The sequence below is a fragment of the Nonomuraea sp. K271 genome, from assembly GCF_009908215.1.
In the GTDB taxonomy this organism is placed as follows: Bacteria; Actinomycetota; Actinomycetes; order Streptosporangiales; family Streptosporangiaceae; genus Nonomuraea; species Nonomuraea longispora.
On record NZ_JAAAHR010000040.1, the window covers coordinates 1 to 55101 of the forward strand.

Here is a 55101-nt window from a genome sequence, read left to right on the forward strand (position 1 = left end):
CCTCTCCCTTCACGGTGAAGGGGATCTCCCCCTCGATGGGGTGGCCGTCGGAGGAGACGACCCGCCAGGCGATCACGTACGAGCCGGGCGCGAGCGGCTCGGGCACGGCGGCGGACACCTTCGGCCCGTCGGTCTCCGGCTCGCCGAGCGTGATCTGTCCGCCGGCCGCGTCGTGCAGCACGATGAACGGGAACTTGACGCTCGCGGTGTATTCGAGCTCGATCTCCTCGACCGAGGACACCTCGGCGTCCTTGGCGGGCGAACTGCTTTTGAGCTTGTCGTGGGCGTGGGCGGGCGCGGCGGGAAGGGCGAGGACGAGCAGGCAGGCGAGCGCCGCGAGCGCCGCCTTGCGGATGCGTGGCGCGCGGACGGTGAGTGGCGGGAGTGTCATGACAGGTCTCCGGAAAGGTCTCCCGGACGGCCGCGCCCGTGGCGCCGGCGTCCAGGATGCTGGCAGGGCGGCGAGCGTCAGCGCGGACGCTGGTGCTCGCGGGGCGGGCCGCGCCTGCTGACCGTTCCTGAGACGGTCTCTCCCGCGTACGCGGGGAGGACGGGGGTGGCCGGCGGCCATGACGGCAGGGCGACCTCCACGGGGGCGACGACGAGCAGCCCGATGGCCGGCGGCGGCGTGGCGTACAGGCGGATCACGAGCCACAACGCGCGTTCGCCGCGGTGCAGCCACCACGCCGTCAGCGCCGCCACCGTGAGATGGACCAGCGCCATGCCGGGCCCCGGGTGCGCGTGCGCGAACTCCGGCGCGGGAGCGGGGGCCAGCCGGTCGAAGAGCTGGTGGAGCAGCAGCTGGGTGCCCGCGGTCGCGGCGAGCACGGCGACGGGACCACGCTCGCGCCCGTCGATCAGGTAGGCCAGGCCGAGCGCCGCCAGCACCGCGGCGCCGTAGACCGGCAACGGCACCGGCCCGCCGCCCGCCAGCGCGTGCCCGCCCGCCGACACCGCGCCGCAGACGGCCGCGAACACGACCGCGCGCGCGAGCCGCAGCCCGGACGCCGCCGAAGGCGCGGATGATGACGGAGGGGACACAGCCGCCATCCTTACACAGAGACCGCCCGGTCCCGCTTTCCGCCGCCCGGCGGTTCACGGTCCCGGCCGTCACGTGTCCGGCGCCTCACGGGCGCCGTCACGTCGTGGGGGCCTCGCGCAGTTGCCGGCCCACCTCGTGCAGGTGGCGCAGCGCCTGCCCCCACGACTGGAACAGGCCGCACTCGACGTAGTCGATGCCGAGCGACTCGCAGTATTCCCTGACGATGGGCTGCGCCCTGCGCAGGTTCGCGGTGGGCATGCTCGGGAACAGGTGGTGCTCGATCTGGTAGTTCAGGCCGCCGAGCGCGGTGTTGACCAGGCGGCCGCCGCGCACGTTGCGTGAGGTCAGCACCTGGCGCCGCAGGAAGTCGAGCTCGTCCTCGGCGGTGAGCACCGGCATGCCCTTGTGGTTGGGCGCGAACGTGCAGCCCAGGTAGACGCCGTAGCAGGCCTGGTGCACGATGAGGAACGTCAGCGCCAGGCCGGGCGGCAGCACGAGGAACAGCACGCCGGCGTACGCCAGCACGTGGGCGCTCAGCAGCAGCCCTTCGAGCGTCCTGTTCTTCAGCGACTTCCTGCGCAGCGCGCGGAAGCTCGACACCTTGAGGTTGAGCCCTTCGAGGGTGAGCAGCGGGAAGAACAGGAGCGCCTGCCAGCGGCCCACGAACCTGGGCAGCCCGCGGCTGGCCTCGGCCTGCCTCTCCGACCAGACGAGGAAGTCGGGCGAGACGTCGGGGTCGCGGTCCTCGTGGTTGGGGTTGGCGTGGTGGCGGGTGTGCTTGTCCATCCACCAGCCGTAGCTGAGCCCGATGGCCAGGTTGCCGGTGATCAGCCCGGCGATTCTGCTGATGCGCCGCGAACGGGAGATCTGCCCGTGCGCCAGGTCGTGGGCCAGCAGGGTGACCTGCCCGAACGTCACGGCCATGAGGACGGCGACGGCCAGTTGCCACCACGAGTCGCCGACCCAGGCGAACAGCGCCCAGCTTGCCGCGAACAGGGCGACGACCATGGTGATCCTGGCCGCGTAGTAGCCAGGCCGCTTCCTCAGCAGGCCCTCCTGCGCGATACGGCGCGACAGCCTGGCGAAGTCGCTTCCTCTCTCTCCTGATGGCCGGGCACGGGACGTGTCCACCACAGTCAAAGTCTTCTCCGATGCTGATGCGTCGTATGTGGAATACCTACAGCATCGCTGACAACTCGACCGGATGTGACTCCCGCTGTCACCCTTCCTGAGGGTAGGGCAGGCCCTACCACGGACGCCGGATCGACGCCCCCGCCGCCTGGGCATGGGCTGCCGTCACCTTCGGGGTGGGGCGGGCGGCGGGGACGCCCGGCTCATATGCCCGGCTCAGATCGGTTGCAGGGCGGGCACCTCCTCGGGCGCGGCGGCGTCGCCGTGGACGTGCAGGTCGGGGCGGAAGGCCGTGAGGTAGGCGGTCCGGTCGCGGAAGGTGGCGGCCAGCGCGTCACCGTAGTCGATCAGCTCCCTGTGGGCGTGCCTGCGGGGCTCGTAGCGGGCGTGGAGGAGCCGGTCGAGCAGGTCGTGGTCGCCGCCGGCCGCGCAGATGACGTCGGCCAGGATCTCGGCGTCGTGCAGCGTGTAGCTCATGCCCATGCCCGTCATCGGGTGGCAGGCGAAGGCGGCCGAGCCGAGGAGCGCGGCGTTGCCCTTGTGGTAACCGGCCACGCGCAGCGACGACACCTTGATCCGCTGCCAGGTGGCGGGCTGCAGGACGTCGAAGGCGTCCGAGCTGTCGGTGACGAACCTCTTCAGCGTGTCGATGAGGAGGGGGATGCCGTCCTGGAAGATCTCCTTGTCGTCCTCGGGCGGCAGGCCGACGAACACCCTGGCCTGGTCCCTGTTGAGCGGGTAGAAGTAGGCCAGCCAGCCCTCGGAGCTGAAGTAGAGCCGGTTGCGCTGGGCGACGCTGGCGGTCAGCGGCACGGTGGCCACCCGCATCAGCAGCCGCTCGTACGGCATCGTCTGCTGCTCGATGTCGAGCGCCCTGCGTACGGCGGACTTGGTGCCGTCGGCGCCGATCACGACGCCGGCCCTCAGCGTGCGGCCGTCGGAGAGCGTCAACTCCTCCACCCGGCCGTCGCCGGTCGCGACGTCGTCGATGCTCGTGTCGAACCGGAACTCGACGCCCTCCATGGCGCAGGAGGTGTAGATGAGCTCCACCAGTTCGCGGTAGGGGCGGATGATGAAGCCGCCGTCGGGGAAGCGGCATTCCCTGATGGGGTCGCCGTCGTGGTAGTAGCGGATGGTGTTACGCCTGAGGCCATGGCGTTCGACGAGGTCCGCCAGCCCGTGCCGGGCGAGCACGCGCCGGCCGGGGGGCTTGAGGAAGTCGGCGCCCGCGCTCGGGACCGAGGGTCCCTGCTCGATGACGACGACGTGCTGCCCGCGGCGGCCCAGTAACAGGGCGAGGAAGCAGCCGCCGAGTCCGGCGCCGACGATGGCCACGTCGCACGATGTGGTTGCCATGACGAGAGCCCTTCTGAATGGTTGAACTAGTTCGTACGCCCGCGGGTTCCGGCGAGCGGGCCTGTCTCGGCCGCCCGCGGCAGCGGGACCCGGCCCATCCGGGTGTCCACGGGGAGACCCTGCTGAGGAGCCGGTGGGGTGGTCGTGGGGGGTGTGCGGGTCTCGACTGGCAGCAGCGCGTCCGCCTCCGCCGCGACGGTGGCGAGGGTCATGCGCAGTTCGAGCAGGAGCTTGCGCGGCACCTTGACCATGACGTCGCCCGGATCGGGGCGCATCTTGGTGATCTTGGTGAGGGCCAGCGCGCCGATCAGCACGGAGATGGCCACGCACAGCGCGAGCGCGCCCGCCAGGCCGGCGAAGGGGCCGGTCATGAAGGGGTGGTCGATGACGATCGACACCACGGCGACCCCCACGGCGCCGCCGACCATGCGCGCCATGGTCGCCGAGCCGACGGCGGAGGCGTACTGGTGGGGGCTGGCGGCGAGGGTCGTGGCGACGGAGGTGCCGGGGGCGAGCGCGCCGACGCCGACCCCGACCACGACGCTGGCGATCAGGCCCCACACGGTGGGCCCCGACTGCACCAGCACGAGGACGCAGGCGCCGCCGCAGAGCAGCGAGCCCGCGTAGATCAGCCCGTAGGGGCCGATGCGCCTGACGAGCCGTCCGGCCAGGAAGCTCGACACGACGACGGCCACCGACGTGGGCGTCAGCCACATGGCCACTTCCAGCATGGGGTAGCCGAGGTGCAGGAGGTAGAGCGGCTGCACGGTCAGCAGCCCGTACGACAGCGCGCCGAAGCCCCAGGTCGCCAGCCAGCCCCAGACGAAGCGGGGCCGCCGCCACAGGGCCAGGTCGATCGCCGGGAGCCGGTGGCGCCTGGCCTGCGCGAGCGCGCCGCCCAGCAGGGCGACCGCGGCGAGCGTCAGCCACAGTACGTCCATGCCCCAGGCCATCGCCTTGGAGATGGCCAGTACGACGACCGCGATGCCGCCCGCGAGCAGCCAGGCGCCCAGCACGTCGGGAACCCCCTTGGCGCCGGACCTCTTGCCGGACGGGAGCCAGGCGCAGGCGATCAGCAGCGCGATGCCGATGACGACGTCGGGAATGAACAGCGCCCGCCAGCCGACGGAGGCGGCCAGCCAGCCGCCGCCCGCCTGCATGAGCAGGCAGCCGAGGCCGGACGCGGAGCTCCACAACGCGATCGCGCCGCGCCGCTCCGATTCCGGCAGCTCTCCCAGCAGCAGCCCCAGGCTGGCGGGGATCATCGCGGCCGCTCCCGCGCCTTGGACCGCCCGCGCCGCCAGCACGTACGACCAGGGCTCCACGGCGACGGCGGCGATGCCGCCCAGCACGAACACGACGAGGCCGACGGCCAGCACCCGCCGGCGGCCGAACAGGTCGGCCCACCGGCCGGCGGTGGCCAGCAGCGCCGCGATCGGGATGAACGCCGCGCTGGTCAGCCAGACCAGGTCACCGAGCGGCATGCCCGCGCCGGCGGGCGTGTACCGCAGCACTCCGACTGCCAGGGTGGTGGCCGTGGTGTCGGCCATCACCGTCAACATGACACCCGCACCGACCAGCCGCAGCATCACGCCGTGTCGGCGGTCTGCGCCGGCCGTGCTCGATCCCCGGACGGCCGCTGGTGACGAACGCACGTGGTTCCTCCATCTTCACTGTCGATCGTGGATCGCCCCGCCGCCTGGCACACTCCGGCTGTGCGGACGGCGGAGCCTGACGGGTGGGGGTCAGGCGCCGTACCGGCCGGGCGAGAGCAGGCCGTCCGGGTCGAGCGCCGTCTTGAGCCGGTGCAGCATGCCGAGGCTGGCGGTGCTGGTCTCGGACCAGACGTCGGCGGCCGCGTGGTCGATGTCGGAGCGGTAGATGGCGCAGCCGTTGGCCCGCAGGACGCAGCTGCCGTCGTTGCGGAGCTGGTGCGCCCGGTGCGCGGCGTCGGGCGCCCCGCGTTCGAAGAAGATCTGCATGACACCGTTGGCCATGTGCCTGCTGACCAGGTTCCACTCGACCATGAGGGCGGTGGTGTGGGCGTCGACGGCCGTCTGCAGCGCGGCCAGGACGTGCTCGGTCTTCCGCGCGTGCATCGGCATCAGCGGCAGCAGCGCGAGGAAGCCCATCGGGCCCTCGTCGATCTGGTCGCATGAGGTCACGCCGAGCGCGTTGTGCACGCCCAGGCAGGTGGGGATGCCCTGCGACATGAGCGCTCTGGCGTAGAGCGGGTCGCCGGCGTCCACCTCGGCGGCGTCGATCACCCGCAGCGCCTCGGCGCCCTCCACCTCGATCAGCGCCTTGCGCAGCAGTTCCTCGGCCAGTTCGACCGTGGCGTCGCTGCCCATGAGCGGCCCGAGGATGGTGAACATGCCGGGGTCGACGCCCGCGGGCAGCACCCAGTCGCCGCGGCTCGGCGTGAGCGACAGCTCGCGCACCCGCATCAGCCCCTCGGCCGGGTTGCCGCGGCGCAGGAACCCGGTCATCGCGCCGACCGCGGTGCCGACCTGGTCGCGCGGGATGCGGCCGTGCACGAGGGCGATGGTCTGCGGGCGCGGCACGAGCGAGACGGCCATGGCGGTGACGACGCCGAGGTTGTGCTGGACGAACGAGGACGTCAGGTCGGGCCCGGCGACGCGGCCGTGGTAGCGCCCCGCGGGGTCCAGCCCGCCGGTGGTGACGACACTGCCGTCGGCCAGCACGGCCTCGATCCCGGCGACGTCGTGCACGCGGGAGCGGATGCAGCCGTCGCCGCGGTCGAGCGCGTTGCCGATGACGGAGGTGTCGGCGCACGACGCGGTCACGTTCAGCATCCACGGAGTGCCGCGCAGCACTTCGGCGAGCTGCGCCTGGGTCACTCCCGGCTCGATGACCGCGAAACCGGCCTCCAGGTCGAGGCTGCGTACGCGGTTCATGCCGCTGAGGTCGACGACCAGGTTGTCGTCGGTGACCGGCATGGCCGAGCCCATGCCCCAGTTCCTGCCGGTGCTGATCGGGTAGAGGCGGCGCCTGGCCGTCATGGCCTGGCGTACGAGGGCGCGTACCTCGTCGAGCGTGCGCGGCGTCTCGATGCCCGCCAGGGAGCGAGGCTGGTGTCCCCCGACGTCACGCGACCTCAGCTCCGGTCGCGACAGATCCTGCATGACTCTCCTCAAAGATCAGATATCGCTCGATGGGGGCACACTTCAGGCAGTGTGCTGGAGCAGGTCGTCGATGGAGCCGATGGCCTGGTTGGACATCTCCCTGATCTCGAGCAGCCGCTGCTCCACGTACTCGCCGGACTCGCCGGACTCGCCGGACTCGCCGGACTCGTACGGCTCGTACGGCGGGAAGGTGTCGGGGAGGGTGAGGGGGTGGCGCGGCCCGGTCTGCGAGGGGATGTCGTGCAGGCCGTACGGGTGGCGCCCCACGTGCTCGGGGTCTCGGTGCTCGTGCCTGGCCCGGGCGGGAAGGTGCGGGGGGGTTCGCATGACGGGAGCTCTCCTACCGGATCTGTGTGGGGTTTTCCGGGTGACCGCTCGCCGTTGAGCGGATCGAGGTCAGCGTGCGTCCTCCGCGGGACCGAAGTGGTCGGCCCGTGGAGCGGTGGCCGCGCGGGGCACGCGCGGCACGCCGTGGTTGATGACGCTCGCGGCGATGCGGCGTTCCGCCAGTCCCATGTGGGGACGGCCGACGCCCGGGGTGCTCGGCCGGGCGCCGGCCGAGCCACGGATCATGGTGCTGGCGTGCACCCAGCGGCGCGATTCCGCCAGTACGTCCCGCTGCGCGCGGTGCAGGTCGCGGTGCCGCGTGTACTGCTCGCAGACGGCTCTGGCCAGCACGCGCGCCATGACGAGGTGTTCCTCGCAGGCGCGGGCGACCTTCGCCTCCAGGCCGGCGACCTGGGCGAGGAGCAGTTGCAGGTGAGGCAGTTCCGAGCTGCGCTCGAAACCGGCGAGCTCAGCCAGCCGTTCCGGCCAGCGCAGCCGCCGCTCGATGGAGGCGCAGACGGCCGCGGCCACCTGCGCGGGCGGCTCGTCGTCCGGGTGCTGCCCGTCGAGTTGCACCGCCCGTTGTGCGGTGTGCTCGAAGCCGGCCAGCCGGCGCAGGCCGCTCTGCAGCAGGCGTACGCGGTTGTGCAGGCACGCGGCGCTCCAGCCGAGGACCAGCAGGCGGTCGGCGTCCGCCTCGCAGTGCCAGCCGACCAGCGCCACCTCGCGGGCCATGCGGTGGTGCAGCACCCATGACTCCGGCGCGGCGGCGATGTCCACCGGCGTCTCGATCCACACCTGCAGGCCTCCGGGCGGCAGATCGCCGACGCCGATCCTCATGCCCTCGGGGGCCACCCTGGCGCAGATCCGCTGGACCACGCGCTGCTGCGCGGCCGCCTCCGGCGCCACGGGCACCGGGCCTGGCAGCACGCGCTCTGGGGCCACTTGCGCCCTGGGCTCGATGCTCATGTAGGGCCACCTCCCGACCCGTGGTCTTTCGACCTACGTAAATTCACACTTAATGGTGCCGCCTCGATCGTCGTCATACCGGGGTTTCATGTCAACTGTCACTTTACGAATGGTATGAATCCTCTGGGCTCGTCCCGGCGTGAACCGGCGACTCCCCGCAGGTGAATACCGGGTTGCCGGTGCGGGATGATCTAGAGTCGGTGCCGTTGGCGTACGGGGTGAGAGGCGAGGCCGGTGCTGATGCACACAACCGTGGTCACGGCCTTGTCGGCGGCACTGTCGGCCGTCCTTCCTGTGGCCGTGACGCAGCCTGCGGGGCACGCGCCCGCACAGCCGGGGCCCGGCTACTGCGTGCTACCCGACCAGCCCGCCACGAGCGAGGGTTACCTGATCGCCAGTGCTTCCTCACCCGATCTCGTCCATCCGTTCCCGCGGCCGCCCGCACAGGAGCCGACGGCCTCCGAGCGGCTGGAGTTCGCCGGCTTCCCGAACGTCTCCGTGCTCGGCGTGAGCGGGCGCGGCGGCCCTCCGGAGCGGAAGGCGGTCGTCACCTACACCACGAACGTCGACGAGGTCGTCACGCTGACCAACGCGGCCGTGGTCTCGGACGACGGGGGCGCCACGTTCGGCCCGCCGAGCCGGACGCCGCTGCGCGAGTCGCCCATCGAGTTGCACGACGGCCGCTTCTTCGCCACCGAGTACTATCCGGCCCGGACCGGCCCGCACACGGCCGCTCTGGGCGTACTCACCTCGTCCTCGCTGGACGCCGGCGAGAGCTGGCTGCGGTCGGAGGCGACCCTGACCACGCCGGGCGACCTGCTGCCCGGCGGGGCCGCGCACGGGGCGCCGATCCAGCTCGCCGACGGCACGATCCTGATCTCGGTCTACGCCCGCTACAGCGGCACGGGGGCGTACCAGGCCGAGGTGTACGCCAGCCAGGACGGCGGGACGACGTTCACCCGGCGCGGTGTGATCGCCACGCCGTCCGAGGGGTTCGGCTACACCGAGGCGGCCGTCGCGCAGGCCGTGGACGGCAGCCTGCTGGCGGTGCTCCGCCACGACGGCGGGAAGTACTCCACGCTGCACCAGAGCCGTTCGGCGGACGGCGGCCGCACCTGGTCGCCGGCGCGCGAGTTGCGTTTCTCCGGCCTTTCCCCGGGCGCCGATTGCGTGGTGCGCGGGGTGGCGCCGCGGCTGCTGCTGACCCCGGCCGGGGTGCTCGTGCTGAGCGCGGGGCGGCCGGACAACTGGCTGGCCGTCTCCCCCGACGGGCTCGGCGAGACGTGGCTGGAGCCGCGGGTGACCTACCACAACCGCGACGGCGTCTGGGACACGCACGGATCGTCCGGCTACACCGGCGTGGCCGCCGTCGGCCCGCACCGGCTGATCCAGGTCTTCGACAACTGCAAACTGCCGGGCGTACGGCCTGACGGGCTGCTCAACGAGACGGCCTGCCCGGCGCACGGCCGGTTCGAGCACGGCGGCTGGTACGCGATCAAGCGTCGCCTGTTCACCGTGGCCCCTCCCGGCGCCGGCCTGCTGGACCTGGGGGCGATGCGCCGGCGCGGCGACCTCACGCTCGACACCACGATGAGGTGGACCAGCCGTTACCGGCCGTGGACCCGGCCCGCCGCCGCCTTCGACGGCAGCACGGCCTACTGGTCGGGCGCGGTCGCCGCCGGCCGCGGCCGCTACGTCCTGCGTCTGGACCGGCCCTACACCTTCACCCGGATCGGCCTCAGCCTGCGCCCGGGCCATCCGGCCGGAGCCCGCGTCTACATCTCACGGGACGGCCGGTCGTGGGGCGAGCCCGCGCTCACCGTCACCGGCAGGACCGACTACGCGATGCGCTACTCGGAGCTCCGGCGCACGGGGCGGCACGTCAAGATCGTCACCACGCCGACAAGCGGCTGCGACCCCGAGATCGGCAGCGCGTGCAGCATGCTGAACGAGATCGAGCTGTACGCCGAGCGCTCCAGCCGTGGATCGTGAGCGTGCCGCTCGACTGTCACGCCCCGGCTTGGTCCTTGCCGTGGGTGGGAACGACACCGAGCGTGCGCATGCGACGAACGCCCCACTCCCCCAAGGCGCCGAGCGCCGCGTAGAGGGCGACGCCTTCATCCGTCAGCTCGTATTCGACTCGGGGCGGTGTCTGCTCGAAGACGGTCCGCCGGACGATCCCGTCCGCCTCGAGTTCGCGTAGTTGCTGGGCGAGCACCTTCTCGCTGACGCCGGGGAGGCTGCGGCGCAACTCGCCGAATCGGTGGAGCCGCTCGGCCAGCGCCCACAGGATCAGCGCTTTCCACTTGCCCCCGACGACGTCCATCGCGGCGTCGAGGGCACAGATGTAGGGCGGGTTGCGCACCTGCCTCATGATAGCGGGACCGCCCGCCCCGCTCCTGTGGTGCGGGCTCAGCCGGCGGCGACGGCGCGCCGCATCCGCCACAGCGAGGTGCGCAGGTGTCCGGCCAGGTCCGCGGGCACACCCGCCTCCCGGGAGGCGGAAAGGAGGGTTTCCAGGCCGGTCGCCTGCATCGCGGGGTTGTACTCGTCGGGAACGGATTCGCTCACGTCGGCGCCGGGAACCGTGATCGCAAGCATCTGCTCCATCCACGGTTGAAGCACCTCGCGCTTGAACGTCTCCACGTCGCCGCCTTCCGCGTGGACCAGTGCCAGGGCGTGGTCCGCCCCGGCACTCATGCCGTACATGCCACTCAGCGCGGCCATGTCGTACAGCGCCGCGAATCCGGGGTCCTCGCCCACCCAGAGCGGACGGCCGATGGGGCCGAGCACGGGGGCGACACGGTCGAACAGGTCATGCGCTCCGCTGTAGAGGATGAAAGCCCCCTCCGTCCCGATCGTCGGAGGCACGGCCATGATCCCGCCGGCGAGGAAGCGCGCTCCGTACTTCTCGAGCCATCCGGCGAGCTCACGTGCCTGCCGTACCGAGCCGCTGGTGAGGTTGACGAGCGTCCTCCCGTCCAGGGTCCGCGTGGCCGGTGCGAGCGCCTCCCGGACGCTGGCGTCGTCAAGCAGGCACGCGACCGTCAGGTCGCCCGCCTCGATCGCCTCTTCCACGCTCGACGCCTCCCGCGCACCGCGGGCGACGAGGTCGTCCGCTTTCGCGGGCGTACGGTTCCAGACCGTCACCTCGCGACCGGCTTCGTGGAACGCGCTCGCGAGCGCGCGCCCCATGGCTCCCAGACCGAGGATGCTGATTCGTTCATGCCGCATGTTCATGGGGACACTGTTCACTCGGATCGGTACGTGCCACAAGAACGCACTTCGAAGTGCGTGATTACCTGAACGTCAGGACTCCACCCTGGGGTGCCGGGACCAGGGCCGGCACGGAAAAGCCCGGGCGCTGATGCCTCTCACCAGCGACCGGGGCTTTGCCTGCAAGGTCCGCAGCGGCGCATCCGGCACCGCTGCCCCGAATGTCACCGCTCCGGGGGAAGGTCACTCCCACGGTGGCCGAACATCTCGCCCTCGCCCCTCTCGCTGCTCGCTCCGTCCTCGTCGATCTCCAGCCGCTCCTTGCGGATCTGGCCCTCGACGGTCTCCTCGTGCTGCACGTCCCGCTTGCTGACGCGGATCCGCTCGACCGGCCTGGTCTCCTTGCCGACGACCGGACGCTCCTCGTGCAGGATCATCTCGCGGTCTTCCTCGCCGATCTCCGCCTCGTGCGCCGCCGTCGTGTCCCCTTCGTGGACGGCCTCGCGCTCGATCACGACCTCCTCGCGCGAGAGCGGCACCGTCTCGTGGACGGTCTCGGTGTCGACGTACTTGTGGAGGCGGACGCGGCCTGTCTCCCTGCTCTCCTTGCCGATGCGAAGGCGCTCTTCCGAGCGGGTCATGGAGATGTATTGCTCGTCGGCGAGGTCGCCGCCGACCCGTTCACCCCTGACGTCGGGACCGGCCGTCCTGCCGGTGAAGTCCCGCCGGCCCGTCTCCCCCGTAGCGCCTTCTGCGCCGCCCTTGCCTGCCGTGCCACCCGCCGGGCCTCCGGTGATGAGGTCGTCGCGGGGCGCGCCCGCGCTCCCGGTGGGCTTCGGCCTCTCCGGACGGTCCCCCGTGACCGGAGTCTTCGCGGTACGCGGTTCGCCGGCGCGCTGCTGCGGAACACTCGACGGCCGCATGCCGTAGTAGCGGTAGAGGTCGGCTTCCTCCTCGATCGTGAGGCGGTCATCGACGTCGATGTTCGGAGCGCCTTTGATCATCTCCTTGTCGAAGGGGACCTTGATCTCCTCTCCCGAGCGGCGGGCGTTGGCCAGAGGCACGAAGGTCTGCTTCATGCCGAAGAGCCCTGTGCGTACGGTCACCCACTCCGGCTCGCCCGAGCGATCATTGAGGTAGACCTGGCCCACCTTGCCGATCGACTGGCCGTCCGACCCCACCACGTGGCAGTCGAGCAGGTTGCGGATCTCTGTTTCCATTGCCACGACGATCCCCCAATGCGCTCGTCCTGGTTCAATCGTGACAAATACCCCATATCGCCATAAATCCACATTTTGTCGGGCAGTTTTCACCCTCATTCCGGTATCGCTCAAGAGACCCGCCACCGCTGACCGTGAGAGCCACGGCAACCCCGCGAACGCCGCCTCACCGACCGGACACGAGCCCTCAGGAAGGCTCAGCGCCGGCGGGCTCAACACAGGAGCGGGACGGGAACGCGCGGCTCCAGAAGCGCGGCACAGGAGCCCTCAAGGCCGCTGGGAAGGCCGGGTGGCCTACGCGAAGCTCAGCGCAAGGGTGGTGTGGCGCTTCTCGATGATGGCGGCCCCGTCGACGGGCGCGGGCCCCTGCCAGGCGCGTACGCGGAGCGTGCCCGCCTCCGGGCGGCCGGCCGCGTCCCACGCCCTGACGTGCCCGGCCAGGTCGGCCGCCAGCCTCGCGCCGCCGGGTCCGTGACCGCGCACGACGAGCGCCCCGTCCCGCATGACGAGCAGCGCGATGCCGCCTGTGCCGACGATGCCGGCGCTGGCACCGTATCCGGCCTCCAGCCTGCCGCTCAGTGCGCACCAGCGGGGCTCGTGCAGCGCCAGCCACAACCAGACGCCCTGGCCCGCCAGGTACGGCGGCGCGTGGTCGCTCACGCCCGTGGCGATCTCGGTGGGCGCGGCGTCGAGCGCGGCCGCCACGTCGCCGACCTCCCGGGGCTCCGGCAGGGTCAGCATCAGTTCGGGGTCGCGGCGTACGGCCATGAGCACCTCCGTGCCGGCGGACGGGCCGCGCATCCGCATGAACCCGCACGGCACCACCGACACGCTCTCCCAGCAGCCCTCAGCGCGTTCCAGGGCCACCGACGCCTGCACGCCACGCAGGTCGAGCGGCACCACGAGCCGCCCCGCCGGCGCCAGCTGCTCCAGCCAGGCCGGGGCCAGGTCCCAGACGCCCACCGTGGCGATCACGCGGTCGTAGGGAGCGAGCGGCGGATGGCCCAGAGCGCCGTCGGCGCACACCACCTCGACCTCGGACGCCCCGGCGGCGGACAGATGGCTGCTCGCCCGGGCCGCGATGTCGGGGTCGATGTCGACGCTCACGACCCGGCCGCCGGGACCGGCCAGCCGGGCGAGCAGGGCTGCGTTGTAGCCGGTGCCCGCGCCGATCTCCAGCACCCGGTGGCCGGGTCGCACGTCGAGCTGGTCGAGCATGGCCGCCATGATCGCGGGCTGGGAGGACGAGCTGATCGGCGTGCCGTGCTCGTCGTGTTTGGTGACGATGGGCTCGTCGCGGTAGGCGACCTCGGGTCCGACGCCGGGCACGAAGAGGTGGCGGGGCACCGCGCGCATGGCGGCGGCCACCGGCTCACCGACGTGCTGGCGCTCGCGCAGCGCCGCGACCATGTCGTTGCGCAGCGCCGCGAGATCCATGGGCGCCATTGTCCACGCTGCGGCGTACCCGGCGCGCCCCGAACAAGAAGTTCGATAAAGAAATGGTCACGAAGGGTTGAGCCGGACTGAGGAGGGAAGGGCAGCCAACTCGTGTACGTCGAACGTGAGGAGGAGCCGTAGTGCTCACCCTGACAGCCAACGCCGCCCAGGCGATCCGCGACCTGACCGCGGCCGCGCCCGAGCCCTCGCAGAGCGGGATCCGCATCTCGTCGCAGGGCGAAGGCGCGAGCTCGCTCACCCTTTCCCTGGCCACCGCCCCGGAACCGGCGGACGCGGTGGTCGAGTCGGAAGGAGCTCGGGTCTACCTCGACCCTGTGGCCGCCACTGTGCTGGAGGACAAGTCTCTGGACGCCGGAGCCGACGACCAGGGCAGCGTGTCGTTCCTGGTCACCGAGCAGAGCGCCTGACACGGCCGCCGCCGTGCCGGACCTCTTCCGGCGGTCCGGCACGGGCGGGCGGGCGCGAGGTGCGCCCGCTCAGTCCTCGCTGAGCAGCTTGTGCAGGTAACGCAGTTGCTCCTCGGACTGGAAGCCGCCCCCACCCTCGTGGTTGTTCCAGGGCCACACCGTGATCTCCTTGGGGCCCTGCCAGTGGTTGTAGGCGGCGAACACCGTGGACGGCGGGCACACGTCGTCCATCAGCGCCACCGAGTACAGCGCCGGGACCCGCCCGCGCGCCGCGAAGTTGAGGCCGTCGAAGTACGACAGTGTGCGGAACACCTGGTCCGCGGTGTCCCGCCGGGTGGCGAGGAAACGCACCAGCTCCTGGTACGGATCGCGCCCGGTGATCTCGACGGCGCGCCTGAAGTGGGTCAGGAACGGCACGTCGATGAGCGCGGCCCTGACAGACGGGTGCAGCGCGGCGGTGGCCTGCGCGATACCCCCTCCCTGGCTGCCGCCCGAGACGATGATGCGCCCGGCGTCGACCGCCGGGTGCTCGCTCACCGCGTCCACGGCCCTGACTGCGTCGGTGAAGACGCGCCGGTAGTAGTAGTCGCCGGGGTCGAGGATTCCGCGCGTCATCATGCCGGGCGCCTGCGGTCCTGCGCTGCCGTGCGGGTCGCCGGTGGTTCCGGGGCTGCCCACGTTGCCGCCGCCGTGGCCGCGCGTCTCCATCACGAACACCGCGTACCCGGCCGCCGGCCACATCAGGTGGTCCTTGGGAAACCCGCGCCCTCCGCTGTAGCCGATGTAGTGCATCACGCACGGCACGGGGCCGTCCGCACCCTTCGGCAGCAGGAACCAGCCGTTGATCCGGTGACCGCCCCACCCGGCGAAGGAGACGTCGAAGACATCCACGGCGGCGAAGGGCAGGTCGTACGGGACGTATTCGGCGGCCGGGCCGGACTCCCTGGCCTCGGCCAGGGTGCGGGACCAGAACGCGTCGAAGTCGGCCGGCTCGTCGCGGTCGGGAAGGTAGCCGCGAAGTTGTTCAAGGGGCATGTCGAACAGGGGCACGAGGTCTCCAACCTGTAGCAGGATCAATGACATTTCATCGCATAGCACCGGAAAGCGCTATCCCACCCTCTTTGTTCGAACCCGCCCCCACCGGGTAGGCGATCACCCGTGAATGAACACGTGGTCGAAATACCCTACTCGCACCTCTATCCCGGCCTGGTCCTGGACGCCCCCGCCGGGGCCCACGACTTCCTCGTGCTGTTCGGCGACGAGTCCGAGTCGCGGGCGCAACTGGTGAGCGACGACACCGGGCGGCCGGTGCTCAGGATGGGCGGCTACATGACGGCCAGGGGCACCGTCATCGACGAGCGCCTGTGGACCGTACGCGAGAGCGTGCGGCGCGGGGACCGGATCAGGCTGCGCCTGGGCCGGGCGGTCCCCTGACCGCGCGGCCCAGGCGGCGTCGTCAGCGCGATTCGGGGCGCGAGGAGTCGTCCTCGCAGGTGCCCGCCTTGGTGTTGGCCACCTTCCACTCCGCGCCGGGGAACGGGCTCATGAAGTGCGTCAGCAGGTCCACCGCGTAGTCCGGCACCTGCCCGCCGGGGTCGAGCAGCGAGACCATCTGCGGACCGTCGGCGCCGCGCAGGGTGATGGTGTTCTTGCGGCCCCCGGCGACGAACCCGGGCTTGGCGTCCACCGTCAGGCAGGCCACGCTGAACCCGGCGGCCTTGATCTCCTGTTTGGCGCCGATGCGCCTCATCCGCTGGTCGTAGCGGCGCATGGCGAGGGACTTGGTGCCGCCGATCCGTACCGACTCGTGGAAGAGGTCGTTGCCGATGTCCCTGCTCAGCCTGACGTCCAGGGAGACGTCCGGCCGCAGGTCGACCCCGTCGGCGGAGAGCTTCAGCCGTCCGTACTTCCCCTGGAAGGCGGGCGCCACGTAGCCGAGCGCGGGAGGAGCCTTCATGCCGAACGGGATCTTGCCCGGTCTGATCCGCAACCACGACATGCCCTGCACCGACAGCGAGACGTCATTCACCGAGCTCCTGCCGAGCCCGAACTGCCCGGCCACCTGGTAGGTGAGGAAGCCCTTGGTGTGCGGGACCTCCTTCTTCACCGCGATGCGCTGCTTGGCGACCGGATCCATCCGCAGCCCGGCGCGCAGCGTGACGCGCCCGCTGGGCACGGGCCTCGAGACGAGGTCGAGCGACTGGTCGGGGTTCATGCGGACGGTGGTGTCGGAGGCCAGGTCCCTGACCGCGACCGCGACGTCCCCGAGGCGGCCCTTCGGATCGATCAGACCGCCTTCCACCCCTAGGTAGCCGTCGAGGGTGTTGACGCCGCCCAGCGCCTTGTAGGTGACGGCCGGCACGCTGAACCCGGCGCCCGAGGCGTCGGCGTCCACCCCGAACCGGGCGGGCACGTCGGAGAAACGCAGCTCGCCGGTGCCCTTGCCGGGCAGGGTGACCTTGGCGTTCAGCCGCTTGACGGCCGCGGAGTTCGTCACGCGGATGCGGGTCTTGGCGCCGTACGTGCCCTGGACGGCCACGGCGGCGGGCACCGGGTCGATCGCGACCTTGCCCCGTACCCCGCCCGACTCGGCGTGCACGTCGAGGCTGCCGAGGGTGGCGGCCGGCTCGATGCGGTAGCCGGCGTTCACGGCGTTGCCCTTGGCCACGTCGAACGGCCCCAGCGCCATGCTGGTGATCTTGGAGGGCAGCCCGGTCAGGGTGGCCCTGGCCTTGATCGGGACGGGCGCCAGCACGGAGCTGGCCAGGTAGACGCCGAGGCTCTTCCGCTTGGGGGCGAACCCGGAGAACGCGAACGTCTTGCCCGCGAGGTCGACGGAGACCTGCTGGGGCAGCCCGGTCACGTCCAGGTAGCCCTGGAGCCCGTAGCAGCCGCGCTGCGGCGTGCAGAAGGGCCCGGGCGAGCAGCCCTTCGACCCGGTGGCGCAGCCGCCGTCCACCAGGGACACGCCGCCGCCGGGCAGGGCGGGGGCGGCCCGCATGCGGTCCAGCGCGGCGACCTTGCCGAGCCACGCGCGGGCACGCACGTCGAGCTGGGAGCCGGCGTACGTGAGCTTGCCCCCGGCGGAGGTGACGGCCAGGCGGCCGGGCGCGGGCCCGAGCGAGCCGATCAGGCCGAAGCGGGTGTCGCCCCGCGTGATGTCGGCGTCGACGGCGAGGGTCTGCTTGGCCGAGCGGAAGTCGGCGCTGAAGCCCTCGGCGGCAGGCGTGAACTCGACGTGTTCGAGCCCGTTGACCAGCACGCTGGCGTCCATGTCGCCGGAGGCCTGGTCGTAGTGCGCGGCCAGGTGGGGGCCTGTGGGCGACTTGGCGGCGTCGTGGTTGGTGAAGGCCAGCTCGGCCGTGCCGACGGGGCCCGACCGGCCGCGGAACCGGTACGACGTGGCCTGCCACGAGGCGTCGAAGCGGGCCGGCACGTCGCGTACGTCGGCGGCGGCCCGGACGTAACGGTCGCCGAGCTTGACCCTGGCCAGCGCCGTCACCTTGTCGATCGGGGCGTCGGCCGTCCAGGTGAGCGTCCTCGCCTTGGTGTCGGCGACGAGCTCGGCCTCCTTGCGCAGGCCCTTGGCGGTCGCCTGAAGGTCTTCGCCGGTCGGCTTCTTCACGTACGCTCTATTGGCATAAATCCGCAGTTCGTCGAGCTTTTTGGACGTCGCGATCCGCATCGTGGACCGTTCGCCCAGCTCCCAGGACGCGTTCACGTCGTCGCGCACGCCCATGAGCGTGCCGTCCACGGTGGGGCCCGACTTCAGGTTGGCGTAGGCGGCGTGGATGCGCTTGATCTCGCCGCTGGCCTGGAAGGCCGCCTTCCTGGCGCCCGGGTCGAGGGTGAGGTCGACGGTGGCGGGCGTGTTGGAGATCTCCATCCTGGCCACGTGGGTACCGTCGAGGCTGGCCGCCCCGGTGAACGAGTTCCCGCTGGAGTCGACCTCCAGGTGGGCGTGCGGCTTGCCCCCGTACGTGACGTCGAACGCGGACAGGCCCGACAGCAGCGCGGACACCCCGACGGCGGAGCCGTTCTTGATCATGGTGACGTGGCCGCCGCGCGGGCTGGAGATGGCGCCCCCGTCGCGCTGCAGGATCGCCTGGAACTTGCCGACGGGCGAGCTCGTCCGGTGCGTGACCTGGTGCTTGGTCAGGTCGTTGACCAGGCGCACCTTGGCGGGCAGTGCGCTCAGCTCCGTCTTGATCACGGTCTGGGACGCGTTCCTGTCGTAGTAGAGCAGGCTGGCGGCCCCGGCGCGTGACCGGCCCTTGCCGGTGACCGACACGGCCTGCTTGCGCTTGCCGGAGTCGTACTTGGCCACGAGGGAGCGCGGGACCCGTTCAAGCTCGGCGCTGACCACCTTGGCCAGCCGCCCGTCTCGGTAGGTGAAGGAGTTCAGGAAGGCGCGCGCCACGCTCGACGAGCTGTTGAAGCGGATCGTCCCGCCGGACAGGCGCACGTCGGCACGGGCGGCCATCTTGTCGAGCACCGCGTGGACGAACCGGCGGCCGTTCACCGCGAGCGCGTCCAGTTTGGCGGGCGAGGAGGCGGAGACGTCGAGCGTGGGGGTGTCGAGCGCGGCGTTGACGGTCAGCTTCTCGGTGGCGGGCGTCTGGCGCAGGCTCACCGCGCTGCTCCCGGTCATGCCGGCGATCATGGCCGCGGACGCGCCGGGCTCCTTGCGGGTGATGCTGGCCTTGACCCGCCTGCCCTCCATGTCGACGGTGAAGTTCCCCCAGTCCCTGGCCGACAGGGAGGATCCGCGCTTCAGCCCGTCGAACCCGACCGACACCTTGCCGTCGTACTCCGCCCAGACCCGGGCCTTGAGGTTGTCCCCCGACAGCCGCCTGACGACGAAGCCGAGCCCGACGGAGCCGTTGGCGGGACTGGCGGTGGGCACCAGGTCGGCGGCCAGGTCGGGCTTGGAGTCCCCCGTGACGTCGGCGGCGACCGGCACGCCGACGGGCTTGGAGATCGAGCAGGACACCGGCACGGTCTCGCTCTCGACGCAGAGCCGGTACGTCAGCCCCGGCACGGCCTTGCCGAGGTCGTCGAAGGTCTTCAGCACGGACGCCAGCGGCTTGACCAGCGTCAGCGTCTCGGCGTTGGAGGTGTCGGGCAGCACGTCGCGCGTGTCGGGCGCCCCGGCGCCGAGCCCCTGTTCCTTCTGGACGGCCGCGGCCTTGGCGGCGATCTCCTGGACGAGTCCCGGGCCGGCGGCCGTGGTCACCTCGGGCGCGTCGGGCCCGACCCCGTCGTCGCCGGCGGGCCGGAGCGCGAGCGACTCGCGGGTGGGCACGGTGACCGTGGCGGGCGCCGGCTCCTGCACGGCGGGCACGGGACGGGCCTTCGCCGCTTCCCTGTGGACTGCGGCTGATGCGACCCCCGCTGGTGCGACCTCGGTTCGTGCGGCGGCCGGCGGCACGGCCACCAGGATTGCGGCACTTGCGATGGACGTCGAAGCGAGCACGCGCAGCAAGGCGTGCGGCATGTAGCGTTCTCCCCGGACCGGTTCAATTCATCCCATCAGAAACATAGGGAACGAGCCGACCACATCTCTCACTGGCCGTCAAACCGGTTCCGACCTTGGAACTCCAGTTTTCTGACCCGGGAACTCACGCAGAGTCACGACCGCCGGACGCACGAGGCCTGCCGGAGCGCGTCAGCGCTGGTAGGGGTGGAGCCGCGGCCACCAGCCGGGCACGTGCGAGCGGTAGTCGTCGCACGACAGCGGCGGGGCTTCGGCGCATGAGACGACCGCTCCTCAAACGCTCAGGCGACGCCGGTGTCCTGGCCGATCACGGTGAAGCGGTCGGCCGCCAGGCCCACGGTGGCGCCGGTGGGCAGCGGGCGGCGGTGCTCGAAGGAGAGCAGCTCGCCCCCGGGCAGTTCGGCGACCGACTCCCTGGAGCTGCCCTGGAAGCTGCTGCGCACGACCTTGCCGGTGAACAGGGCCTGGCCGTTTTCGACGATGCGCAGGTCCTCGGGCCGCAGCGCCACGTGCACGGCGGCCCCGGCCTGGCCGAGCGGCCGGCCGAACCCGACCTTGCCGCCGCTGGGGAGCGCGAGCTCGCCGTCGTCGGTGACCTGGCCGCGCAACAGCGTGACGCTGCCCACGAACGAGGCCACGAACGTGGTCTCCGGCCGCTCATAGACGTCCTCGGGGGCGCCGATCTGCTCCACCCGCCCGCCGTTCATGACGGCGACCAGGTCGGAGATCTCCAAGGCCTCGTCCTGGTCGTGGGTGACGTAGACGGCGGTGATGCCGGTCTCCTGCTGGATGCGGCGGATCTCCCTGCGCATCTCGACGCGCAGCCTGGCGTCGAGGTTGGACAGGGGCTCGTCCATGAGCAGCACGTCGGGTTCGAGGGCGAGCGCCCTGGCCAGGGCCACGCGCTGCTGCTGGCCGCCGGACAGCTGGCCGGGACGGTGCTGCTCCCTGCCGGTGAGCCCCACCATGGCCAGGCCCGCGGCGACCTTGTCCGCGACGGCCTCCTTGGACAGCTTGCGCAGGCGCAGGCCGTACGCGACGTTCTCGGCGACCGTCATGTGCGGCCACAACGCGTAGCTCTGGAAGACGAACCCGATGCGGCGCTTCCACACGGGGACCTTGGCGATGTCGCGCTCGCCGAAGCGGATGGCGCCCGTGTCGGCGGTCTCGAACCCGGCGATGATCCGCAGCAGCGTGGTCTTGCCGCAGCCTGACGCGCCGAGCAGGGTGGCCAGCCGCCCCGACGGCACCGACAGGTCGACCGACTCGAGCGCGGTGGTCTCCCCGAACGTCTTGGAGATCCCTTCGATGCTGATGTCCATTGATGAGCTCCGGATCACAGGGAGACCGTCTTGTAGCGACGGCGCAGCAGGTAGAGCGGGACGTAGACGGAGACGAGCAGCACCGTGGTCATGGCCGAGGCGACGCCGAACGGGCTGCCCGGCTGCATCGCGTTGGTGAAGATGACCACGGTCATGGTCACCCAGGGCACCGCGTACAACATGACCGTGGCCGACAGCTCGGTGATCATCTGCAGGAATCCCACGGTGCCGCCGGAGATGACGGCGGGCCTGATGATCGGCACGACGATGTCGCGGAAGCTGCGCCGCGGCGGCGCGCCCACGCTCATCGCGGCCTCCTCCAGCGACGGGTGCACCTGACCGAGCGCGGCCTCGATGGACTTCATCACGTACGGCAGCCGCCGGATGAAGTACGCCACCACGATGATCAGCGCGGTGCCGGTGAGGATGACGGGCAGGTGGTTGAAGGCCAGGATGAACCCGATCGCGAAGACCGTGCCCGGCAGGATGTACGGCACCATGACGAGGTTGTTCAGCAGCGGGCCGGAGACCCTGAACCGTTTGCGCGCCACTATGTAGGCCACCACGACGCCCATCACGAGCGCCATCAGGCAGGCGATGCCGGCGAAGACGAAGCTCAGCACGATGGGCTGCAGCGACTCCTCGAACAGCCGCCGGTAGTTCTCCAGCGTCGGCTCCCACTGCAGGATGCCCGACTGCCAGCGCAGGAAGCTGGTGAGCAGCACCACCAGGTGCGGCACGAACCCGAGCAGCAGCGCCGTCCAGACGCCGATCAGCACCAGCGCCCTGGGGCCCCGGCGCAGCTCGCGCAGCGGCTGGTCCCTGCCTCCCGTCACGGCGAACGAGCGTCTGGCCACGATCCTGCGCTGGGCCACCAGCGCCAGCCCCGAGACGAGCACCATCATGAGGCTCGCCGTGGCGGCCACGCCGGGACTGGCGGCGACCTCGGACATGAAGTTCTGGTAGACCACGACCGGCAACATCGAGTAGCCGCCGCCGATCAGCATCGGCGTACCGAAGTCCGCAAATATCCGCATCGCTGCCAGGTAGCAGCCGGTGGCGATGGCGGGCACGGCAAGGGGCAGCGTCACCTTCCAGTGGGTGCGCCACGGGCTCGACCCGACGGACGCGGCGGCCTCCTCCAACGCCGGATCCACCGCCCTGAGGGCGTCGTACACCATGAGGAAGATCAGGGCGAAGGTGAACCACACGCCGACCCAGATGATGCCGCCGACACCGAGAATCGACTCGAACGGCAGCGGCAGGCCGGCCTCCCTGGCGGCCTTGGTGATGATGCCGCCGCTGCCGAGCAGCAGCAGCCACGCGTACGCGCCCAGGAACGGCGGCGAGGTGGTGGCCATCGTGAGCATGGTGAGCAGGCCCTGCCGGCCGGGGATGCGGTAACGCGCCATGACGAACGCGAACGGCACCGCCACCAGCGCCGCGCCCGCGCCCACCGACAGGCTGACGACCACGCTGTGCACCAGCGGCTCGGTGAACCGCGCGTCGGTGACGAACGCGCCGAACCTGGCGAGCGTGAACGCGCCCGCGTCGTCGGTGAACGCCGCCCTGACGATCCACAACTGCGGGTAGACGATGAAGATCAGCAGGATGAGCAGCGCGGCCAGCCCGGCGAGCCGCCACGGGTCGCGCCAGTTCGACCGGGGCCGGCGGCCCGGCCGTCCTCGCGCGGTCGTGGAGGCCGCCATCAGCCCGCGCTCTTGACGGCGTCGTCGAACTTGGCGAGGATCTCGTCCTTCTTCTCCGCCGCCCACTTCTCGTCGACGTCGGCCCGCTTGAGCTGCTCGACCGGCGGCAGGCCCTTCGGCGCGGGCACGTCGCCGCGCGAGGAACGGCGCTGCACCTCATCGACCATGATCTGCTGGGCCTCCTTCGACATGAGGAAGTCCACGAACGTCTTGGCGGCCGCCTCGTGCTGTGCGCCCTTGATGACGCCGGCGGAGCCGATCTGGCCGGACACGCCGTCCTCGGGGTAGATCAGCTTGATCTTCGCGCCGGCGTCGATCCACTTGGCGCCCAGGTCCTCGTTGATGAACGAGGTGCCCACCTCGCCGTCCTTGACCATGTTGAACATCGCGGTCGAACCATCGAGCATGCGGGCGTTCTTGACAAAACGATCGACGTAGTCCCAGTCGTGCAGGGTGACCATGGTGGTGAGCAGGCTGTAGGAGGTGCCCGAGGACTTGGGCGTCGCGAAACCCACCTTCCCACCCGCGTACCCCGGCTCCGCCAGGTCCGCGAACGTCTTCGGGTGCCCGGCCGCGTCGGGGAACTTGTCGGTGTTCACGGCGATCGCCTGGAAGAGCAGGTCGGTGGCGTGCCAGATGTGGTCGGGGTCCTTGGCCACGGTGGCGGCGTCGTTCGGCAGCTCGACGGGGGCGATGAGGTCGGCGTTGGCGGTGTACAGCTCCGACGAGCCGCCCCAGATCACGTCGCCGAGCGGCCGGTCCTTCTCGGCCCGCACCCGGGCGAACGCCTCTCCCGTCCCCGGCAGGCCGATCCTGTTGACCTTGATGCCGGGGTGCTTGGACTTGAACGCGCCGAGGATCGGATCCGTCACCTCGGGACCGCTCACCGCATAGAGCGTCACCGTGTTGTCGTCGCCGCTCTGGCCCGCGGTCGCGTTGTTGGTCAGCACGCCCGCGCAGCCCGTGAGGGCCAGTGTGAGCAGACCGGCGCCGAGCGTCGTGGCATACCGCATGAACTGTCTCCTGACACGAGGGGGTTTCAGCCGTCGGCGCGCACCCAGACCGGGTTGCCCGCGGCCCGCAGCGAGCTGTGGTCCCGGAGGGAGCTCGCCCAGAACTGGGGATCGTTCCTGCCGGGGTCGGCGTGGACCTCGGCCCGGTAGCAGGCGCCGAGCTCGGGGCCTGCGCCGAGCCGGTCCTCGACGGTGATCCGCTGCCACTCCCCCGGCTTGTCGGCGGCGGGGACGACGTTGATGAGCAGCCCGTCGCGCAGCACGAACACCACGACCGGCTCGTCCGCCCGCACGTCCACGTCCACCTGGACCCGCCCGCCGGGCGCCGTCGCCGTTCCGCCCATGGGGGCGCCGTTGACCTGCATGTCGATGTCCGCGCCCCGCCAGACGTACACGCGCCCGCGCCGCAGGCCGTCCACGACGCCGCGCTCGCTGCCCTCGTCCGCGTGCACGACGGTGACCACCTGGCCGAGGGCCTGTTCCGGGTCGGACGGGTCGTGACAGTCGCTGCCCGCCACGCCGATCACCCGGTGCCCGGAGGTCAGCAGACGGTCCCACAGGCCGATCTGGGCGTCGTTGTTGGCGCCCTGCTGCAGGTGGGCGATCTCGATGAGATCGACGGCGTCCCAGGGGGTGTCGAAGCGCCGCCAGGCCTGGTCGCCGCTGAAGGCGTGGTTGACGCAGACCAGGCCGCCCTGCTCGTGCACATCGGCCGCCACGTCCACCATGGTGTGGCCGGGACGGTCGACGTAGGTGTCGACCCAGCGCGTCAGGCCGTGCAGGTTGGCGTGACCGCGGTGACTGGTCAGCTCCATGGAGTGCAGCAGCACGACACCCCCGCGACCGCGGTCGTCGTCGCGGCGGTCGCGGCCGTCGTGGTCGCGGTCGTCGCGGTCGTCGATGTGGTGGTCGAGGTCGGGCCAGTGGGCGGCGGTGAAGTGGTCGGTGACGGCCAGGAAGTCGAGGCCCGCTCCCCTGGCGGCGCGCACCAGGTCGGCGACCGGCCGGCGGCCGTCGGAGTGGGTGGAGTGGCTGTGCAGCTCGCCGCGGTACCAGCCGGTCCCGCCGATGGGCTCCCGCAACCGCGCCTCCCGGCCTGCCGAGCGTGTCGCGGGGGCCGCGCCGGTCGCCGGGGTCGCGTGCACGGTCAACGTGTACGGAGCCGGCGCTTTGTGCCGGTCGAGGTCGAGCCGTACGGTCCAGCGGCCGGCGGGGACGGGCCCGGCGACGCAGCCGGGACCGGCCCCGTCCGTGCCCACCCTGATCACCAGCCGGCGCGGTCCCGGACCTCCTGGGCACTGGACGTGGCCGCGGAACGTGCCGTCGGGCTCCAGCAGCACCGCGTAGATCTGCACGACGTCGACGATCTTGTCGTACTCCAGCACCAGCTCCAGCTCGCCCACCCCGTCAGGGACGTCGAGCGGACAGTGCAGGTAGTGCAGGTCGAACGCCGGCTCCGGCAGGGTGGTCGCCACCGAAAGCAGCTCGGTCCGGCCGATCATGCGGTGCCCGCCTCCGTCCTGTCTGGATGGTTAATGCTTTCTATCCATCAGATGAACGGCATGTCAACGCTTTGTTAAGACATAAGGGCAATCTGTTGTCTACCCGTGAGCCGGCGGCACATCGCCTCCACCTGCTCGCCCGTGAGCACGGCCGGCCCCGCGACCAGTGCGGCGGTCTGCGCGGCCCGGCGGCGGGCGTCGGCGGGGGCGTCGGAGCGGCCGTGGCCGCGCAGGTCGTACGCGACCAGCCGGGCTCCCGGGAGGTGGCGGCGCAGCGGCTCCCAGTCCAGCGGGGAACGGTTGGCGCCGTGAATCAGCACGACGTCGGGCCCGTGCCCGCCGTGGTCGGTCACCGCGAGGCGACCGGCGGGGCCGTCGATGATGGTCGTTGTCGTCTCGTGCGAGTTTGTCACGGTGTGTCTCTCATGCTCAGTCGGTGTGATCGCCGTCGGCTGGTGCGGCGCGTTCGCGGTTCAGGCACGCAAGGTCTTCAGGAGGAGCTCGCCGAACTCGGCCGGGTGCGTGGTCAGGCCGATGTGCCCGCCGGGGAAATGGACGAGCTCGGCGCCGAACCGCCCGGCCAGGTAGGCGGCGGGGCGGTAGGGCAGTTCGCCGCGCGAGTCCTGGCCGCATGCGAGCACGAGCCGGTCCGACAACGCCGCCAGCCGCTCGACGTCCGGGACGTACGACATGAAGGCGGGAACGATGCGCCCGACGAAGTACGGCAGGCCCGCCATCGTCTGCTCGGCCCGCGCCGCCGCCTGCGGCGGGAGCTGCGTCTCCGCCGGCGGGGCAGGCGCGGCCTGCGCGGCGCCGCCTTTCCGCAGCCCCGCCGCGAACACCGACATCGCGGGCATGACCCCCTCCGCCTCGAACGTCTCCCGCACCCGCGCGATCAGCGCACGATGCCCGGCGGCGTCGGGCAGGACCTCCACGACCGGCGGCTCGTGCGCGACGACGCGTTCGACGCGCCGCGGATGGGCGGTGAGCAGGTGCAGGGAGACGATCGCGCCGGAACTCGCGCCGAAGACGCGGGCGGGCTCATCGGGCGACAGCAGATCCAGCAGCCGCAGCGCGTCGTCGGCGTGCTCGGCCACCCGCTGTTCGGCCTCGGGATCGTCGAGCGTGCTCCGGGCGATGCCGCGCGGGTCGTAGGTCGCGACCGTGTAGTGATCGGCCGGGTCTCCCGCGACGCCGTCGAACGACGCCGCGCCGCCCGACCCGCCGGGGATGAGCAGCAGGAGCGGGCCCTGGCCGCGCACCTCGTAGTGCAGGCTCGCGCCGTCGACACGCAGCTTGCCGGTCGTCGGGTCTGTCATGACGGAACTCCTTCTCGCGGTTGACCGGTCGCCGAGCCTAGGGGGCATAGGTTCGAACCTAGAGCTCCTAGGTTATCTTGAGAACCCCCAGGAAAGAAAATCGGCCCGACCAGGCCTCCGCCGGCTCCTTCCCGGACAGCACGACGACGCCCCGGCACCGGATGCCGGAGGCGACGCGGACAGAGAGGGCTATCCGTGGGCGGTGTGCGTACGGGGGTCGCCCGTGACCTGGCGGCTGTGCGCCAGCAGGGCCGGGTAGTCGGTGGCGATGCCGCCGAGGACCGTCGCGACGGCGTTCTCGACCTGCTCCGCCGTGATCGGCGCGTGCCCGAACAACGCGCGGTAGTGCACCAGCGAGCCCAGCAGGTCGAGCACCAGGTCGCGGTCGAGGTCGCCGCGCAGGTCGCCGCGCGCGACCGCACGCTCGATCATCTCGGCCACCGCCGCCCTCGGCGGCTCGAACAACGTCGTCATGAACGTCTCGCGCGCCCGCGGCTCGGCCGCGCAGTCGGCGAACAGCGGCCCCAGCACGCCGGGCCTGATCCGGCGGAACGCCGCGACGAAGACGTTGATGCCCTCGTTGAGATCGCAGAGCGTGCAGCCGGTGTCGGGCGTGCGGGCGGTGCCGAGCCTGGTCGCCAGCGCGGCCAGGACCAGGCGCCGCCGGTCGGGCCAGCGGCGGTAGATCGCCGGCTTGGTCGCGCCCGCCCGGCGTGCGACCTCCTCGATGGTGAGCCGGGCGTAGCCGGCCTCGTCCAGCACGGCCAGCGTCGCGTCCAGCACCGTACGGCCGATCTGCGGGTCGCGCGGGCGGCCGGCACGAGGGGCCCGCCCTTCCTGACGTGGTTGCACGGTTCCGAGTCTAGCTCTTATGTTACGTTACGACCCGTAATGTTATGAGGAGGATCCCCGATGAACGAACTCTCCGTGACGGTGCTCGGCCTCGGCGCCATGGGCGGCGCCCTGGCCCGGACGTTCCTGGAGCACGGGCACACGACCACGGTCTGGAACCGTTCCCCCGCGAAGGCCGCCCCCCTCGTGGTGCGCGGCGCGCGGCACGCGGGCACGGTCGCCGACGCGATGGCCGCGAGCGATCTCGTGGTCCTCTGCCTGACCGGCCACGACGCGGTCATGGAGGTGCTGGCCGCCGGGGGCGCCGCCGCGGCCGGGCGTACGGTGGTCGACTTCACCACCGGCACCCCCGACGAGGCCCGCGAGACCGCCGCGACGGCCGGTGAGCACGGCGCCGCCCACCTCGGCGCCGTCATCCAGGCGAGCCCCGCGGACCTCGGCACGCCGGATGCCACGCTCATCTACAGCGGCCCGGCGCGGGTGTTCGCCGACTGCCGCCCGGCGCTGGAGCCGCTTGGGACGACCCACCATGCCGGCGGGGACCCCGGCCAGGCCGGGCTGTACGACCTCGCGCTGCTCGGCCTCTGGTACGACACCACGTTCGCCTACCTGAACGCCCTCGCGCTGGCCGGCGGCAGCGGGGGCGTCGCGCCGGAGACGTTCGCGCCGTTCGCGGCCAAGCAGATGGGGTACGTCGTCGCGGCGGCCGAGGAGACGGCCCGCGAGGTCCGCGACCGCGCCTACCCGCGCGGCCCGGCCTCCCTCACCGAGCACGCGCCGGTGCTGGAGCACCTCGTCCGGCTGCGTGCCTCCGCCAAGCTCGGCACCGCCCAGCTCGAAGACCTCCTGACGTTGGTCGAGCGGCGCATCGCCGACGGCCGCGGCGAGGAGGGTTTCACGGGCATCGTGGAGGAGCTCGCACGCTGACCCGCACGGCCAGTCGCCTTTGCGCGGCCGCGCGCCTGGTGCAGTGTGGGGATGAGCCTTCAGAGCCGGCCGAGGGGAGTCACCATGCAGGCAAGCGTCGGCGACGTGCTGATCGTCCATGGTCATGTCGTGGGCCAGGGAGACAGGAAGGGCGAGATCATCGAGGTCCGCGGCCCTGACGGCACTCCGCCCTACGTCGTCAGGTTCGAGGACGGGAGCGAGCACCTCGTCTTCCCCGGGCCCGACGCGGTGGTCCAACCAGCTTGATCAGCCGTTCTCCAGGGCGTCGAGGGCCTGCTCGATGCTGTCGCCCGTGCCGAGCGCGACCTCGGCGCCCTCCTGGTCGCGCACGCTGGCGGTGATCCGGCCGTGCGCGTCGAGGGCGAGGACGATGGTGCCGCCACCGAGCAGCATCACGTCGGCGGTGGGCAGCGTGCGCGGAGCGGAGCCGTCGGTCAACCCGGCGGCCGCGACCAGGGCGGCCACGGGCCTGCGGTGCCGGGACAGCAGCACGGGCTCGTGCTCGTACGGATGCGCGACCTGGCGCACGAGGTCGCCGAGCTTGGCCCGGGCCGTCGACAGCGGCACCAGCGGCAGGCCGCTCAGCACTCCGGGCACCGCGGACAGCGGCACCAGCGCGGCCCATTCCCAGCGCTCGCGGGTGATCAGCGTGGTGGTGCCGCTCCTGGCCTCCCGCACGAGCGAACCCCAGCGGGCGCGGGCGTCCTCCACGCCGAGCGGCACGCCGAGGCGGGCCACGAGTTCGTCGTACGCGGGCCGTTCCGTGTCGATCATCCGCAGATCGTAAGCCCCCTTACGAAATTTCCGCAAGCCGCCTTACAGAATCCGTTCCCCGCACCCTGAGCACGGTGACCGTCATGCGGCGTGACGCCGAGCTCAACAGCGCGGCGCAGCAGAGCCACGGCCTGCCCGGACCGCCACAGGTAGCCTAGATGGCGCCTGGAGGGAGTCTCGCGCCGCGCGAAAACCTGTCGAGCTCGTACGACCCGGCTGGCTACCGTTTTCCCGTGAACGTTCACCTGGAGACCGAGCGGCTGGTCCTGCGCCGCTTCACCGAGGCCGACGAGGACCTGCTCTTCGACCTGCACAACGATCCCGAGGTCATGCGTTACCTCAACGGCGGCAAGCCGACGCCGCGCGAGGTGATCGCCGGAGAGACGCTGCCCGCGTTCATCGCGGCGGACTTCCTCGCCACCCACGAGAAGTCCTCGGAGGCGTTCATCGGCTGGTTCCACCTGCGTGCTCCCCGGGGCATGCCCGCCGACGAACCCGAGCTCGGCTACCGCCTGCACAAGTGGGCCTGGGGCAAGGGGTACGCCACCGAGGGCTCGCGGGCGCTGATCCGCGAAGCGTTCGAGAAGCTGGGCGCCCGCCGGGTGTTCGCTCAGACGATGGCCGTCAACCTCGGGTCACGGCGGGTCATGGAGAGGTGCGGGCTGACGTACGTCCGCACGTTCTTCCAGGACTGGCCCGACCTCATCGAGGGGTCGGAGCAGGGCGAGGTGGAGTACGAACTGCTGCGCTCAGCCTGGCGGCCGTCCCGCTGACCGGCGTCCGTCGGTCAGCCGCGTGGAGCGAGACCTGGTGCACTGGTCTGACCAGTGACTAGGGTGCCTCATATGAGATATGACGCGCTGTTCCGCCTGGACGGGCGGCGGACCGTGGTGATCGGGGCGGGAAGCGGCATCGGCAGGGAGGCGGCGCTGGCGCTGGCCGCCCACGGGGCCTCCGTGGTGTGCGCGGACCGCGACCTGCCCGCGGCCGAGGAGACCGCCGCGCGGTGCGCGGGCAGCGCGCGGCTGGTCGACGTCCTGGACCCCGAGGCCGTACGCCGCCTCGCCGACGAGGAGCCCGCCGACGTCCTGGTGTTCACCGCCGCGACCAATGTGCGCAAACGGCTGCTCGACTACACGGGCGAAGAGTTCGACCGGGTGGTGGGGCTGAACCTGCGGGGCTCGTTCGACGTGATACGCGCGTTCGGCGCGGGCATGGTGGAGCGGGGGCGCGGCTCGATCATCGGGTTCGCCTCGATCCGGGCGTCCGTCACCGAACCAGGGCAGAGCGTCTACTCCGCCACCAAGGCCGGGCTGGTGCAGCTGCTGCGGACCGCCGCGGCCGAGTTCGGGCCGCACGGGGTGCGGGTGAACGCGATCGCGCCGGGCGTGGTGGAGACGCCGCTGACCGAGCAGATCAAGAACGACCCGGGCTGGTACGACGCGTACGCCGCCAAGAGCGCGCTCGGCCGGTGGGCGGGGGCCGAGGAGATGGCCGGCGCGGTCGTCTACCTGGCGGGCGACGCGGCCAGCTTCGTCACCGGCTCGGTCCTGCACGTGGACGGCGGCTGGACCGCCGTCGACGGCCGCTTCGACCCCCCGAACTGACCCCGCGCCAGGGTCCCGGCGCATGCGGACGGGTGGGCCCGCGGCGACCGGCCGATCCGGCGGCACGGGTGAGGTGTCAGGACGACCTGGCGATGTGGAGGGCGAGCCGGGTGCGGTCGCGCAGATGAAGTCTGCGCAGGATGCAGGAGAACCGCCTCGCGGCGCTTCTGTGCGCAGCCGCCTACGCCGCCCGCCAGAGGCGGCGAAGGCGGGTCACGCCTGCGGCCGGATGATGGCCATCCTGGTGACGGTCAGCTCCTCGATCGCGAACCTCGGGCCCTCACGGCCGGAGCCCGAGTCCTTCACGCCGCCGTACGGCATGTTGTCCGCCCTGAAGCCCGGCACGTCGTTGACCACCACTCCCCCGGCCTCGATGCGTTCGATGGCCGCGAACGCCGTGGCCAGCGACCGGGTGTAGACCGCCGCGTGCAGGCCGTACCGTGAGGCGTTGACCGCGGCGAAGGCGGCGTCGAGGTCGGGCACGGTACGCACGCACACCACAGGACCGAAGATCTCCTCGTCCCAGGCGGCGGCCCCGTCGGGGACGTCGGCGAGCACGGTGGGCGCCAGAGCGCGGCCGACGCGGTGCCCGCCGGCGATCGGCTCCACCCCCGAACCGGAGATCCACGCGAGCACGCGGTCGGTGGCGGCCTCGTCGATGAGCGGGGCGACGCGGGTGCCCGGCAGCCGGGGGTCACCGACGGTGACGCTCTCGACGCGCTCGGCCAGCAGGGCGAGGAACCGGTCGCGTACGGGCTTTTCGACCAGCACCCGCTGCACCGAGATGCACGCCTGGCCAGAGGCGTAGTAGCCGCCGCGCACGACCGCGTCGGCGGCCGCCTCCAGGTCGGCGTCGGCCGCCACCACGAGCGCCGCGTTGGAGCCGAGCTCCAGCAGCACCTTGGTGGGGGCGGCGCCGCGCGCGATGGCGTGGCCGGCAGCGGCCGAGCCGGTGAACGAGACCGCGCCGATCCGCCGGTCCTCCACCAGGGTCCTGCCCACCTCGACGTCCCCGGTGACGAGCTGCACGGCGGCCGGAGGCAGCGCGCCGGCCGAGCGCAGCAGATGGACCAGCCAGAGCGTGGCCAGCGGGGTCGCGGGCGCCGGCTTGACGATCACGGGGCAGCCGGCGGCCACGGCGGGGGCGATCTTGTGGGCGGCGAGGAGCAGCGGGTAGTTGAAACCGGTGATGCCGACGACGACGCCGATCGGCCGGCGCGTCCAGAACCCGATCAGCCCCTCCCCCGACGGCAGCAGGTCGAGCGGCACGGTCTCGCCGTGCAGCCTGGCGACCTCCTCGGCGGCCGTGGCCAGCGTGACCAGCGTCCTCGCGACCTCGACCTTGCAGTCGGCCAGCGGTTTGCCGGTCTCCAGGACGAGAAGCCGCTCGAACTCCTCGCGGGCCGCCTCCAGCGCGTCGTGGGCGTGCGTGAGCGCGGCACGCCGGGCGTGCGAGGGCAGCCCCGCCATGGCGGGGGCGGCGGCCAGCGCCGCGTCGAGCGCCTGCCGGGCGTGCGCCGCCGTGCCCTGCGGGGCCGCGGCGACCCGGCTTCCGTCGTAGGGGAAGATCACGTCGGTGGTGACCGCGGTCTCGGCCCATCCGTCGCCGATGGGCAGTCCGGCGGGCCAGGCTTGCTCGATGCTCATGGCTCTTTCCGTAGGGCGCTGGGAAACACGTCGAGGTACGCGGGCGCGCCCTCGCGGCCGGTCGCGGTCAGCACGGCGTGCGCCACCGCGCGGCTGAACACGTCGGCCACCGCCGCCAGGGCGTCCTGGAGCAGGTCGTGGCCGGGGGCAGGGCGGACGCGGGTGGCCAGGGCGAAGATGGTGTCGCCGTCGGTCATGGTGTGCGCCGGCCTGATCGCCCTGGCCAGGCCGTCGTGGGCGACGGCTGCCAGCTTGCCGCACTGGGCCTTGGTGAGGGTGAGGTCGGTGGCCACCACGCCGATGGTGGTGTTGAACGACGGAGCGTTCTCCGGTCGCCAGGCGGCGGCCTCCTCCGGCGTGGGCGGCCCGAGCGGGAATTCGCCGGGGAGGCCGTACCTGGCGCCGGCGAGGGTGGCGTCGGCCGGGTCCAGCACGGAGCCCGCGGCGTTCACGACGGCCAGGGCGGCCACGGTGGCGCCGCCCGGCAGCACGGCACTCGCCGTCCCCACGCCTCCCGCCAGCCCGCCCGCCACGGCGCCGGTTCCGGCCCCGACCGACCCGTTCGCGCCCGCCGGCGCCGTCGTACACGTCACCCCGCGGCCGGATCCCCCGCCGGACGCGGACCCGCCACCAGGACCGGACGTGCCGGCGGGCCGGAAGGCGGGACCTCCAGGGGAAGGGGCGGTGGTGACCGGCCGAGGGGAAGGGGTGAGGGCGGCGTCGTACGCCGCGGCGCCCAGGGCGGCGTCGGGGACGGCGCGGAACGTGCCGCCCCGGCCGAGGTCGAAGATGACGGCCGCCGGAACGATCGGTACGGCACCGCCCTCCACCGGATACCCGATGCCCGCGTCGGCGAGCCGGTCCACGACTCCGCACGCCGCCCCCAGCCCGAACGCGCTGCCGCCCGACAGCACCACGGCGTGCACCCGTTCCACGAGGTTGCGCGGGTCGAGCAGTTCCGTCTCCCTGGTTCCCGGCGCGGCCCCGCGTACGTCGACCCCGGCCACCGCGCCCTCGGCGGGCGCCACGACCACGGTGGTGCCGGTGCGGTGCCCGCCGCCGACCCGCTGCGCGTGGCCGACGCGCAGGCCGGGGACGTCCACCAGGGAGTTGGCGGGGCCGGCGCGCATCAGTGGTCCCCGGTCAGAAACCGGCGGGCGGCCTCGGCGAACACCTTGGCGCACTGGACGATCTCGGCGACCTCGACGAACTCGTCCGCCTGGTGGGCGATCCACTTGCCGCCCGGCCCGTAGACGACGGAGGGGATGCCACCCCAGTGGGTCAGCACGGTGCCGTCGGTGGAGCCGGGCACGCCGCCGTACACCGGTTCCCGCCCGGTCACGGTGCGGTGCGCGGCGGCCAGCGCGGCCACCACCGGGTCGGCAACGGGCACGTCGACCGGCGGCCGGTCCACCAGCGTCGACACCTCGGCGGTGATCCCGTCGCGGCCGGCGAGCGCCGCCACCCGCTCGGCGATGACCTTGTGCTCGACCCCGGGGATGGTCCGCACGTCGATGAAGACGGAGGCGACGGCGGGGATGACGTTGACCTGTTCCTCGGACCCGGCCCGCAGCACGGTCGGCGTCACGTAGACCTCGCCGAGGTGCTCGTGCGCCGGATGCAGCGTCTGCAGCTCGTCCTGCAGGGCCCGCAGGCCGGCGAGCAGCTCGGCCACGGCCTGGATGGGGTTGCGGCCGTGCTGCGGCATCGCGCCGTGGGCCATCTTGCCGGTGAGGTCGGCGCGCAGCCGCAGGGCGCCCTTGGCGACGGCGCAGATCTCGCCCGCCTCGGGCTCGGCGACGATCGCGCCGTCCACGTCGGCCGCCAGGCCCTCGGAGACGAAGTGGTGGGCGCCGATCATGAGGCCCTCCTCGTCGGCCAGGGCGCACACCTTGATCCGGCCGGGGAACGGTCCAGCGAGTTGCAGGGCGCGGGTGGCGTACAGGGTGGCGGCCAGCCCGGACTTCATGTCGGCGCTGCCCCGACCCCACAGCCGCCCGTCGCGGATCTCGCCGCCGAACGGGTCGACGGTCCAGGTGGACAGGTCGCCCTCGGTCACCACGTCGGTGTGGCCCTCGAACATCAGGGTCGGCCCGTCGCCGCCGCCGCCCTCGACGACCGCCACGACGTTGGGCCGTCCCGGCGCGGCCTCGTACACGACCGGCTCCCAGCCCCACTCACGCATCTTCGCCGCGACGAGCTCGGCGGCGGGCCGCTCGTCACGGCCGCGCGCCGGGTCGTTGGTGCTGGGAATCCGCACCAGCGCCTGCGTGAACTCCACCACGCCGCCGGCGTCGACCTCGATCACCACAAACCCTCCAATGTCGGTACGGCCCGCAACAACTCCTGCGTGTACGGGTGGGCGGGCGCCTCCCAGACGTCGTCCACGGGCCCGGTCTCCACGATCTCGCCCGCGTTCATGACCGCGACCGTCTCGCACACGTGCCGCACCACGGACAGGTCGTGCGAGACGAAGACGAGCGTGAGGCCCAGGTCGTCGACGAGGTCGGCGAGCAGGTTGAGGATCTGCCCGCGTACGGACACGTCAAGCGCGCTGACCGGCTCGTCGGCGACCAGCACCTGCGGCCGGGGCGCGAGCGCGCGGGCGATGGCGATGCGCTGCCGCTGCCCGCCGGAGAACTGGTGCGGGTAGCGGTCGGCGGCCTCGGGCGGCAGCCCGACGTCGGCCAGCAGCTCCTTCACCCGGTCGCCGGCCGGGAGGCCGAGGGCGACGAGCGGCTCGGCGACGAGGTCGCGTACGCGCATGCGGGGGTCGAGCGAGCTCATCGGGTCCTGGAAGACGATCTGGAGGTTCTCGCGCAGGAACCGCAGCCGTTTCTCCGGCCGGCCGGAGATCTCCTGCCCGTCGAAGCGGATGGAGCCGCTGGTGGGCCGGTCGAGCGCGCACAGCAGGCGCAGGAGCGTGGACTTGCCCGAGCCGGACTCGCCGACGATGCCGAACCGCTCGCCGCGCCGGATGGTCAGCGACACGTCGCGCAGCGCGTGGACGGCGGCGCCCGGCCTGGTGAGCGAGGTGCGGGGCCGGTGGTAGACGCGGTTGAGGCCGCTCGCCTCAATCAGCGGGGTGCCAGCATGCGAAGGCATGTCCCTCTCCTGTCAGCGCCGGCGCCGCCTCGCACGTGGGGGTGGCGTGGGGGCAGCGGTTCCTGAACACGCAGCCGCCGGGGAAGCGGCCCGCCGGGGGGACGCTGCCCTGGATGGTGGGCAGCCGGGTGCCGCGCGGGGTGAGTCTGGAGGCGGCCAGCAGCCCTTCGGTGTAGCGGTGGCGAGGGCGGGTGAAGACCTCGCGGATGGATCCGCTCTCGACGACGCGGCCGCCGTACATGACCAGGACCCGTTCGCAGACGGAGGCGACGACGGCGAGGTCGTGGGTGATGAGCAGCAGCGCGGGCGCGACCTCGGCGATCAGTTCGAGCATCTGCTTCTGCACGGTGACGTCGAGCGCGGTGGTGGGTTCGTCGCAGATGAGCAGGCCGGGGCCGTTGGCCAGGGCGATGGCGAGCATGACGCGCTGCCGCTGGCCGCCGGAGAGCTGGTGCGGGTACGCGCGGGCGACCTGTGCCGGCTCGGGGAGGCGCACGCGGTCCAGCAGCGCGACGGCGCGTTCACGGGCGTCGTGGCGGGGCGTGCCGTGCAGCGTCATGACCTCGGCGACCTGGGCGCCGACGCGCATGAGCGGGTTGAGCGCGGTCATGGGCTCCTGGAAGACCATGGACACCTCGCGCCCGCGCAGGTCCTTGACCCGGCTCTCCGGCACGCCGACCAGGTCACGTCCGCCCAGCCGGGCCGTGCCCGAGGCGGTGACGTCCTCGGGGAGCAGGCCCATGAGCGACAACGCGGTCAGCGACTTGCCCGACCCCGACTCCCCGATGAGGCCGACGCGCTCGCCGGGCGCGATCGCGAACGACACCTCGCGTACGAGCTCCAGCGCCCCTGCCCGGACGCTCAGCCCTTCGACCTTCAGCGTGCTCACCGCTCCTCGACCCTCCTCAGCTTGGGGTCCAGGTGGTCGCGCAGGCCGTCGCCGAGCAGGTTGAAGCCGAGCACGGCCAGCGCGATGGCGAGGCCCGGCCAGAGCGCCAGGCGCGGGGTGGAGAACAGCAGCTCCTGCGACTCCTGCAACATCCGGCCCCACGACGGCGTGGGCGGGCGGGTGCCGAAGCCGAGGAACGACAGCGCCGCCTCGGCGAGGATCGCGATCGCGAAGGACACCGACGCCTGCACGATCAGCATGGAGCCGATGTTCGGCAGCACGTGCCGCACGGCGATGGCCGGCCGCCGGCGCCCCGCCGCCCTGGCGGCCAGGACGTAGTCGGTCACCATGATCTGGAGGGTGGCGGCGCGGGCAACCCGGGCGAACGCGGGCACGGTGGCCACCCCGATCGCGATCATCGCGGTGAGCGTGCCGGCTCCGTAGACCGCGCCGAGCATGACGGCGAGCAGCAGGGCGGGGAAGGCGAACACCAGGTCGTTGACCCGCATGATCAGCTCCGAGAGCCAGCCGCGCGGCGTCATCCCGGCGATCACGCCGAGGGGGACGCCGAGCGCGGCGGCGATGCCGACGGCCACGACGCCGACGTAGAGGGTGGTGCGCGCGCCGACCATGAGCTGGCTGAAGGTGTCGCGGCCGAACTTGTCGGCCCCTAGGAGGTAGCCGCCGCCCGGCTCGCGCAGTTTCCGCGCGGCGTCCACGAGCGTCGGGTCGTGCGGCGTCCAGAAGAACGACGCCACCGCCGTCAGCACCACGAGCCCGACGAGCGCGCCGCCGGCGACCAGCCCGGCGTTCGCCCTGCCCCTCATCGTGTCCTCCGGTTCACCGCAGAAGCCTCGGGTCGAGCAGGTGGTAGGCGACGTCCACCACGAAGTTGATCAGCAGGACGGCCGCCACCAGCACCATCACAACGCCCTGGACGAGCAGCAGGTCCCGCCCGGCGACGCCGTTCAGCAGCAGGTCGCCGAGGCCGGGGATGACGAAGACCCGCTCGACCACGACCGCGCCGATCAGCAGCGTGGCCAGTTGCAGGCCGAGCACGGTGACCACGGGGACGGAGGCGTTGCGCAGCCCGTGCCGCCACAACGCGCCCGTGCTGCCCCGCCCCTTGGCGCGGGCGGTGCGCAGGTAGTCCTCCCGCATGACGTCGAGCACGGCGCTGCGCACGTAGCGGGTGAGCACCGCGCCCTGGACGAGCCCGAGCGACGCCCACGGCAGCAGCAGGCCGCGCAGCCACTCCCCCGGGTCCTCGGCGAAGGGCACGTAGCCGCCGGACGGCAGCGCCTGGGCCTGCACGGCGAACACGTACACCAGCAGGATGCCGGCCAGGAACGCGGGGATGGCGATGCCCACCTGGCTGGCCGCGCTGATCACCGCGCCGAGCGGGTCGCGGTGGTGCACGGCGGCGAACGTGCCCAGCGGCACCGCGAGCACAAGCGCCACCGCCATGCCGCCGAGCACGAGCACGGCCGTCACGCCGAGCCGGTCGCCGATCTGCGGGCCGATGGGCGAGCTGGTCACGTAGGAGGTGCCGAAGTCGCCCTGGAGCAGCCCTCCCGACCAGTCGAGAAACTGCACGACGGGCGGCCGGTCGGTGCCGAACTGCTCGCGCAGCGCGGCCACCGCCTCGGGCGTGGCGTTGACGCCGAGCGCGATCTCGGCCGGGTCGCCCGGCAGCAGCGACATGAACGCGAACACGACCACGGCGGCCACGGCGATGCCGGCGAGCAGCACCGCCAGTCGTTTGAGCAGGTAGAACGTCACTGCTTGGCGAGTGCGGTGAAGTCGAAGGACTCCGAGATGGCGTTCTTCGGCAGGCCGGTGACGCCCTTCTTCGCCACGATCAGGTTGGGGAAGAGGAAGAGCCAGTCGGCCGCGGCGTCCTCGGACAGGAGCTTGGCGGCCTGCTTGAGGTCGTCGCTCTGCTCCTGCTCGGTGCCCCGGTCGGCGGAGGCGAGGAGTTCGCCGAACTCGGGATTGTCGTAACCGAAGTAATACGACTTATCAGCGAAAATCCCCATGTCTCGGGGTTCGACGTGGTTGATGATCGACAGGTCGTAGTCGCCCTTCGTGAACACCTGGTCCAGCCAGCGGGCGGGGAACTCCAGCGGCTCGATCTCGGCCGTGATGCCCACCTGGGCCAGCTGCGACTTGACGACCTGGGCGCTGCTCACCGCGTACGGCAGGTTGGGGATGCGCATCTTGACGTTGTACGTCTTGCCGCCGAGCAGCTGCTTGGCCTTGGCCGGATCGTACGGGTAGTCGCCGGTGCGGTCTTCGTACCAGGGGTCGGTGGGCGGCACCATCGAGCCGATCAGCCCACCGCGCCCCGCCCAGGCGGTGTCGAGCAGCGCCTTGTGGTCGATGGCGTGCCGGACCGCCTGCCTGACCTTCTTGTCGTCGAACGGCGGGCGGGCGTTGTTCATCGACAGCACCACCTCGCCGTTGGTGGTGCCCTCGATCACCTCGAAGCGGTTGGGGTCGGCGAACTGCTGCAGAGACTCCGGCGCCTGCACGCTGGAGATGACGTCGATGCCGCCGGTCAGCAGCGCGTTGTTCATCGCCGTCGCGTCCCTGAAGTATTTCAGCGTGATCGACGACAGCGGGGGCTTCGTGCCCCAGTAGGAGGGGTTGGCGTCGAGCTGGACGGAGTCGCCGCGCCGCCACGAGCCGAGCACGTACGGGCCGGTGCCGACGGGCTTGTTGGCCAGGTCGGACACCCCGGTGCGGCTGAACATCGCGCCCAGCCTGGTGGTCATCGAGTAGAGGAAGCCGTTGCTCGGCTGCTTGAGCCTGACCACGGCGGTGGTGTCGTCCTTCTTCTCCACCTTGTCGACGACGTCGAGCTGCGACTTGATCTTGAGTTTCCAGTCGGACTGCACCCGGTCGAGCGAGAACACCACGTCGTCGGCGGTGAACGGCGCGCCGCTGGAGAACGTGACGTTGTCGCGCAGGGTGAAGGTGTAGGTCTTCCGGTCGTCGGAGACCTCCCACTTCTCGGCCAGCAGCGGCACGATCCTGCCCTCCTGGTCGAGCTTGACCAGGCCCTCATAGACGTTGACGAGCAGCGCCTGCGGGATCGCGGCGCCCTCGGTGGAGGTGAAGTCGAGGTTCGCCGGTTCGGCCACGAACCCGACGGACAACGACTGCGCCTTGGGGGCGGACCCCCCGCCGTCGCCGCCGCCGCAGGCGGCCGTGCCCAGCAGGAGACCGCCGACGGCGATCCAGATGCCGATGCGCCTCATGTCTTCAGCCTCCTGGCTAGTGCACTGGTCGGACCAGTAGGCTGCACATTGCCAGTCGTCGGCGGCTCGGGTCAAGGGGGATTGCATGGGTGGTCCGCGGTTCGAGCCGGTGCGTGCCGTACGCGCCTACGAGCGGGTCGTGGAGCAGGTCGAGGAGGCCATCGAGAGCGGCTCGCTCAGCCCGGGCGAGCGGCTGCCGAGCGAACGCGAGCTGATGGTGCAGTTCTCGGTCAGCCGATCCACCGTGCGCGAGGCGCTTCGGGTGCTGCAGGCGCGCGGCCTGGTGCGCTCGCGTCCCGGCGATCCCCACGGGGCGGAGGTGCTGCCGTTCACGCCCGCCGCCCTGCACAAGTCGATGACCACGCTGGCCAGGGTCGCGGAGCTGTCGCTGGCCGAGCTGGTGCAGTTCAGGATGGTGCTCGACTCGTCGGCCAGCCTGCTGGCCGCCCGGCTGCGCACCGACGGGCAGCTCGCCGAGATGGACGCGGCCGTCGGGCGCATGCGCGCCGCGGCCGACCACGACGCGTTCGTGGCCGAGGACGTCGCCTTCCACGACGTGGTGGCGCGGGCCAGCGGCAACAAGCTGATCCAGATCTGCACGGACGTCGTCCGCTCTATCGTGCTCGGGCTCGTCTCGGAGAAGCTCGCCGCCGCCCCCGACAAGCGGGCGCTGATGCGGCAGACGATCGAGCACCACGAGGAGGTGCTGGCCGCGGTGCGCGCCGGCGACGGGCCGCTGGCCGCCCGGCTGACCCGCGAGGCGATGTACGACTATTACGCGGACTACGTGCCGGCCGGCGAACGTCCGGCCCTGCGGGCGCTGCTGGAGTGATCGCGCTGACCCCGCACTGGGCTCCTGACGGGGAGCGGCGAATGTTATCTTGCCCACGTGCCGCTCGATGATGGGGACGCGTTGCGCGAGGCGTTCCTTCGTGAGCCGCGCCGCTACACCAGCCACCAGGTCGCCGACATGGCGGGAGTGCCGGTCTACCGCGCGCGGCGGCTCTGGCGCGCCCTCGGGCTCCCCAACGTGGCCGACGACGCGGTCGAGTTCACCGACTCCGACGTCGAGGCGCTCAGGACGATGTTGCGCATGGTCGGCTCCGGCGCCTACGACGAGGAGCACATGCTGCTGATCGCCCGCTCCATCGGCCGGGCCACGACCAGGCTGGCCGAGTCGCAGGCCGAGGTGGGCGTGGAGTCGCTCGACCAGGCGGGCGTGCCGCTGGAGGAGCGGCCGCGGGCCTGGCGCAGGCGGGCCGAGCTGGTGGTGCCCGACCTGGCGCGGCTGCTGGTCTACGCCTGGCAGCGCCAGCTCGCCGCCGCCGCGGGGCGCATCGCGGGCCAGGACATGAGCGCGGTGCGCCTGTCCGTCGGGTTCGCCGACCTGGTCGCGTTCACCCGGCTGAGCCGGCAGATCACGCTGAGCCAGCTGGCCAGTCTGGTCGACCGGTTCGAGGGGCGCTCGGCCGACATCGTGACCTCGTCCGGCGGGCGGGTGGTCAAGACGCTGGGCGACTCGGTGTTGTTCGTGGCCGACGAGGCGCACGTGGCGGCGGAGATCGCGGTGCGGCTGGTGGAGACCCACGCCCGGGGCAAGGACATGCCGGAGCTGCGGGTGGGGCTGGCGGCCGGGCCGGTGATGTGGCGCATGGGCGACGTGTTCGGCACCACGGTCAACCTGGCCAGCAGGCTGACCGCGCTGTCGTTGCCCGGCACGATCCTGGCCGATCCGCAGCTGGCGGAGGAACTGGAGGACGACCGGGCGTTCCGGCTGCGGGCGGTCGACCGGCTGTCGGTGCGAGGGCTGGGCGAGCTGGTCCCGTTCACGGTCACGCGCGCCGAGACCTCCTGACCGCGGCACCCCGGCCTGGCGACCCCGCGGCGGGGGCAACCTGCCGTCGCGCTCGATGCGTCACTACCGTCAGCAAGCTTCGAGGAGGCAACTCACGTTGGCGGATAGGGCGATATTTCAAGATTTCGTGGCGACCCGGTCGGATCGGCTGCTGCGCACGGCGTACCTGCTGACCCACGACTGGGGGGTCGCGGAGGACCTGCTGCAGGAGTCACTGGCCAAGGCCTGGTTCGCCTGGCCGGGCATCGAGGAGCCCGAGGCGTACGTGCGCCGGGTCCTGGTGACCACGTACACGTCCTGGTGGCGGCGCAGGTGGCGCAGGGAACTGCCCAGCGACGACCTGCCCCACGGCGCGTCACATGACCCTCCCTGCGACGAGCGGGAGGAGCTGTGGCGGGCGGTCCGCCGCCTCCCGCCCCGGCAGCGCGCGGTGGTCGTGCTGCGCTTCTACGAAGACCTGCCGGTGGCCGAGGTGGCCACGGTCCTGGGCTGTCAGGAGGGCACGGTCAAGAGCCAGTGTGCCAAGGCGCTGGCCAAGCTGCGAGTGGACGAGTCGATCGTGAAGGAGTTGCACCGATGAGCGCGCACGACCTGCGTGACGTCCTGCGGGAGCGGGCCGAGGCGCCGGCTCCCGCCAACCCGCACCGGCACGACCAGATCCGCGCCCGCGTCCGCAGGGCACGCATCCGTAGGAGGGTCCTGGCCGGTACGGCGGTGGCGGCGGCCGCGGTGCTCGGCGTCTCCCTCATCCCAGGCGCGGCCGATGTCCCCGCCAGGGAGATCACCGCGGCGGCCGGGCCGGCGTCCTCGCTGCCCGAGACGTTCACCTCCGGCGACGGCACCGAGTACCGGCGGGTGGCCACGGCCGAGCTGAAGGCCGAACCCGACCAGAAGACGTCGGTCACCGTTCCCGTCTCGGGCAAGCCGCTGGACGCGGCCGGGCTCTGCGCGGGCAAGCCCACCGGCCAGCCACCGCATATCCGCGTCAACGGCGAACTCCAGGAGGCCGGCTTCCTGAGGTGCGGGACGGACATGGAGCTCAAGCCGCTGGTCGTGCCGGAGGGTGCCACGGAGATCACCGTCACCTTCGACACCGTCACGTCCGGGTACGGCTGCGTGAGCGACAGGAAGGGCGGGAAGTGCAGGCCGCAGACGCCGCACCACGCCGCCTGGAGACTGGGTGTCTATGAGTGGACGCCGCCCGCCGAGCCGGTCGAGCCGGAGGAGCCCAGAGCGTTCCCCGCCAGGCTGGGCGGCATGAAACTGGCCGCGAAGTCCGCCGGCGTGTGGGACGACGACCGCTCCTTCGAACTCGTGGTCGAGAGCCCGGGAGGAAAGCTCGGCCTCGAACAGCTCTGCACGGGCGACCTGGCCGGGCGCATGTGGTTCACCTACCGGATCAACGGCGAGGACTCCGGTGTGACCGCGGACTGCGCCACCTGGAAGAGCGGGCCCTTCCCGCTGGCCATGGGAGAGACCACGGTGCCCAAGGGCGGGAAGGTGAGGATCACCGGGAAGGTGGGCCTGCGGGGTGAGGCCACCAACCGGCCGGTCCGCTGGTCGGTGGCGGCGTACGTGAAGTGACCGCGCCCTGACCGGCCGCCGTCGGCGGCCGGTCAGAACCGGTCGCGCAGTTCCCGCTTGAGCACCTTGCCCGAGGCGTTCTTGGGCAGCGACTCCACGAACACCACCCGCTTCGGCGTCTTGAAGGCGGCCAGCCGCTCCCGCAGGAACACGATCAGCTCGCCGGCCGTCACCCCGGCGCCCTCGCGCAGCACCACCGCGGCCGTCACCGCCTCGATCCACCGCTCGTTCCGCACGCCGAACACGGCCGCCTCCGCGACCTGCGGATGCTGGTAGATGGCCTCCTCCACCTCGCGGCTCGACACATTCTCGCCGCCCGACTTGATCATGTCCTTCTTCCTGTCGACCACCGACAGGTAGCCGTCGGCGTCCATGACGCCCAGGTCGCCGCTGTGGAACCAACCGCCGCGGAACGCCTCCTCCGTCTTGCCGGGGTCGTTCCAGTAGCCGAGCATGGCATGCGGGCTGCGGTGCACGATCTCGCCGACCACGCCGGGCGGCACCGGCCTGTCCTCGTCGTCGACGATCCTGGTCTCGACGTTCAGGGCCGGCCTGCCCGCCGAGCCGAGCCGGGTGAGCTGCTCGTCGGGGCCGAGGATCGTGGCGACGGGCGCCATCTCGGTCTGGCCGTAGAAGTTGAACAGGCGCACCTCGGGCAGGCGGGTGGAGATCTCCTTCAGCACCTCCACGGGCATGATCGAGGCGCCGTAGTAGCCCTTGCGCAGCGACGACAGGTCACGGCGGGCGAAGTCGGGGTGGCGGAGCAGCCCGATCCAGACGGTGGGCGGGCAGAACACCTTCGTCGCGCGCTCGCCCTCGATCGTGGCCAGGATCACGGCCGGGGTTGCTCCCGGCAGGATGATGTTGGTGGCGCCCAGGTAGATGCCGGGTGTGAGGAAACAGTGCAGTTGCGCGCAGTGGTAGAGAGGCAGCGCGTGCACCTCGACGTCGTCAGGACTCATCTCGCCGTCGACGACGCACGTGACGTACTGTGAGATCAAACTGCGGCTCGACAGCATGGCGCCCTTGGGGCGCGACTCGGTGCCGCTGGTGTACATGAGCTGGACCGGGTCGTCGTCGGCGATGTCGGCCTGCGGCTCCGACGCGTCGTCGCAGGCCTCCCAGTCGGCGAACGCCTCCCATTCACCGGCCGCCGTGCCGATCACCCCGCGTACGGCGACCCGCGGGCCCGCCGCCGCGGCGGCCACCGGCAGCAGCGCCTCCTCCACCAGCATCCCGGTCGCGCCGGAATGCTGCAGGATGTACGCGACCTCGTCGCTCCCGAGCATGAAGTTGATCGGCACGGAGATCGCGCCCAGCCGGGCCAGCGCGAAATACGCGACCACGAACGCGTGGTTGTTGTGGCTCAGCACCGCGAACCGGTCGCCCTTGCCGACGCCGCGCGCCGCCAGCGCGTTGGCCGTGCGATTGACCGTCAGGTCGAGGTCGGCGTAGTTCTGCCGCACGTCGCCGTAGACGATGGCGGTCTTGGCGGGGTGGCGGGCGGCCGAGCGCCGCAGCAGGTCACCGATGGCATGCCGGCGGATCATGGGATGTCCTCCAGTCGCGCAGAACCAAGTTCGGGTGATCCTAACCGTTTTCTCCCCTTTCGCGCCTGCGCGGCGGCGCCGATGGCGGGCATAGAGGGTGGTCATGAGGGAATCCGCTGACGTAACGATGTCATCTCAGCACACGGAGACGCTCACCCGTCCCATCCGAGAGAGGCCGCGCCACCGCCATGCCGCCCATCCCAGAGCTCATGCACCGCACGTTCTTCCGCGCCCTGTCGCTGCTCCCGCCGCAGGCCCAGGGCATGGTCCTCGGCCGTTTCTTCGACTGGCGGCACCGCGTGCCCGACCCGTGGAGATTGTCGACCGACACCTACGAGCGGCAGAAGTACGAGGCCACGCTGGAGCACGTGCCGCGCAGGCCGTACCGACGCATCATCGAGGTGGGGTGCGCCGAGGGCGCGTTCACCCGCACGCTGGCGGCGGCCTATCCGGAGGCGCAGATCGTCGGCGTGGACGTCTCCGCGCGGGCGCTCGCGCGGGCGCGCCGGCGGGTCCCCGGCGGCGGGCGGGTGCGCTTCGTCCAGGCCGACATCCTCACCCATGTGCCCGAGCAGCGCTTCGACCTGGTGTTCTGCTCGGAGACCCTCTACTACCTGGGCCGTCCCGACCGCCTGCGCCAGGTCAGCGCCCGTCTGGCCGGGTTGCTCGTGCCCGGCGACGGAGTGCTGGTGACCGTGCACCCCTGGCCGGAGGCCGGGCGGCTGCACCGCTATCTCGACGCCGACGCGGCGCTGTCGCGGCTGGCCGAGGAGGTCTATCCGGCGCCGCCCCGCCCGTACGCCGTCACGATCTACACGACGAGGGCCGGCCCGCCGCCCGCGTGAGTCAGGGCGGGACGCCGGTGGTGCTTCCCGGCCGTCCCGAAGGGCGGCGGTCGAGGGCCTGGGCCCATTTGACGGCCACGGCGGCCACCTGGACGAGCTCGGCCCGCAACCGGCCGGGCTCGGTCTCCGCGAACGCCTCCAGCACCTCCTCCGCCAGGATGTGCCGCCACGTCAGCGCCCCTTCGCGGGCGGCCGTGTCCGTCGCGTGCCGGGCCACGCCGGACTCGGCCACCGCCCTGTCCCCGCCGGTCCCGTCAGGCAGGACCTGCGTGCCCCACCGCGCGTCCTGCGCCGCCCGTTCCGCCGCCACGTCCGCGAGCACCTTCGCCAGCGAGCCCGGCACGCCCGCATCTCCGTCCTGAGTCATCACCCCAGTCTGTCCCCCTCACGAGCGGGTCGCTCGCCTCGGAAACCCGGGCCCAGGTCCGTCAGCCCGGCGCACACGTGGTCCCTGAACGCCCGCGCCGCCGGGGTCAGCCGCTCGCCCGCCGGCCAGCTCACGCCGATCGTCCTGAACACCGGCGGCGACAGCGGGATCTCCACGACCCCCGGGACGGAGCCGGGCGGCCCGGAGCGCGGCAGGATCGCCACCCCCAGCCCTCCGCGAGCGCGGCGAGGCGGCGGCTCGCGGTCGGCTGGGGGATGCCGAGCAGCTCGGCCGCGCGGGTCACGTGCCCGGTCTCGCCGACGGTTGCGATCAGCGCCAGGTCGGAGGCGAGGCGGGCGGCCAGCTGCTCGTAATCATTCATCAGAGCATGAATCATCCCCCATTCCTGTATTGGACGTATCTATGGGTCGCTGCCTAGCGTGGCGCGGGTGGTGGTCGGTCAGGCTCAGGAGCTGCCCGCGGCCACGCGGCGGGTCAGCGCGGCCGTCGCGGCCGCCGGAGTGTCGTCGTTCGCCCTGCTGTACGCGCCCCAGCCCGTGCTGCCGCACCTCGCCGGGGAGTACCGGCTGGATCCAGGAAGCGCGACGCTGGCGATCGGCGTGGCCACGACCGCGCTCGCCGTGACGGTGCTGCCGCTGGCCTGGCTGGCCGGGGTGGCCGGGCGGCGGCGGGTGATCCTCTGGTCGGTGCTCGTGTCGGCGGCCGTCGGGCTGGTGCTGCCGCTGGCTCCGTCGTTCCCCGTGCTGCTGGCGCTGCGTGCGGTCCAGGGGGTGGCGATCGCCGGCTTCGCCGGGGTGGCGGCGGCGTACCTGGCCGACCGGCTGGGCACGGCGCGGCTGCCCGGCGCGGTGGGCGCGATGATCGCGGGCAACACGGTGGGCGGAATGCTCGGGCGGCTGGGCGCCGGATTCGCCGCCGAGCCGCTGGGCTGGCAGGGGGCGTTGTTCGCCGTGGCGGGGGTCTCCCTGCTGTGCGCGTTGTTCACCGCCCTGGCCCTCCCCCGCGACCCGACCCCGCGGCCGCAGGAGAAGGCCCCGACGCCCGGGGAGACGCCGGGTCCGACGGCCCCGGACGCGCGTACCGGCGGGCGGCTGGTGGCGGCCTACGCCGTCGGGGCGCTGGGCATGGGGGCGTTCGTGGCGTTGTACAACGCCGCCGGGTTCCGCCTGTCCGCGCCGCCCATCTCGCTCAGCACCGCCGCCGCCTCCCTGGTCTTCCTCGCCTACGCCATGGGCACCGCCTCCTCGGCCGCCGCCGGTCGGATGGCCGCCCGCCTCGGACGTACGCCAGCCCTCCTCGCGGCGCTGCTGGTCACCGTGGCCGGCGCCGTCATGACCGCGCATCCGGCGCTGCCGCTCGTCGTGCTCGGCTTCGCCGTGCTGACCGCCGGGTTCTTCGCCGCGCACGCCATCGCCAACGCCCGGGTCGCCGCCGACGCCCCGCCGCGCGCCCGCGGCAGGGCCGCCGGAATGTACACCCTGGCGTACTACCTGGGCAGCGGCGTGGGCGGCACCGCGGGCGGCGTCGTGTACGGCCACGCGGGCTGGACCTGGCTGGTGGTCGTGACGTCGGCCTGGTTGCTGCTGGCGGGTGCGGCCGTGCTCCTGTCGCGCTTCCTCCCACGGGCAGGCGGAGCGGCGCGGGTCAGGCGGTGAGGTCGCGTTCGAGGGCGTCGGCGAGCCACAGGTGGGTCGAGCCGAGCGTGGCCTTCTCCCCGCTGACCTCGCTCACGAGCCGCCAGTAGCGGCGGAAGCGCGGGTCGCGGTCGGGTTGCACGTTGGCCAGCAGCTCGCGCCGGAACCCCTGGGTGTCGCGGACGCCCCGTACGGCGGCGTGCACCGCGACGTACCGGTCCAGCTCGGGGCCGGGCCGCGGCGCCTCCCCCGCGACCACGAGCGGCTCGACCAGCGCGCACGCCTCGCCGACGCCGTACATCAGCTCGTCCTCGTCGTGAATCTCCTTCAGGTTCTCCAGCGCCCGGCCGCGCAGGAGGCGCGTCAGCGACCGGTCGGCGACCAGGGCGACCAGCTCGGCGTACGCGACCACCTGGGGCACGGCCGGATCGGCGGGCGGCGCGGGCACGACCAGGTCCACGAACGCGCTGGCCAACTTGCCGGAGGCGGGGATGGCCACCATCTGGCGCCGCCAGAAGGCGGCCAGCGCGTCGCGGGCGGCGGCGCCGTCCTCCACCGCGGCCAGCAGCTCCAGCCGGGCTGCCCTCTCGGCCGGCCCCGCCTCCTCGACGGCGCGCAGCGCGGCCCGCCGCCAGGCCAGTTCGGCGAGCCGGACGTCGAGGGCCGCCCGCTCCTCCGCCACCGCCTCCGCCACGGAACGCTCCCCGGCCAGCACGCGCGCGATCGCGGCCAGCCCCAGGCCTAGCCCGCGCAGCCGCCTGACCATGCCGAGCCGCTCCACCGCGGCGCTGTCGAACCTGCGGTGCCCGCCGACCGTCCGCACCGACGCGATGATGCCCTCGTCGCAGTAGTAGCGGATCGTCCGCACGGGCACGCCGGTCAGCGCCGCCAGGTCGCCGATCCCCAGCGTGTCGTCGCTCACAGGCACTTGAACCTCCACCCGACTGGAGTTTCTACGGTAGCGGTGTACCTGTTGAGAGGAGTTCTCGCCCATGACGACATTGGACACCGCACGGCTCGCGGAGGGCTTGCGGGAGCGGACGGCGGGGTTCGCCCGCGCGGTCGCCGGCGGCGACCCGGACGCCCAGGTGCCGACCTGCCCCGAGTGGCGGCTGCGCGACCTGGCCGGTCACATCGGGCACGCCCACCGGTGGACGGCCGAGCTGGTGCGCCAGGAAGCGGACACACCCATCGCCGCCCCCGCCGCGGACGACCCCGGTCCTCAGGACACGTGGGAGCGGTGGCTGACGGAGGGAGCGGAGAAGGTGATCGACGCGGTCCAGGAGGCGCCGGCCGGCGCCCGGGTCTGGTCGATGGCGGGGCCGACGCCGCCGATGTTCTGGTTGCGCAGGATGCTGGGCGACACCGTCATCCACCACTACGACGCGGCGGCCACGACCGGCGCCCCGTTCGACGTCGCCGACGACCTGGCGGCCGACGTGATCTCCGAGGGCATGGGGCTGCTCGCGGAGCCGTCCGCGGTGCGGTTCAAGCCCGAGTTGGCCGAACTGCGCGGCCGGGGCGAGACGATCGTGATCCGGCCGGACTCGGGGCAGGGCTGGGTGATCACGAGGACGCCGGAGGGAATCCGTTGCGAGCGCGGGGACGGTGACGGCGACGTCGTGGTGTCGGGCCCGGTGACGGAGCTCATGCTCGTGTTCACCCGGCGCGTGCCTGCCCGCGACGTCACGGGCGACCGCGCGCTGCTCGACCACTGGCTCACGCACACCGCGTTCTAGCCCTCCTGAAGCGGGTCAGAGTTCGACGTGGGTGTCCGGGTTGCCGCCGAGCCGCCCGTCGTTGTCGAGCTCGGCCATCCTGGCCATCTCCTCGTCCGTCAGGCTGAAGTCGAACACGTCCAGGTTCTGCCGCATCCGTTCGGGGTGGGCCGACTTGGGGATCGGCACGGCGCCGAGCTGCAGGTGCCAGCGGAGCACGATCTGCGCGGGGGTGCGCGCGTGGGCGGTGGCGAGGTCGGCGACGACGGGCTCGTCGAGGAGCTTGGAGCCGCGGCCGAGCGGGCTCCACGACTCGGTGACGATGCCGTGCTCGGCGTGCCAGGCGCGCAGCTCGCGCTGCGCGAAGCCGGGGTGCAACTCGACCTGGTTGACGGCGGGCAGCACGCCGGTCTCCTCGGCCAGCCGCCGCATCTGGGCCGGCGTGAAGTTGGAGACGCCGATCGAGCGGGCCAGTCCCTGCTCGCGCAGGTCGGCGAAGGCGCGCCAGGTGTCGACGTAGAGGTCGCGTCCGGGCAGCGGCCAGTGGATCAGGTACAGGTCCACGTAGTCGAGGCCGAGTCTGGCCCGGCTCTCCTCGAAGCCGCGCATGGCCGCGTCGTAGCCGTGGTGGGACCCGCGCAGCTTCGTGGTGATGAACAGGTCATCGCGGGCCACGCCCGCCTCGGCCACGGCGGCTCCCACCCCGGCCTCGTTGCCGTAGCTGGCGGCGGTGTCGATCAGCCGGTAGCCGAGCGATATGGCGTGTCTCACGGCCTGATGGGCTCCGTCGTCGTTCATGGGCCACGTGCCCAGACCGAGACGCGGCATCGGGCGGCCGTCGCAAAGCATGATGGTCATGGCCACATCCTTGCCCGATGCCCACCCGAAACAACCACCTTTGTCGCATTCGTACCAGTGCGGCTCGCGTGGACGGCCGGGGCCCTCAGCCCTCCAGGTAGCGCAGGATGGCCAGCACCCGGCAGCTGTAGCCGGGGTCGCGGGGCAGGTCGAGCTTGTCCATGATGGCGTTGACGTGCTTCTCCACGGTGCTGAGCGAGACGTGCAGGCGCTCGGCGATGGCGGCGTTGACGTAGCCCTGCGCCAGGTGCCGCAGCACCTCGCCCTCACGCGGGCTCAGCCGGCTCAGCGGGTCGGTGTGGGTGGTGCGGGCCAGCAGCTGGCGCACCACCTCCGGGTCGAACGCCGTGCCGCCCGTCCGCACCCGCTCCAGCGCGTCGAGGAACTCGCCCACCTCGGAGACCCGGTCCTTCAGCAGGTAGCCGAGCCCTTCGGCGGGCCCGGCCAGCAGCCTGGCCGCGTAGCGCTGCTCGACGTACTGCGACAGGACGAGCATGCCGACGCCCGGCAGGCGGCCGCGGAGCTCCAGCGCCGCGCGCAGCCCTTCGTCCTTGTGCGTCGGAGGCATCCGCACGTCGACCACGGCCACGTCGGGCCGGTGGCGCTCGACGGCGTCGAGCAGCGAGGGGGCGTCGCCGACGGCGGCGACCACCTCGTGGCCCGCGTCGTCGAGCAGCCGGGTCAGCCCTTCGCGCAGCAGCACGGAGTCGTCGGCCAGGATCAGCCGCACGGCGGCGCCTTGGGCAGCGACGCGGTGATCCTGGTGGGGCCGCCGGGCGGGCTGTCCACGGCGAACGTGCCGTCGAGGGCCATCACGCGCCTGGCCAGCCCCGACAGGCCGCCGCCCGAAGGGTCGGCGCCGCCCTCGCCATCGTCGGAGATCGCCACCCTCACCACCTGTTCGTCCTCGTCCAGCACCACCAGGATGTCACGGGCGCCGGCGTGCTTGACCGCGTTCGTGATCGCCTCGCGGGCCACGAAGTAGAGCGCCGTCTCGACCTCGGATACGGGCCGGCCGCTCAACCTGTGGTGCACGGTCACCGGGACACTCGACCGTTCCGCGACGCCCGCCAGCGCGGCGTGCAGCCCCAGTTCGTCGAGGGCGGTCGGGTAGATCCGCCAGGCGACGCTGCGCAGCTCGTCGAGCAGTCGGCGCGACTCGGCGTAGGCCTGGGCGACCAGTTCGGCGGTGCGGTCGTGGTCTCGGGTGTGCTGTGCGCGGCCGAGCAGCATGGCCAGGGCCACACCGCGCTGCTGCACGCCGTCGTGCAGATCGCGCTCGATCCTGCGCCGTTCGTCGTCGACGGCCTTGACGATGCCCGAGCGGGTGGCGGTCAGCTCGGCGATCCGCCTGCGCATCAGCTCCTCGCCGCCCGGGCCGAGCAGGTGGGCGGCCAGGCGCCGTTCCAGCGCCGCCACCCCCACCACGAACAGGCCGGTCACCGCCAGCAGCGCGATCCCGCCGGTCAGGCCCAGCGTCCAGCCGCTGGTGACGAGCCGCACACCGGGCAGGTCGAGCGGCACCGTCTCCGACCCGCCCGTGACCAGCTCCCATGACCCGCCCGCCAGCAGCAGCCCGCCGACGAACAGTCCCGCCGCGCAGACGTAGCCGCTCACGACGCCCAGCGCGGCACGCGCGGCGAGGAACGCGTAACCGCCGTCGGGCCGCGCCGTCTCGTGCCCGAACCATCGCGACAACCTGGCCCGCTCGACGGCCACCAGCCGGTCCCGGCCCCTCGCCGCGAGCGGCCTGGCGGCCGGGACCAGCGCCGCGGGCCACGCCACGAGAAAGAACGCCAGCTCGGCGAGGCCGAGGACCATCCCCAGGAGGACCCCGGCCAGCAGACGGACCACCACGATCCCCGGCACGAGCGCGAGTCTAGGCGTCACGGCGGCGCAACACGGCGAGCCCGATCGCCAGGGCCGCCGCCGTCCAGACGAGCAGCCAGGCCAGGCCCTCCCCCGCGGAGTACGGGATCGGCCCGCCGGTCATGTTGGCCGTACTGCCCATGAAGGCCAGCCCGGCGAACGTCGGGAACCGCAGGGAGGCCTCCAGCGCCGGCGGGGCGCCCGTCATCAGCAGGAGCAGCGGCAGGCCCATGAGCAGCATGAACACCACGGTCAGCGTCCCGGCCGCGCTGCGCATCGCGGCCCCGATCCCCACGGTCATCACCGACACGAGCGCCAGGAACACCCCGGCTCCGAGCAGGTCGGGCACGAGCTCGCCGATCCGCGTCACCACCAGGCCCCCGAACACCTCCGCCGACAGCAGCACGTGGACGGCCGCCGCCGCCACCGCCCCGGACACCACCCCGGCCGCCAACATCACCGGCCCCACGACCAGCACCTTGGCCGCCAGTACGACGCCGCGGGCGGGAGTGGCCTGCAACGTCACCCGGATGCTCCCCGAGGCGTACTCCGACGTGATCACCAGCATCGCCGCCGCCACCATCGCGAACTGCACGAACGGCGTCGCGGACACCACCGGCTCGCCGGACGCCACCCGTACGCCCGCGCCGCCCTCGCGCAGCGCCTCGGTGGCCGTAGCGCCCCCCAGCGTCAGCGCGCTCAGCACCATGAGCACCAGCGCGCCGGCCAGGCACCACCACGTGGACCGCACCGACCACAACTTGCCCCACTCGGCGCCGACGGCCTGCCACAGCGTGCTCATGCTCCGCCCCTCCTCGCGCCGTACTCGACGCTGCCCGACGTCAGCTCCTGATAGGCCTGCTCCAGCGAGGCCTCACGGGTGCGCAGCTCGTGCAGGCGGATGCCCGCCTCGTACGCCAGGTCGCCGACCCGCTCGGTGGCGGCGCCGGTGGCCTCAAGCTCGTTCTCGCCCAGCCGCTCCACCGTGATCCCGGCGGCGCGCAGGCGTACGGCGAGGTCCCGCGCGTGCGGCGTGCGCACGAGCACGGCCGTGAGCGAGCTGCCCGCGATGACCTCGTCCAGCGGCGCGTCCGTGATGAGCCGGCCCTTGCCGATCACCACGAGGTGGTCGGCGGTGAGCTGCATCTCGCTCATCAGGTGGCTGGAGACGAACACCGTGCGCCCCTCGTCGGCCAGCGACCGCATGAGCCCGCGCACCCACCGCACGCCGTCCGGGTCGAGCCCGTTGACGGGCTCGTCGAACATCACCACCTCGGGATCGCCGAGCAGCGCCGCCGCGATGCCGAGCCGCTGGCTCATGCCCAGCGACAACGCGCCCGCGCGTCTGTGCGCCGCGCCCGCCATGCCGACCGTCTCCAGCACCTCGGTGACCCGCCGCCGCGGGATGCCGTTGCTGCGCGCCAGCGCCGCCAGGTGCGCCTGACCGCTGCGCCCCGGGTGCAGGGCGCGCGCGTCGAGCAGCGCGCCGACCGTGCGCAGCGGGTTCTTGATCTTCCGGTACGGGACGCCGCCGACCAGCGCCGTGCCGGAGGCAGGCCGGTCGAGGCCGAGGATCAGCCGCATGGTGGTCGACTTGCCTGCGCCGTTGGGACCGAGGAAGCCGGTCACCGTACCGGGTTTCAGCTCCAGCGACAGGTCGTCGACCGCGAGCCGGTCGCCGTACCGTTTGCTCAGGTTCTTCAGACTGATCACGCTGCCCCACGCTAGGCAGCCACCGCTCCGGCCACCATGGGGGCGATCCGCCGACCTTTATGGCGGAAAACCGTAAACCGTTTCATGACCGTGCAGGCCACCTGTAAGCGGCGGGCCCTACCCTTTTCTCTTCATGTGCAGCCGTAACGTCTGTGAGGTCGTGTGTTCGGAATCATCCGCCCCTGCGGTGACCATGGGTGCCCGTCGTTGCGTGCCGCGTGGCGGGCGCATCTGTGCGGGTTGTGCCTGACGTTGAGGGACGGGCACGGGCACGGGGCCCGGCTGACCACCAACTACGACACGCTGCTCCTGTCGGTGCTCACCGAGGCCCAGCTCCCGGCCGCCGCTCCGCGCCGCACGGCCGGGCCGTGCGCGTTGCGCGGTTTCCGCCCGGCCGAGGTGGTGGACGCGCGGGGCGAGGGGGCACGGCTGGCGGCGGCGGTCTCGCTCGTGCTGGCGGCCGGCAGGCTGCGCGACCACGTGGCCGACGGGGACGCCGCCTTCGGCACCGCCGCGGCCCGCCGCCGGCTGGCCGTCCGCTGGGAGGCCGGCGGTGCCCGGCTGGGCGCCGGCGTCGGCTTCGACACCGCCGTGCTGGCCGCGACCGTGGACCGCCAGCTCGACCTGGAACGCCTGGCCACCGCACCGCCCGCGTCCGACCCCCGGCACACCCCCGGACACGAACCGGATCACCACCCCGGACACGAACCAGGCCACCACCCCGGCCGCGACCCGGGACACGGCCCTGGACACGGCCCTGGACACGGCGCTGGGCCCGCGTGCGGTCTCAGTGTGCTCGATCTCACCGCGCCCGCGGAGGACGCGGTCGCGGCGGCGTTCGCGCACACGGCGGTGCTGGCCGGGCGACCGGGCAACGCCCCTGCCCTCGCGGAGGCGGGCCGGTTCTTCGGCCGGATCGCGCACCTGCTGGACGCGGCCGAGGACCAGCACGACGACGACGCGCGTGGAGCGTTCAACCCGCTGACCGCCACGGCCACCACGGCGGCCGAGGCCCGCCGGTTGTGCGACGACGCCGCGCACGGGCTCACCCTCGCGCTCACGGACCTGGAGCTGGCCGAGCGGCACCTGGTGGACGTCCTGCTCGGCACCGAGGTACGCCGGGCCGTGACCCGCACGTTCGGCTCCGCCACCGCCTCGTACGAGCGGCCCGGCTGGATCCGCAAGTCGGCGGCCGGCGTCGCGACGTTCTGGACCTGCGGGATGTGGCGGCCCCGGTGGAGCCGGCGGCGCGGCCGCCCGAGCGAGGAGCGCTGTTACCTGCGCAAGTGCGGGGACTGCTGTGACTGCGGCGACTGTGGCTGCTGCGACTGCTCCTGAGAGGGGCCGTCAGGATTCGGTGACGGTCCT

The 55101-nt window shown here is 72.3% G+C and carries 56 protein-coding genes (1 of these 56 only partly in view); 15 read left to right on the top strand and 41 right to left on the bottom strand.

Annotated features, from left to right (window positions below):
- The 8 genes from GUY59_RS16325 to GUY59_RS16360 form a co-directional block, all read right to left on the bottom strand.
- The coding region (locus tag GUY59_RS16325; RefSeq protein WP_161714567.1) for a copper resistance CopC family protein at positions 1-391 on the bottom strand (391 nt) is incomplete at its 3' end.
- A gap of 77 nt (positions 392-468) precedes the next feature.
- Positions 469-1041, bottom strand: a complete 573-nt coding sequence (locus GUY59_RS16330; protein ID WP_138203349.1) for an MFS transporter — start codon at positions 1039-1041, stop codon at positions 469-471.
- A gap of 97 nt (positions 1042-1138) precedes the next feature.
- On the bottom strand, positions 1139-2173 hold the full coding sequence (locus tag GUY59_RS16335) for a fatty acid desaturase family protein (RefSeq protein ID WP_138203347.1): 1035 nt from the start codon (positions 2171-2173) through the stop codon (positions 1139-1141).
- 216 nt (positions 2174-2389) lie between these two features.
- Positions 2390-3529, bottom strand: a complete 1140-nt coding sequence (locus tag GUY59_RS16340) for an FAD-dependent monooxygenase (RefSeq protein ID WP_138203345.1) — start codon at positions 3527-3529, stop codon at positions 2390-2392.
- Between the two features lie 26 nt (positions 3530-3555).
- A complete protein-coding gene (locus GUY59_RS16345; protein ID WP_161714568.1) occupies positions 3556-5079 on the bottom strand; it encodes an MFS transporter in 1524 nt (507 codons plus the stop codon).
- Positions 5080-5274: 195 nt separating this feature from the next.
- Positions 5275-6675, bottom strand: coding sequence for an FAD-binding oxidoreductase (locus tag GUY59_RS16350; protein WP_138203341.1), 1401 nt, complete (start codon positions 6673-6675; stop codon positions 5275-5277).
- 42 nt (positions 6676-6717) lie between these two features.
- Positions 6718-7002, bottom strand: a complete 285-nt coding sequence (locus GUY59_RS16355; RefSeq protein ID WP_138203339.1) for a hypothetical protein — start codon at positions 7000-7002, stop codon at positions 6718-6720.
- 69 nt (positions 7003-7071) lie between these two features.
- A complete protein-coding gene (locus GUY59_RS16360; RefSeq protein WP_138203337.1) occupies positions 7072-7971 on the bottom strand; it encodes a hypothetical protein in 900 nt (299 codons plus the stop codon).
- A 240-nt stretch (positions 7972-8211) separates the two neighbouring features.
- Between GUY59_RS16360 and GUY59_RS16365 the strand changes: the two genes are divergently transcribed.
- Entirely contained in the window at positions 8212-9963 is a 1752-nt protein-coding gene (locus GUY59_RS16365; protein WP_236667208.1) for an exo-alpha-sialidase, read from the top strand.
- A 16-nt stretch (positions 9964-9979) separates the two neighbouring features.
- Here the strand turns inward: GUY59_RS16365 and GUY59_RS16370 are convergent, their stop codons facing one another.
- From GUY59_RS16370 to fxlM, 4 genes are all read right to left on the bottom strand, one after another.
- A complete protein-coding gene (locus GUY59_RS16370; RefSeq protein WP_165959876.1) occupies positions 9980-10345 on the bottom strand; it encodes a winged helix-turn-helix transcriptional regulator in 366 nt (121 codons plus the stop codon).
- 38 nt (positions 10346-10383) lie between these two features.
- A complete protein-coding gene (locus GUY59_RS16375) occupies positions 10384-11205 on the bottom strand; it encodes an NAD(P)-dependent oxidoreductase (RefSeq protein WP_138203333.1) in 822 nt (273 codons plus the stop codon).
- Positions 11206-11411: 206 nt separating this feature from the next.
- Complete coding sequence (locus tag GUY59_RS16380; protein WP_138203331.1) at positions 11412-12407, bottom strand: DUF2382 domain-containing protein; 996 nt, start codon at positions 12405-12407, stop codon at positions 11412-11414.
- A 294-nt stretch (positions 12408-12701) separates the two neighbouring features.
- Entirely contained in the window at positions 12702-13844 is a 1143-nt protein-coding gene (gene fxlM, locus GUY59_RS16385) for a methyltransferase, FxLD system (RefSeq protein ID WP_161714569.1), read from the bottom strand.
- Between the two features lie 140 nt (positions 13845-13984).
- Here fxlM and GUY59_RS16390 point away from each other — a divergent pair, with 140 nt between their 5' ends.
- Complete coding sequence (locus GUY59_RS16390; protein ID WP_132337477.1) at positions 13985-14272, top strand: HesB/IscA family protein; 288 nt, start codon at positions 13985-13987, stop codon at positions 14270-14272.
- A gap of 69 nt (positions 14273-14341) precedes the next feature.
- On the opposite strand, the gene GUY59_RS16395 is transcribed toward GUY59_RS16390, so the two are convergent.
- On the bottom strand, positions 14342-15322 hold the full coding sequence (locus GUY59_RS16395) for an acetylxylan esterase (protein ID WP_171055476.1): 981 nt from the start codon (positions 15320-15322) through the stop codon (positions 14342-14344).
- 120 nt (positions 15323-15442) lie between these two features.
- Here GUY59_RS16395 and GUY59_RS16400 point away from each other — a divergent pair, with 120 nt between their 5' ends.
- Complete coding sequence (locus GUY59_RS16400) at positions 15443-15706, top strand: hypothetical protein (RefSeq protein ID WP_138203327.1); 264 nt, start codon at positions 15443-15445, stop codon at positions 15704-15706.
- A 22-nt stretch (positions 15707-15728) separates the two neighbouring features.
- Here GUY59_RS16400 and GUY59_RS16405 read toward each other — a convergent pair whose 3' ends face one another.
- The 8 genes from GUY59_RS16405 to GUY59_RS16440 all read right to left on the bottom strand — a co-directional run bounded on the left by GUY59_RS16405 (position 15729) and on the right by GUY59_RS16440 (position 27486).
- Positions 15729-19616 (bottom strand): hypothetical protein, encoded by a 3888-nt coding sequence (locus GUY59_RS16405; protein ID WP_138203326.1) that lies wholly within the window; start codon positions 19614-19616, stop codon positions 15729-15731.
- 434 nt (positions 19617-20050) lie between these two features.
- Positions 20051-21091, bottom strand: coding sequence for an ABC transporter ATP-binding protein (locus tag GUY59_RS16410; RefSeq protein WP_138203325.1), 1041 nt, complete (start codon positions 21089-21091; stop codon positions 20051-20053).
- A gap of 14 nt (positions 21092-21105) precedes the next feature.
- A complete protein-coding gene (locus GUY59_RS16415; RefSeq protein WP_138203323.1) occupies positions 21106-22800 on the bottom strand; it encodes an ABC transporter permease in 1695 nt (564 codons plus the stop codon).
- Complete coding sequence (locus GUY59_RS16420) at positions 22800-23813, bottom strand: extracellular solute-binding protein (protein WP_138203321.1); 1014 nt, start codon at positions 23811-23813, stop codon at positions 22800-22802. Before GUY59_RS16420 ends, GUY59_RS16415 begins: the two co-directional genes overlap by 1 nt.
- 26 nt (positions 23814-23839) lie before the next feature.
- Positions 23840-25315, bottom strand: coding sequence for a CehA/McbA family metallohydrolase (locus GUY59_RS16425; RefSeq protein ID WP_138203317.1), 1476 nt, complete (start codon positions 25313-25315; stop codon positions 23840-23842).
- Between the two features lie 74 nt (positions 25316-25389).
- Complete coding sequence (locus GUY59_RS48725) at positions 25390-25728, bottom strand: alpha/beta fold hydrolase (RefSeq protein ID WP_201760948.1); 339 nt, start codon at positions 25726-25728, stop codon at positions 25390-25392.
- A gap of 60 nt (positions 25729-25788) precedes the next feature.
- Positions 25789-26634, bottom strand: coding sequence for an alpha/beta fold hydrolase (locus tag GUY59_RS16435; protein ID WP_138203315.1), 846 nt, complete (start codon positions 26632-26634; stop codon positions 25789-25791).
- 189 nt (positions 26635-26823) lie between these two features.
- Positions 26824-27486 carry a TetR/AcrR family transcriptional regulator gene (locus GUY59_RS16440; RefSeq protein WP_138203313.1) on the bottom strand — a complete coding sequence of 221 codons (663 nt, stop codon included), beginning with the start codon at positions 27484-27486 and terminating at the stop codon, positions 26824-26826.
- A 60-nt stretch (positions 27487-27546) separates the two neighbouring features.
- On the opposite strand from GUY59_RS16440, the gene GUY59_RS16445 reads away from it, so the two are divergent.
- Complete coding sequence (locus GUY59_RS16445; RefSeq protein ID WP_138203311.1) at positions 27547-28413, top strand: NAD(P)-dependent oxidoreductase; 867 nt, start codon at positions 27547-27549, stop codon at positions 28411-28413.
- Positions 28414-28497: 84 nt separating this feature from the next.
- Positions 28498-28680 carry a DUF1918 domain-containing protein gene (locus GUY59_RS16450; RefSeq protein WP_138203309.1) on the top strand — a complete coding sequence of 61 codons (183 nt, stop codon included), beginning with the start codon at positions 28498-28500 and terminating at the stop codon, positions 28678-28680.
- Here the strand turns inward: GUY59_RS16450 and GUY59_RS16455 are convergent, their stop codons facing one another.
- Complete coding sequence (locus GUY59_RS16455; protein ID WP_138203307.1) at positions 28681-29208, bottom strand: type II toxin-antitoxin system prevent-host-death family antitoxin; 528 nt, start codon at positions 29206-29208, stop codon at positions 28681-28683.
- Between the two features lie 233 nt (positions 29209-29441).
- Here GUY59_RS16455 and GUY59_RS16460 point away from each other — a divergent pair, with 233 nt between their 5' ends.
- Complete coding sequence (locus GUY59_RS16460; protein ID WP_138203304.1) at positions 29442-29981, top strand: GNAT family N-acetyltransferase; 540 nt, start codon at positions 29442-29444, stop codon at positions 29979-29981.
- Positions 29982-30053: 72 nt separating this feature from the next.
- Complete coding sequence (locus GUY59_RS16465; protein ID WP_138203302.1) at positions 30054-30815, top strand: SDR family NAD(P)-dependent oxidoreductase; 762 nt, start codon at positions 30054-30056, stop codon at positions 30813-30815.
- A 213-nt stretch (positions 30816-31028) separates the two neighbouring features.
- Here GUY59_RS16465 and GUY59_RS16470 read toward each other — a convergent pair whose 3' ends face one another.
- Genes GUY59_RS16470 through GUY59_RS16505 form a run of 8 tightly spaced genes read right to left on the bottom strand, consistent with a single transcriptional unit; the run spans position 31029 to position 39719 of the window.
- Complete coding sequence (locus GUY59_RS16470; RefSeq protein ID WP_138203300.1) at positions 31029-32462, bottom strand: aldehyde dehydrogenase family protein; 1434 nt, start codon at positions 32460-32462, stop codon at positions 31029-31031.
- The gene (locus GUY59_RS16475) at positions 32459-33592 is read right to left on the bottom strand and encodes a P1 family peptidase (protein WP_161714570.1); all 1134 of its coding nucleotides are present in this window, start codon (positions 33590-33592) and stop codon (positions 32459-32461) included. Before GUY59_RS16475 ends, GUY59_RS16470 begins: the two co-directional genes overlap by 4 nt.
- Positions 33592-34770: a M20 family metallopeptidase gene (locus GUY59_RS16480; RefSeq protein ID WP_252375196.1), complete on the bottom strand. Its 1179-nt coding sequence runs from the start codon at positions 34768-34770 to the stop codon at positions 33592-33594. The genes GUY59_RS16475 and GUY59_RS16480 overlap by 1 nt, the downstream gene beginning before the upstream one ends.
- On the bottom strand, positions 34767-35567 hold the full coding sequence (locus GUY59_RS16485) for an ATP-binding cassette domain-containing protein (protein ID WP_138207443.1): 801 nt from the start codon (positions 35565-35567) through the stop codon (positions 34767-34769). Before GUY59_RS16485 ends, GUY59_RS16480 begins: the two co-directional genes overlap by 4 nt.
- The gene (locus GUY59_RS16490; protein ID WP_138207445.1) at positions 35536-36456 is read right to left on the bottom strand and encodes an ABC transporter ATP-binding protein; all 921 of its coding nucleotides are present in this window, start codon (positions 36454-36456) and stop codon (positions 35536-35538) included. The genes GUY59_RS16485 and GUY59_RS16490 overlap by 32 nt, the downstream gene beginning before the upstream one ends.
- Positions 36453-37283, bottom strand: a complete 831-nt coding sequence (locus GUY59_RS16495; RefSeq protein ID WP_138207447.1) for an ABC transporter permease — start codon at positions 37281-37283, stop codon at positions 36453-36455. Before GUY59_RS16495 ends, GUY59_RS16490 begins: the two co-directional genes overlap by 4 nt.
- Before the next feature lie 13 nt (positions 37284-37296).
- Positions 37297-38238 carry an ABC transporter permease gene (locus tag GUY59_RS16500; RefSeq protein WP_138207449.1) on the bottom strand — a complete coding sequence of 314 codons (942 nt, stop codon included), beginning with the start codon at positions 38236-38238 and terminating at the stop codon, positions 37297-37299.
- Complete coding sequence (locus tag GUY59_RS16505; RefSeq protein ID WP_138207451.1) at positions 38235-39719, bottom strand: ABC transporter substrate-binding protein; 1485 nt, start codon at positions 39717-39719, stop codon at positions 38235-38237. Before GUY59_RS16505 ends, GUY59_RS16500 begins: the two co-directional genes overlap by 4 nt.
- A gap of 85 nt (positions 39720-39804) precedes the next feature.
- On the opposite strand from GUY59_RS16505, the gene GUY59_RS16510 reads away from it, so the two are divergent.
- From GUY59_RS16510 to GUY59_RS16525, 4 genes are read left to right on the top strand one after another with little or no spacing between them, the layout of a single operon-like run.
- Entirely contained in the window at positions 39805-40551 is a 747-nt protein-coding gene (locus tag GUY59_RS16510) for a FadR/GntR family transcriptional regulator (protein WP_138207453.1), read from the top strand.
- 57 nt (positions 40552-40608) lie between these two features.
- A complete protein-coding gene (locus GUY59_RS16515) occupies positions 40609-41574 on the top strand; it encodes an adenylate/guanylate cyclase domain-containing protein (RefSeq protein WP_138207455.1) in 966 nt (321 codons plus the stop codon).
- A gap of 55 nt (positions 41575-41629) precedes the next feature.
- Positions 41630-42154 carry a SigE family RNA polymerase sigma factor gene (locus tag GUY59_RS16520; RefSeq protein ID WP_138207456.1) on the top strand — a complete coding sequence of 175 codons (525 nt, stop codon included), beginning with the start codon at positions 41630-41632 and terminating at the stop codon, positions 42152-42154.
- The gene (locus GUY59_RS16525) at positions 42151-43158 is read left to right on the top strand and encodes a hypothetical protein (protein ID WP_138207458.1); all 1008 of its coding nucleotides are present in this window, start codon (positions 42151-42153) and stop codon (positions 43156-43158) included. The genes GUY59_RS16520 and GUY59_RS16525 overlap by 4 nt, the downstream gene beginning before the upstream one ends.
- 32 nt (positions 43159-43190) lie before the next feature.
- On the opposite strand, the gene GUY59_RS16530 is transcribed toward GUY59_RS16525, so the two are convergent.
- A complete protein-coding gene (locus GUY59_RS16530; protein WP_138207460.1) occupies positions 43191-44708 on the bottom strand; it encodes an acyl-CoA synthetase in 1518 nt (505 codons plus the stop codon).
- Between the two features lie 188 nt (positions 44709-44896).
- Between GUY59_RS16530 and GUY59_RS16535 the strand changes: the two genes are divergently transcribed.
- Positions 44897-45553, top strand: coding sequence for a class I SAM-dependent methyltransferase (locus GUY59_RS16535; protein ID WP_138207462.1), 657 nt, complete (start codon positions 44897-44899; stop codon positions 45551-45553).
- 1 nt (position 45554) lies between these two features.
- On the opposite strand, the gene GUY59_RS16540 is transcribed toward GUY59_RS16535, so the two are convergent.
- Genes GUY59_RS16540 through GUY59_RS51355 form a run of 3 tightly spaced genes read right to left on the bottom strand, consistent with a single transcriptional unit; the run spans position 45555 to position 46317 of the window.
- Positions 45555-45920 (bottom strand): hypothetical protein, encoded by a 366-nt coding sequence (locus GUY59_RS16540; protein WP_138207464.1) that lies wholly within the window; start codon positions 45918-45920, stop codon positions 45555-45557.
- The gene (locus tag GUY59_RS16545) at positions 45920-46150 is read right to left on the bottom strand and encodes a LysR substrate-binding domain-containing protein (RefSeq protein WP_138207470.1); all 231 of its coding nucleotides are present in this window, start codon (positions 46148-46150) and stop codon (positions 45920-45922) included. Before GUY59_RS16545 ends, GUY59_RS16540 begins: the two co-directional genes overlap by 1 nt.
- Positions 46051-46317: a helix-turn-helix domain-containing protein gene (locus GUY59_RS51355; RefSeq protein WP_138207466.1), complete on the bottom strand. Its 267-nt coding sequence runs from the start codon at positions 46315-46317 to the stop codon at positions 46051-46053. The genes GUY59_RS16545 and GUY59_RS51355 overlap by 100 nt, the downstream gene beginning before the upstream one ends.
- A gap of 52 nt (positions 46318-46369) precedes the next feature.
- On the opposite strand from GUY59_RS51355, the gene GUY59_RS16555 reads away from it, so the two are divergent.
- Positions 46370-47596, top strand: a complete 1227-nt coding sequence (locus tag GUY59_RS16555; RefSeq protein ID WP_330849169.1) for an MFS transporter — start codon at positions 46370-46372, stop codon at positions 47594-47596.
- Here the strand turns inward: GUY59_RS16555 and GUY59_RS16560 are convergent.
- Positions 47586-48503 (bottom strand): MerR family transcriptional regulator, encoded by a 918-nt coding sequence (locus GUY59_RS16560; protein WP_201760950.1) that lies wholly within the window; start codon positions 48501-48503, stop codon positions 47586-47588. The two genes, GUY59_RS16555 and GUY59_RS16560, sit on opposite strands and share 11 nt — an antisense overlap.
- Positions 48504-48567: 64 nt before the next feature.
- Between GUY59_RS16560 and GUY59_RS16565 the strand changes: the two genes are divergently transcribed.
- Positions 48568-49314 (top strand): maleylpyruvate isomerase family mycothiol-dependent enzyme, encoded by a 747-nt coding sequence (locus GUY59_RS16565; protein ID WP_201760951.1) that lies wholly within the window; start codon positions 48568-48570, stop codon positions 49312-49314.
- Positions 49315-49329: 15 nt separating this feature from the next.
- Here GUY59_RS16565 and GUY59_RS16570 read toward each other — a convergent pair whose 3' ends face one another.
- The 5 genes from GUY59_RS16570 to GUY59_RS16590 all read right to left on the bottom strand — a co-directional run bounded on the left by GUY59_RS16570 (position 49330) and on the right by GUY59_RS16590 (position 53733).
- Positions 49330-50151, bottom strand: coding sequence for an aldo/keto reductase (locus tag GUY59_RS16570; RefSeq protein WP_138208181.1), 822 nt, complete (start codon positions 50149-50151; stop codon positions 49330-49332).
- Positions 50152-50236: 85 nt separating this feature from the next.
- Positions 50237-50881, bottom strand: a complete 645-nt coding sequence (locus GUY59_RS16575; protein WP_138208180.1) for a response regulator — start codon at positions 50879-50881, stop codon at positions 50237-50239.
- Entirely contained in the window at positions 50872-52020 is a 1149-nt protein-coding gene (locus tag GUY59_RS16580) for a sensor histidine kinase (protein ID WP_252375232.1), read from the bottom strand. The genes GUY59_RS16575 and GUY59_RS16580 overlap by 10 nt, the downstream gene beginning before the upstream one ends.
- A 10-nt stretch (positions 52021-52030) precedes the next feature.
- A complete protein-coding gene (locus GUY59_RS16585; protein WP_138208179.1) occupies positions 52031-52822 on the bottom strand; it encodes an ABC transporter in 792 nt (263 codons plus the stop codon).
- Positions 52819-53733 carry an ATP-binding cassette domain-containing protein gene (locus tag GUY59_RS16590; RefSeq protein WP_138208178.1) on the bottom strand — a complete coding sequence of 305 codons (915 nt, stop codon included), beginning with the start codon at positions 53731-53733 and terminating at the stop codon, positions 52819-52821. The genes GUY59_RS16585 and GUY59_RS16590 overlap by 4 nt, the downstream gene beginning before the upstream one ends.
- 207 nt (positions 53734-53940) lie before the next feature.
- On the opposite strand from GUY59_RS16590, the gene GUY59_RS16595 reads away from it, so the two are divergent.
- A complete protein-coding gene (locus GUY59_RS16595) occupies positions 53941-55071 on the top strand; it encodes a DUF5685 family protein (protein ID WP_138208177.1) in 1131 nt (376 codons plus the stop codon).
- 9 nt (positions 55072-55080) lie between these two features.
- Here GUY59_RS16595 and GUY59_RS16600 read toward each other — a convergent pair whose 3' ends face one another.
- Positions 55081-55101, bottom strand: the 3' end of a protein-coding gene (locus tag GUY59_RS16600; protein WP_138208176.1) for a YbaB/EbfC family nucleoid-associated protein. 291 nt of this gene lie beyond the right edge of the window; only the last 21 of its 312 coding nucleotides appear in the window; the start codon falls outside the window, past its right edge; it ends in the stop codon at positions 55081-55083.

What these genes read in the sequence shown, in the direction of transcription:
- GUY59_RS16340 (WP_138203345.1), bottom strand. Translation starts at nt 3,529, where the DNA reads ATGGCAACCACATCGTGCGACGTGGCCATCGTCGGCGCCGGACTCGGC.
- GUY59_RS16345 (WP_161714568.1), bottom strand. Translation starts at nt 5,079, where the DNA reads ATGGCCGACACCACGGCCACCACCCTGGCAGTCGGAGTGCTGCGGTAC.
- GUY59_RS16350 (WP_138203341.1), bottom strand. Translation starts at nt 6,675, where the DNA reads ATGCAGGATCTGTCGCGACCGGAGCTGAGGTCGCGTGACGTCGGGGGA.
- GUY59_RS16355 (WP_138203339.1), bottom strand. Translation starts at nt 7,002, where the DNA reads ATGCGAACCCCCCCGCACCTTCCCGCCCGGGCCAGGCACGAGCACCGA.
- GUY59_RS16360 (WP_138203337.1), bottom strand. Translation starts at nt 7,971, where the DNA reads ATGAGCATCGAGCCCAGGGCGCAAGTGGCCCCAGAGCGCGTGCTGCCA.
- GUY59_RS16365 (WP_236667208.1), top strand. Translation starts at nt 8,212, where the DNA reads ATGCACACAACCGTGGTCACGGCCTTGTCGGCGGCACTGTCGGCCGTC.
- GUY59_RS16370 (WP_165959876.1), bottom strand. Translation starts at nt 10,345, where the DNA reads ATGAGGCAGGTGCGCAACCCGCCCTACATCTGTGCCCTCGACGCCGCG.
- GUY59_RS16375 (WP_138203333.1), bottom strand. Translation starts at nt 11,205, where the DNA reads ATGCGGCATGAACGAATCAGCATCCTCGGTCTGGGAGCCATGGGGCGC.
- GUY59_RS16380 (WP_138203331.1), bottom strand. Translation starts at nt 12,407, where the DNA reads ATGGAAACAGAGATCCGCAACCTGCTCGACTGCCACGTGGTGGGGTCG.
- fxlM (WP_161714569.1), bottom strand. Translation starts at nt 13,844, where the DNA reads ATGGATCTCGCGGCGCTGCGCAACGACATGGTCGCGGCGCTGCGCGAG.
- GUY59_RS16410 (WP_138203325.1), bottom strand. Translation starts at nt 21,091, where the DNA reads ATGGACATCAGCATCGAAGGGATCTCCAAGACGTTCGGGGAGACCACC.
- GUY59_RS16415 (WP_138203323.1), bottom strand. Translation starts at nt 22,800, where the DNA reads ATGGCGGCCTCCACGACCGCGCGAGGACGGCCGGGCCGCCGGCCCCGG.
- GUY59_RS16420 (WP_138203321.1), bottom strand. Translation starts at nt 23,813, where the DNA reads ATGCGGTATGCCACGACGCTCGGCGCCGGTCTGCTCACACTGGCCCTC.
- GUY59_RS16425 (WP_138203317.1), bottom strand. Translation starts at nt 25,315, where the DNA reads ATGATCGGCCGGACCGAGCTGCTTTCGGTGGCGACCACCCTGCCGGAG.
- GUY59_RS16435 (WP_138203315.1), bottom strand. Translation starts at nt 26,634, where the DNA reads ATGACAGACCCGACGACCGGCAAGCTGCGTGTCGACGGCGCGAGCCTG.
- GUY59_RS16445 (WP_138203311.1), top strand. Translation starts at nt 27,547, where the DNA reads ATGAACGAACTCTCCGTGACGGTGCTCGGCCTCGGCGCCATGGGCGGC.
- GUY59_RS16450 (WP_138203309.1), top strand. Translation starts at nt 28,498, where the DNA reads ATGCAGGCAAGCGTCGGCGACGTGCTGATCGTCCATGGTCATGTCGTG.
- GUY59_RS16455 (WP_138203307.1), bottom strand. Translation starts at nt 29,208, where the DNA reads ATGATCGACACGGAACGGCCCGCGTACGACGAACTCGTGGCCCGCCTC.
- GUY59_RS16465 (WP_138203302.1), top strand. Translation starts at nt 30,054, where the DNA reads ATGAGATATGACGCGCTGTTCCGCCTGGACGGGCGGCGGACCGTGGTG.
- GUY59_RS16470 (WP_138203300.1), bottom strand. Translation starts at nt 32,462, where the DNA reads ATGAGCATCGAGCAAGCCTGGCCCGCCGGACTGCCCATCGGCGACGGA.
- GUY59_RS16475 (WP_161714570.1), bottom strand. Translation starts at nt 33,592, where the DNA reads ATGCGCGCCGGCCCCGCCAACTCCCTGGTGGACGTCCCCGGCCTGCGC.
- GUY59_RS16485 (WP_138207443.1), bottom strand. Translation starts at nt 35,567, where the DNA reads ATGCCTTCGCATGCTGGCACCCCGCTGATTGAGGCGAGCGGCCTCAAC.
- GUY59_RS16495 (WP_138207447.1), bottom strand. Translation starts at nt 37,283, where the DNA reads ATGAGGGGCAGGGCGAACGCCGGGCTGGTCGCCGGCGGCGCGCTCGTC.
- GUY59_RS16505 (WP_138207451.1), bottom strand. Translation starts at nt 39,719, where the DNA reads ATGAGGCGCATCGGCATCTGGATCGCCGTCGGCGGTCTCCTGCTGGGC.
- GUY59_RS16510 (WP_138207453.1), top strand. Translation starts at nt 39,805, where the DNA reads ATGGGTGGTCCGCGGTTCGAGCCGGTGCGTGCCGTACGCGCCTACGAG.
- GUY59_RS16520 (WP_138207456.1), top strand. Translation starts at nt 41,630, where the DNA reads ATGCGTCACTACCGTCAGCAAGCTTCGAGGAGGCAACTCACGTTGGCG.
- GUY59_RS16525 (WP_138207458.1), top strand. Translation starts at nt 42,151, where the DNA reads ATGAGCGCGCACGACCTGCGTGACGTCCTGCGGGAGCGGGCCGAGGCG.
- GUY59_RS16530 (WP_138207460.1), bottom strand. Translation starts at nt 44,708, where the DNA reads ATGATCCGCCGGCATGCCATCGGTGACCTGCTGCGGCGCTCGGCCGCC.
- GUY59_RS16535 (WP_138207462.1), top strand. Translation starts at nt 44,897, where the DNA reads ATGCCGCCCATCCCAGAGCTCATGCACCGCACGTTCTTCCGCGCCCTG.
- GUY59_RS16540 (WP_138207464.1), bottom strand. Translation starts at nt 45,920, where the DNA reads ATGACTCAGGACGGAGATGCGGGCGTGCCGGGCTCGCTGGCGAAGGTG.
- GUY59_RS51355 (WP_138207466.1), bottom strand. Translation starts at nt 46,317, where the DNA reads ATGATTCATGCTCTGATGAATGATTACGAGCAGCTGGCCGCCCGCCTC.
- GUY59_RS16565 (WP_201760951.1), top strand. Translation starts at nt 48,568, where the DNA reads ATGACGACATTGGACACCGCACGGCTCGCGGAGGGCTTGCGGGAGCGG.
- GUY59_RS16570 (WP_138208181.1), bottom strand. Translation starts at nt 50,151, where the DNA reads ATGACCATCATGCTTTGCGACGGCCGCCCGATGCCGCGTCTCGGTCTG.
- GUY59_RS16585 (WP_138208179.1), bottom strand. Translation starts at nt 52,822, where the DNA reads ATGAGCACGCTGTGGCAGGCCGTCGGCGCCGAGTGGGGCAAGTTGTGG.